This window comes from Arsukibacterium sp. (assembly GCF_041616895.1).
Classification (GTDB): domain Bacteria; phylum Pseudomonadota; class Gammaproteobacteria; order Enterobacterales; family Alteromonadaceae; genus Alishewanella.
This window is the reverse complement of the sequence record NZ_JBFJPY010000019.1, coordinates 1-41,682: the sequence shown is the minus strand read 5'-3', so window position 1 is coordinate 41,682 and position 41,682 is coordinate 1. Positions and strand designations below refer to the sequence as shown.

At 48.3% G+C, this 41,682-nt stretch carries 37 protein-coding genes; 16 read left to right on the top strand and 21 right to left on the bottom strand.

The genetic code is table 11. The features are described from left to right. Positions 1 to 82: 82 nt before the first annotated feature. A complete protein-coding gene (locus tag ABY802_RS05470) occupies positions 83 to 1,456 on the bottom strand; it encodes a SpoIIE family protein phosphatase (protein ID WP_372626006.1) in 1,374 nt (457 codons plus the stop codon). A 380-nt stretch (positions 1,457 to 1,836) separates the two neighbouring features. On the opposite strand from ABY802_RS05470, the gene ABY802_RS05465 reads away from it, so the two are divergent. Further along, positions 1,837 to 2,289, top strand: a complete 453-nt coding sequence (locus ABY802_RS05465) for a PA2169 family four-helix-bundle protein (protein ID WP_372626004.1) — start codon at positions 1,837 to 1,839, stop codon at positions 2,287 to 2,289. Positions 2,290 to 2,352: 63 nt separating this feature from the next. Here the strand turns inward: ABY802_RS05465 and secF are convergent, their stop codons facing one another. From secF to ABY802_RS05440, 5 genes are all read right to left on the bottom strand, one after another. Further along, positions 2,353 to 3,288: a protein translocase subunit SecF gene (secF, locus tag ABY802_RS05460; protein WP_372626003.1), complete on the bottom strand. Its 936-nt coding sequence runs from the start codon at positions 3,286 to 3,288 to the stop codon at positions 2,353 to 2,355. Positions 3,289 to 3,298: 10 nt separating this feature from the next. Then, positions 3,299 to 5,152 carry a protein translocase subunit SecD gene (secD, locus tag ABY802_RS05455; RefSeq protein WP_372626002.1) on the bottom strand — a complete coding sequence of 618 codons (1,854 nt, stop codon included), beginning with the start codon at positions 5,150 to 5,152 and terminating at the stop codon, positions 3,299 to 3,301. A gap of 107 nt (positions 5,153 to 5,259) precedes the next feature. Beyond that, positions 5,260 to 5,589: a hypothetical protein gene (locus tag ABY802_RS05450; protein ID WP_372626001.1), complete on the bottom strand. Its 330-nt coding sequence runs from the start codon at positions 5,587 to 5,589 to the stop codon at positions 5,260 to 5,262. Between the two features lie 111 nt (positions 5,590 to 5,700). Then, on the bottom strand, positions 5,701 to 7,239 hold the full coding sequence (locus ABY802_RS05445; RefSeq protein ID WP_372626000.1) for a GNAT family N-acetyltransferase: 1,539 nt from the start codon (positions 7,237 to 7,239) through the stop codon (positions 5,701 to 5,703). Between the two features lie 18 nt (positions 7,240 to 7,257). Continuing rightward, a complete protein-coding gene (locus ABY802_RS05440) occupies positions 7,258 to 7,929 on the bottom strand; it encodes an RluA family pseudouridine synthase (protein ID WP_372625999.1) in 672 nt (223 codons plus the stop codon). A gap of 131 nt (positions 7,930 to 8,060) precedes the next feature. On the opposite strand from ABY802_RS05440, the gene ABY802_RS05435 reads away from it, so the two are divergent. Both ABY802_RS05435 and mscL read left to right on the top strand, forming a co-directional pair. Further along, positions 8,061 to 8,762 (top strand): RluA family pseudouridine synthase, encoded by a 702-nt coding sequence (locus tag ABY802_RS05435; protein ID WP_372625998.1) that lies wholly within the window; start codon positions 8,061 to 8,063, stop codon positions 8,760 to 8,762. Positions 8,763 to 8,930: 168 nt separating this feature from the next. After that, a complete protein-coding gene (gene mscL / locus ABY802_RS05430; RefSeq protein ID WP_372625997.1) occupies positions 8,931 to 9,332 on the top strand; it encodes a large-conductance mechanosensitive channel protein MscL in 402 nt (133 codons plus the stop codon). A gap of 256 nt (positions 9,333 to 9,588) precedes the next feature. Here mscL and ABY802_RS05425 read toward each other — a convergent pair whose 3' ends face one another. Then, positions 9,589 to 12,060 carry a prolyl oligopeptidase family serine peptidase gene (locus tag ABY802_RS05425; protein WP_372625996.1) on the bottom strand — a complete coding sequence of 824 codons (2,472 nt, stop codon included), beginning with the start codon at positions 12,058 to 12,060 and terminating at the stop codon, positions 9,589 to 9,591. Between the two features lie 236 nt (positions 12,061 to 12,296). Next, positions 12,297 to 12,902 carry an FMN-dependent NADH-azoreductase gene (locus tag ABY802_RS05420; protein WP_372625995.1) on the bottom strand — a complete coding sequence of 202 codons (606 nt, stop codon included), beginning with the start codon at positions 12,900 to 12,902 and terminating at the stop codon, positions 12,297 to 12,299. 173 nt (positions 12,903 to 13,075) lie between these two features. On the opposite strand from ABY802_RS05420, the gene ABY802_RS05415 reads away from it, so the two are divergent. Beyond that, positions 13,076 to 13,735, top strand: a complete 660-nt coding sequence (locus ABY802_RS05415) for a sigma-70 family RNA polymerase sigma factor (RefSeq protein WP_372625994.1) — start codon at positions 13,076 to 13,078, stop codon at positions 13,733 to 13,735. Beyond that, on the top strand, positions 13,719 to 14,408 hold the full coding sequence (locus ABY802_RS05410; protein ID WP_372625993.1) for a ChrR family anti-sigma-E factor: 690 nt from the start codon (positions 13,719 to 13,721) through the stop codon (positions 14,406 to 14,408). Before ABY802_RS05415 ends, ABY802_RS05410 begins: the two co-directional genes overlap by 17 nt. A gap of 74 nt (positions 14,409 to 14,482) precedes the next feature. On the opposite strand, the gene ABY802_RS05405 is transcribed toward ABY802_RS05410, so the two are convergent. Next, entirely contained in the window at positions 14,483 to 16,807 is a 2,325-nt protein-coding gene (locus ABY802_RS05405; protein WP_372625992.1) for an aminotransferase class V-fold PLP-dependent enzyme, read from the bottom strand. Positions 16,808 to 16,964: 157 nt separating this feature from the next. After that, a complete protein-coding gene (gene fadR, locus ABY802_RS05400) occupies positions 16,965 to 17,681 on the bottom strand; it encodes a fatty acid metabolism transcriptional regulator FadR (protein WP_372625991.1) in 717 nt (238 codons plus the stop codon). Positions 17,682 to 17,853: 172 nt separating this feature from the next. Here fadR and dsbB point away from each other — a divergent pair, with 172 nt between their 5' ends. After that, positions 17,854 to 18,387, top strand: a complete 534-nt coding sequence (dsbB, locus tag ABY802_RS05395) for a disulfide bond formation protein DsbB (RefSeq protein ID WP_372625990.1) — start codon at positions 17,854 to 17,856, stop codon at positions 18,385 to 18,387. Positions 18,388 to 18,462: 75 nt separating this feature from the next. On the opposite strand, the gene ABY802_RS05390 is transcribed toward dsbB, so the two are convergent. From ABY802_RS05390 to ABY802_RS05380, 3 genes are all read right to left on the bottom strand, one after another. Beyond that, complete coding sequence (locus ABY802_RS05390) at positions 18,463 to 19,080, bottom strand: FKBP-type peptidyl-prolyl cis-trans isomerase (RefSeq protein WP_372625989.1); 618 nt, start codon at positions 19,078 to 19,080, stop codon at positions 18,463 to 18,465. Positions 19,081 to 19,185: 105 nt separating this feature from the next. Then, positions 19,186 to 19,470, bottom strand: a complete 285-nt coding sequence (locus ABY802_RS05385; RefSeq protein WP_372625988.1) for a YfcL family protein — start codon at positions 19,468 to 19,470, stop codon at positions 19,186 to 19,188. 1 nt (position 19,471) lies between these two features. Beyond that, positions 19,472 to 20,602 carry an ATP-NAD kinase family protein gene (locus ABY802_RS05380; RefSeq protein WP_372625987.1) on the bottom strand — a complete coding sequence of 377 codons (1,131 nt, stop codon included), beginning with the start codon at positions 20,600 to 20,602 and terminating at the stop codon, positions 19,472 to 19,474. Positions 20,603 to 20,821: 219 nt separating this feature from the next. Here ABY802_RS05380 and ABY802_RS05375 point away from each other — a divergent pair, with 219 nt between their 5' ends. Beyond that, positions 20,822 to 22,240: a coniferyl aldehyde dehydrogenase gene (locus tag ABY802_RS05375; protein WP_372625986.1), complete on the top strand. Its 1,419-nt coding sequence runs from the start codon at positions 20,822 to 20,824 to the stop codon at positions 22,238 to 22,240. A 149-nt stretch (positions 22,241 to 22,389) separates the two neighbouring features. Here the strand turns inward: ABY802_RS05375 and ABY802_RS05370 are convergent, their stop codons facing one another. Genes ABY802_RS05370 through prmB form a run of 3 tightly spaced genes read right to left on the bottom strand, consistent with a single transcriptional unit; the run spans position 22,390 to position 25,626 of the window. Further along, on the bottom strand, positions 22,390 to 23,550 hold the full coding sequence (locus ABY802_RS05370; RefSeq protein ID WP_372625985.1) for an MFS transporter: 1,161 nt from the start codon (positions 23,548 to 23,550) through the stop codon (positions 22,390 to 22,392). A 24-nt stretch (positions 23,551 to 23,574) separates the two neighbouring features. After that, the gene (aroC, locus tag ABY802_RS05365; RefSeq protein WP_372625984.1) at positions 23,575 to 24,675 is read right to left on the bottom strand and encodes a chorismate synthase; all 1,101 of its coding nucleotides are present in this window, start codon (positions 24,673 to 24,675) and stop codon (positions 23,575 to 23,577) included. Further along, a complete protein-coding gene (gene prmB, locus ABY802_RS05360; protein WP_372625983.1) occupies positions 24,676 to 25,626 on the bottom strand; it encodes a 50S ribosomal protein L3 N(5)-glutamine methyltransferase in 951 nt (316 codons plus the stop codon). It abuts the gene before it with no gap. Positions 25,627 to 25,676: 50 nt separating this feature from the next. Here prmB and smrB point away from each other — a divergent pair, with 50 nt between their 5' ends. After that, positions 25,677 to 26,240 carry an endonuclease SmrB gene (gene smrB / locus ABY802_RS05355; protein ID WP_372625982.1) on the top strand — a complete coding sequence of 188 codons (564 nt, stop codon included), beginning with the start codon at positions 25,677 to 25,679 and terminating at the stop codon, positions 26,238 to 26,240. 6 nt (positions 26,241 to 26,246) lie between these two features. On the opposite strand, the gene sixA is transcribed toward smrB, so the two are convergent. Next, the gene (sixA, locus tag ABY802_RS05350; RefSeq protein ID WP_372625981.1) at positions 26,247 to 26,735 is read right to left on the bottom strand and encodes a phosphohistidine phosphatase SixA; all 489 of its coding nucleotides are present in this window, start codon (positions 26,733 to 26,735) and stop codon (positions 26,247 to 26,249) included. 205 nt (positions 26,736 to 26,940) lie between these two features. Here sixA and ABY802_RS05345 point away from each other — a divergent pair, with 205 nt between their 5' ends. Then, entirely contained in the window at positions 26,941 to 29,703 is a 2,763-nt protein-coding gene (locus tag ABY802_RS05345; protein WP_372625980.1) for an insulinase family protein, read from the top strand. A gap of 157 nt (positions 29,704 to 29,860) precedes the next feature. Continuing rightward, complete coding sequence (locus tag ABY802_RS05340) at positions 29,861 to 32,011, top strand: putative bifunctional diguanylate cyclase/phosphodiesterase (RefSeq protein ID WP_372625979.1); 2,151 nt, start codon at positions 29,861 to 29,863, stop codon at positions 32,009 to 32,011. Positions 32,012 to 32,055: 44 nt separating this feature from the next. Here the strand turns inward: ABY802_RS05340 and maoP are convergent, their stop codons facing one another. Next, positions 32,056 to 32,403, bottom strand: coding sequence for a DUF413 domain-containing protein (gene maoP, locus ABY802_RS05335; RefSeq protein ID WP_290610809.1), 348 nt, complete (start codon positions 32,401 to 32,403; stop codon positions 32,056 to 32,058). Between the two features lie 129 nt (positions 32,404 to 32,532). Between maoP and hdfR the strand changes: the two genes are divergently transcribed. Further along, the gene (hdfR, locus tag ABY802_RS05330; RefSeq protein WP_372625978.1) at positions 32,533 to 33,393 is read left to right on the top strand and encodes an HTH-type transcriptional regulator HdfR; all 861 of its coding nucleotides are present in this window, start codon (positions 32,533 to 32,535) and stop codon (positions 33,391 to 33,393) included. Here hdfR and ABY802_RS05325 read toward each other — a convergent pair. From ABY802_RS05325 to fadI, 3 genes are all read right to left on the bottom strand, one after another. Next, the gene (locus ABY802_RS05325; protein WP_372625977.1) at positions 33,390 to 33,587 is read right to left on the bottom strand and encodes a hypothetical protein; all 198 of its coding nucleotides are present in this window, start codon (positions 33,585 to 33,587) and stop codon (positions 33,390 to 33,392) included. The genes hdfR and ABY802_RS05325 overlap by 4 nt on opposite strands. 96 nt (positions 33,588 to 33,683) lie before the next feature. Continuing rightward, positions 33,684 to 35,822 (bottom strand): fatty acid oxidation complex subunit alpha FadJ, encoded by a 2,139-nt coding sequence (fadJ, locus tag ABY802_RS05320; RefSeq protein ID WP_372625976.1) that lies wholly within the window; start codon positions 35,820 to 35,822, stop codon positions 33,684 to 33,686. Next, a complete protein-coding gene (gene fadI, locus ABY802_RS05315; protein WP_372625975.1) occupies positions 35,822 to 37,132 on the bottom strand; it encodes an acetyl-CoA C-acyltransferase FadI in 1,311 nt (436 codons plus the stop codon). The genes fadJ and fadI overlap by 1 nt, the downstream gene beginning before the upstream one ends. 227 nt (positions 37,133 to 37,359) lie before the next feature. On the opposite strand from fadI, the gene ABY802_RS05310 reads away from it, so the two are divergent. From ABY802_RS05310 to ABY802_RS05290, 5 genes are all read left to right on the top strand, one after another. After that, complete coding sequence (locus ABY802_RS05310; RefSeq protein ID WP_372625974.1) at positions 37,360 to 38,313, top strand: AAA family ATPase; 954 nt, start codon at positions 37,360 to 37,362, stop codon at positions 38,311 to 38,313. An 8-nt stretch (positions 38,314 to 38,321) separates the two neighbouring features. Further along, a complete protein-coding gene (locus ABY802_RS05305; RefSeq protein ID WP_372625973.1) occupies positions 38,322 to 39,269 on the top strand; it encodes a DUF58 domain-containing protein in 948 nt (315 codons plus the stop codon). After that, positions 39,259 to 39,753 carry a DUF4381 domain-containing protein gene (locus ABY802_RS05300; protein WP_372625972.1) on the top strand — a complete coding sequence of 165 codons (495 nt, stop codon included), beginning with the start codon at positions 39,259 to 39,261 and terminating at the stop codon, positions 39,751 to 39,753. The genes ABY802_RS05305 and ABY802_RS05300 overlap by 11 nt, the downstream gene beginning before the upstream one ends. Continuing rightward, entirely contained in the window at positions 39,746 to 40,735 is a 990-nt protein-coding gene (locus tag ABY802_RS05295) for a VWA domain-containing protein (RefSeq protein ID WP_372625971.1), read from the top strand. The genes ABY802_RS05300 and ABY802_RS05295 overlap by 8 nt, the downstream gene beginning before the upstream one ends. Next, positions 40,719 to 41,682 (top strand): VWA domain-containing protein (locus ABY802_RS05290; protein ID WP_372625970.1); only part of this gene is annotated, 964 nt, incomplete at its 3' end. The genes ABY802_RS05295 and ABY802_RS05290, both read left to right, overlap by 17 nt.

Genomic DNA, 41,682 nt, shown 5'->3' with positions numbered 1-41,682 from the left:
TATAACGCAGCTCACCACATAGTTTGAAATAACAACAGTTATCAACGTTGGCAAATAAAATTTGTTGAGACTCACTCATGTGTTACTCGCTTAGCGAATTAGCCGGCAGATCAGTAACGCCCCTGTTTAGCTTTAGTATAGTCAGATCATCGGGTAATGGTTGGGTCGGATCAATATTCAGTGCCTGCAATAATCCGGCAATGTCAGAATGCGCAATGCTGTTTTTCAACAGACACTGCAACTTTAATTCCGTTGACGGCTGGGGCAGTAAATCTAATAAACCATCCGAGCACAGCATAACACTGCTTTGTTCAGCTAACGTCAGCTGATGGTTTTGATACTGGCTAAAGTCAAACATGCCTGCCGGTGTACTTTTCAGCGGCAGATAACTGGCCTGTTGCTGCTGTTGTACCAAAGGCCAAGGATAGGCACCGGCATTGGCATAAGTAAGCTGGTGGCTCTGGGTGTCCAGTACCGCATAAAACAGCGCAATATACTTGGTAATGTTTTCCCGCAGCAGTTCACTGTTTAAGGTGCTAAGCATGGCCGCCGGATCGAGCAAGGTATCGGCATTGCCGCGCTGATAACGCTCATAATACGAGCTGACAAAACGCTTTAAATATACCGTAACAAAAGCAGAAGCCACGCCGTGCCCGGACACATCGGCCATATAAAACACCACCCGATGCTCGTCGGCATTAAAATAGTCGACAAAATCACCACTCATGTAAGCCGATGGAAAAAGCGCATGACTAAACTCATACTCACCACAGCAAAACCTTGCTGGCGGCAACATTTTAAACTGTACCTGTTTTCCTGCCCGCTCGCCGGCCTCCAGCTCAGCCAACGAATGCTGAAGTTGCTGATTACTGATTGCCAGCTCTGCGGTTCTGGCCTGAACCTTAGCTTCAAGAGTATCATTCAGCTTCGCCAGATCAGCAATGGCCGTATAAGCGCGCAGCGCCGACAATACTGTGGTGGTTAAACGTTGCACGGTAAGCTCGGTTTTTGCCCGGTAATCATTGATATCGTAGTCTTGCACGACTTTTTGCTCAGGCGCCTGGCCCGCCTGGCCGGTACGCAGCACAATTCGAACTAAATGGTTTTGTAAAGTATCGCGGATATAGTGCACCAGCGTCAGACCGGCGTCGTCGGTTTCCATTACCACATCCAGCAAAACCAGCGCAATATCAGGATTACTGTCGAGGATCGGCTTTGCTTCGCGGGCACTGTGAGCACTGATAAATTTAAGTTTGTGGTTTTGAAAATTAAAATCGCGCAGCGCCAGCTGCGTTACTTTATGAATTTCCGGATCGTCGTCAACAATAAGCACGCTCCAGTACTGATAGTCAGCTGCTGGCTCGTTGTTATCCTCTGCAAATACCATGAGATCATGATTGACAGTCGATCCTTCCCAAGCTTTAGTGCTGTCGTTTGGAGCAACATGGTGTGCCATCAAGAATTCCCTCACTTTAATGCAAGCGCCTACAGACGTTAGCATAGTTAGCCAGCAGCGAAAACACCCAACGCTCAGATCCTGAAAACATCTATTTATTCTAGTAAAAATTACCGGCCTTTTAACTAAACCATGAAATAAATGCGCTGGCCAGCAATCAATAGCCGGCGACATCATGATAAAGCACAACATAATAAAAATTAATTAATACCATTATAATCATGGACTTATTGATTTGCACGTGTTCTTTAATACGTGAAATGTCAGATTGGCTTGCATGCTGCAGCAGTATCATTGTCCTGGCAGCAAAGTGTTAGTAGCAACCTTTGGTTATTACTAACCACCGCTGTAATTTTTAATTAAAATGGAGAGCGCATTTTATGGCACAGTTAAATAATCCAGAAATTAAACATGTACATGACATTATCCAGGTACTGAACAGTGGTATCGATTTTTATGGTGATGCCAAAGAGAAAGTAGATGATCGCCAGCTTGCCAGTTTTTTTGACCGGATGTTAAACGCAAGGCGTCTGGTGAAAGAACGCTTGCAGCCTTTTGCTATCGCCGAAGATGGTAAGCGGGAAGATGGCTCGGCGTTTACCGTTGAAGCCAGAAAAGTGTACACCAAAGTGATAGGCGCTATGTCATCGGACAAAGAGCACACTTATATCAGCCAGCTGGAAGAAGTGGAAGATAAAACGCTGGAAGAGCTAAAAGCCGCGTTAACAGAAAACCAGCCACCGCAATTCGTAACCGCGTTGCGTCAGTCGTTAACCACGATGCAGGAATGTCATGATGAAATGCGGGCATTGAAAAAAGCAACCAGCCATTAAATGGCTGGCAGGTTAAACCAATAAAAAACGGCCTTAAGGCCGTTTTTTATTGGTTACTTACCGCTAAACTTGCTCAACCTCTCCCTCTGCCGGCGGTGCAGGCAACATGTCTTCGCGGCTGATGCCTAATACTTCTGCGATGGCGCTGGCGACATACACAGAGGAGTATGTACCTACGGCAATACCAAACAGTAAGGCCGTGGCAAAACCATTAATTAACGCGCCGCCCATGAAAAACAGCACCAACAACACCAGCACTGTGGTCAGAGAAGTAATTACGGTACGGTTTAAAGTTGACGTTATTGCATGGTCAATCGTTTCATCAACAGTCGCCTCGCGCAGCTTGCGAAAACTTTCACGCAGCCGGTCAAACACCACGATAGTATCGTTAATTGAGTAGCCAATCAGTGCTAGAATTGCCGCCAGTACCGTCAGGTCAAACTCCAGCTGCAAGATTGAAAACAAACCCAGTGTCAGAATCACATCATGCCCAAGAGAGACAACGGCACCTACTGACAACCGCCATTCAAAGCGCAAGGCAACGTAAAGCAGAATACCAATAAGGGCCACCAGCATGGCCATTCCACCATCTTGCTTCAGCTCTTCACCTACACTCGGCCCCACAAATTCAACCCGACGCAGCTCAACCGGTGTGCTCTGCTGCGCGTTTAACGCCTGCAGTACCGCCTCACCAACTTTTTCCTGCACCAGGTCCGGACGAAGCGGAATACGGATAAGCACGTCTTTACTGGAGCCGAACAACTGAATAACCGCATCCGGATAGCCTGCAGAACTTAAGGTGTCGCGCATTGCCGTTAAGTCAGCAGACTGATGTAAGCCAACTTCAATAACTGTACCTCCGGTAAAGTCCAGGCCCCAGTTAATGCCTTTCGTGGCAAAAGAGCCAATAGATCCGATAACTAACAATATTGATAACAGCAACGCCGGCCATTTAAACCGCATAAAATGAAGTGGCTGGCTAAAATTAAATAGTTGCATAGCGTACTCCTTACAGCGGCAGTGACTGCAAACGGCGGCCACCCCAAATTAAATTAACCAGTAACCGGCTGCCGACCACCGCAGTAAAAATGGAAGTGATAATGCCGATAGCCAGGGTTATCGCGAAACCTTTAACCGGCCCGGTACCAACACCGAACAAAATAAGCGCTACCAGCAAGGTGGTGATATTAGAGTCAGCGATGGTGGCAAACGCTCTGTCGTAGCCAAGATGAATAGCTTGCTGAACTGATCTGCCCTCGGCCAGCTCTTCCCGTATTCGCTCAAATATCAGTACATTGGCATCGACCGCCATACCCACCGTTAGCACAATGCCCGCCATGCCAGGCAGCGTTAATGTCGCGCCTGGGATCATCGACATAATACCAACCATAACAATAACATTTGCCGCTAGCGCGATATTGGCTACCAAGCCAAAGGCTTTGTAATACACCAGCATAAAAATAAGTACTGCCACCATGCCCCATTGAATGGCGGCAAGGCCCAGTTCAATATTTTCCTTACCTAAACTAGGGCCTATAGTACGCTCTTCAATCACCTGGATTGGCGCAATCAAGGCACCGGCCCGCAATAAACTGGCTAGATGCTGTGCTTGTGCCGGTGAGCTTAACCCGGTTATGTCAAAATCGCGGCCAAGCCGTGACTGGATCGTGGCGTCGTTAATCACTTCCTGCTGTTTTACTAATACCGGCGTGCCATCGGCTCTTTGCTCTGTGCCAGGCTTATATTCAATAAATACCGTGGCCATCCTACGACCCACTGCACTTTTTGACGCTTCAGACATTAAATTACCGCCGGCAGTATCCAGTTTAATAGTCACCTTTGGCTGACTGTACTCGTCGTAACCGGAAATGGCGTCGGTGATATGGTCACCTGTCAGCAATACCCGTTTTTCCAGCAGCAGCGGCCGGCCATCATTGCTTTGATAAAGCTCCGCATTACCAGGCAACCTACCTGCCATTGCAGCGGCCAAATCGCTATCCGTGTCAACCAGCCGAAACTCCAGCGTCGCGGTGGCGCTAAGTATTTCTTTGGCCTGTGCGGTATCCTGTACGCCGGGTAATTGCACCACGATCCGATCTGCGCCCTGGCGCTGGACCACGGGTTCAGCCACGCCAATCTCATTTACCCGGTTGCGCATAATGGTAATGTTCTGTTCCAGCGCATAGTTACGAATGTCGCGTTGACGCTCCTCACTTATTGAAATGAGCAAACTGAGGCTGTCATTGTCCTGGTTAATTAACAGCTGACTATCTTGTTTGCTTAACAGACTTGCTGCCTGTTTAACATCTGCAGCTTGCCGGAAAACGATGGCAATCTGCCCTTGATCCAGGTTAGCTTTAACGCTCTGATAACGAATATCTGCCTGGCGTAAATCGTTACGGAACTGGCTCACTAAATCATTAAGGTGTTTATCTAAAGCTGCTTGCATATCTACAGCCAGTAAAAAATGCACCCCACCGCGAAGGTCGAGACCCAACTTCATGGGTGTTGCACCAATTACTGACAGCCAGGCTGGTGTTGCCGGCATTAAGCTCAGCGCAGCCGTATAATTACGACCTAACAGGCTTTTCGCCTGATCAAATGCTTGCAGCTGTTGCTCGGCGCTGGAAAAACGCGCAATAATTTTTCCATCCTGTAACTGAACTGAGGCGGCGGCATTACCAGCGCTAACAAACTCTTGTTCCAGTTGTAATCGGGTTTGCTCTGAAATCACACCACCGCCTCTGGCGCTGATGTTTAGTGCCGGATCTTCCGGATATAAATTAGGTAATGCATACACCAGGGTTAATAGCAGCATGGTAATCACCACCACATAACGCCAGGCAGGGTTTTTGTTCAACATACAAAGTGTCCTTCACATACTCAGCACCACTACAGCATGGCTATAGCGGTCATAAAATGGGCAGCACCATTGGCAAAAAATTAAAACAAGGTGATGCGGTTTGAGTTTTACAGTGAGATAAAAACGGGGGGTGCGCGGGCAGAGTGAGCGACAGACTCTGTCGCAGCAACTGACCAATACCGGCCATAAATTAAGCCTGCAGCTGCTGCAGTTAGGTTAACATGATGGTTTGTGGTTAATGCGACGAAGGGCTCATCGCTATCAGTGTCTTCAGACACTAGGTATTGCTGCTGAAATGCGGATTGGATAGCAGGGGTAAGGCCCTGCAATTGTGTTTCAACCAGAGGAGCTATGCGGCTTTGTTGCACAGCCAGAGCTTGTGGCGAACACAGCAGACTTAAGTAAACCAGTATGATGACACTACTGAGCCAACGCATAAAACCTCATAACAGCCACAAGACACTAACGTGGTCCTGATGGCACTATCATGAGGCTTTGTCACAGCCGAAACAAGCTACCCCAACAAATATATTTTGTACTGTAACCTGTTACTTTTTACCCTCAGGCGGATTTACCAGCGACAACTGATATACGTCATGCCGGCGGTCTTTCATGGTGTTGACACTGCCGTGACTATGCAGCTCTTTTAGCGCGTCCAAGTCAACATCGACAATGAGCAGCATTTCTGAGTTAGGTGTAGCCTCTGCCTTAATCCCAGTGGTTGGGAAGGCAAAATCTGACGGGGTAAACAGCGCAGACTGAGCATACTGAATGTCCATGTTATTTACTCGAGCCAGGTTTCCTACTGCACCGGCTATGGCCACATAACATTCATTTTCAATCGCACGGGCCATGGCACAGTGCCGTACCCGGGTATAACCATTCTGCGTATCCGTTAAAAAAGGCACAAATAAAATATTCATGCCCTGCTCGGATAATAAACGAGCATATTCCGGAAATTCAACATCATAGCAAATCATAATGCCGATTTTGCCGCAGTCGGTATCGAACACCCTCACCCTGTTGCCACCGTGCATGGCCCAGTTACGTTTTTCTGCCGGGGTGACATGTACTTTATCGTATTGCTCCCAGCTGCCATCCCTGCGACATAAAAATCCGCTGTTATGCAGTTTACCATCATAAATACATGGCATACTGCCGGTAATAATATTGATGTTATAAGCAATGGCAAACTCGACGAATTTTTCGCGAATAGTGTCGGTGTACTTTGCCAGCTCGCGAATACTTTGCGTCACACTTAAATGGTTGTAATGCTCCATCAACGGGGCGGCAAACAGTTCAGGGAACAAAATAAAATCGCTTTTATAGTCGGATACGGCATCAACAAAAAACTCCATCTGTTCGAACAGCTGGTTTATGTCTTTCATATTGCGCATTTGCCACTGCACCAGACCAAGCCGCACTTCTGATTTGGGCGCATTGATTAATTTCACTGATTTGGTGTAATAAATATTGGCCCACTCCAGCAACGTGGCATATTCCTGTGACTGGGTATCTCCCGGAATATAGCCCTTTAGCAACTTGCGGACATGAAAGCCATTGGCCAGCTGAAAGCTTAATACCGGATCATACAGCTCTTTACTTTTTACTTTCTCAATAAACTGTTTTGCGCTGAGTGTTTTGGCATGCTGCTCATAGTTCGGCATTCTGCCACCGGCCATAATAGCCCGTAAATTCAGGTTCTCGCAGATCTCTTTGCGCACGTCATAAAGCCGTCTGGCCAGGCGCAGACCGCGATAATCAGGGTGAATAAACACCTCTATCCCATAAAGCACATCGCCGTTATGGTCATGATTATCAAAAGAAAAACCAGAAACAATTTGCTCGTAGGTATGGTCATCACTGAATTTGCGGTAATCAATAATGAGTGAAAACGCACAGCCAACAACTTTGCCATCAACACAAACACAAATCTGACCTTCAGGGAATTTGGTCAGTAATGTATCAACCCGCTCTTTAGTCCAGGTAAGCAGTGGGCCCGCCTCATATACCTGCTCTGATGCTGCGCGTAGCTCTGCCATATCTTCACTGGTTAAATGGCGTATTTCTACATGATTAGCTTCCATGATAATTCCTCTTTATCGTTAAAATTCTGCTGGGTTATCCAGGCTAAGCTGTGCACCTGTTGTGGGATGCTTAAAACTAATGTTAGCTGCATGCAATAGCAAACGGTCAGCTTGAGCAATAATTTGAGCCTCACCATACAGCGTGTCGCCCAGTATGGCATGACCGATAGCTTGCAAATGTAGTCGCAGTTGATGAGAGCGGCCGGTTACTGGCGTCAATAATAATCGGCTCTGGTTTGTCGCCTTATCCCGGCTTAGCACCTTAAAATAAGTTAACGACGGTTTGCCGCTAGCCTGACAAATTTTATACAGTGGCCGGTTAGCATCATCAGCAGCAATCGGTAAAGTAATCTCACCCTGATCCTGCTTAACCAAACCTGTCACAATGGCGTGATACTGCTTAGTAATGCTTCGGGCCTGAAATTGTTTACTCAGCTCAGATAATGCCCGTTTAGTTAACGGTAACAATACTATACCAGAGGTGTCATAATCCAGCCGGTGCACGACGGTAGCGCTTGGCCATTCACATTGCACCCGGTTAATTAAGCAATCTTTATTTGCCGGGTGCCGTCCTGGTACCGTTAGCAATTTAGCAGGTTTACTGACAACCAGCAGATGCTCATCCTGATATAACACCGTGAATGGTTTATCAGTCGCTTGTAAAACTGCTAAATGAGATAAATCAGTCATTATAAGGTTGGACTCACTGCCTGTGCTTTGCTATTAAATAATTCGATTAGTGACCATTATGCCTGATCTGCAGTTTGTCTGCAGCGCAAAATCCGCTATGCTGCAGGCCGTGTTTTTCGTATTAGTAAGTTATGACAGACAATTTCCGTTATCAACCGCCGCAAACTCCCTGGCTTGATATTTTATATCAGGATAAAGACCTTATTGTGTTAAATAAGCCCAGCGGCTTATTAACGAATCCAGGCCGCGGAGCTGAGTTAGCGGATTGCTTATTTAGCCGGGTAAAAGCGCAATTTGAATTAGCGCAGCTGGTGCATCGGCTTGATTTAAGCACCTCTGGCGTGGTGGTAATGGCGCTGCGACGCAAAGCTGAACGCGAGCTAAAACGCCAGTTTGCCGCACGTGAAGTTAAAAAGCGCTATCTGGCAGTCGTTGCTGGTCAGTTAAAAACCGAAAGCGGCAGTATCGATTTACCCTTAGCCGTTGATACAGATCAGGCACCGCGTCAAAAAGTGTGCGAGCAGCAAGGTAAGGCGGCATTAACCCACTACCGGCTATTGCAGCAATATGCCAGCTCAGCGCTGCTTGAACTTCGCCCGATAACCGGCCGCTCCCATCAGTTACGGGTGCACATGCTGGCGCTGGGGCATCCTATCCTCGGTGACGCTTTTTATGCACCTGCTGCGATAGTAGCTGCCGCGCCACGTTTGCTGCTTCATGCCGCCAGCTTACAACTGCAACACCCCTACTCTGGCCAAGCGCTTGAATTTACTGCCGACACAGACTTTGTTAACGCCAATGGCAGCCTGAACTGGCCCGCTGAAACTTTCTAAGCAAAGTAATTTCTGCGCTAAGTAAGATAAGCACACTGGTAAATTCAACCCGTCTGGCTATAGTGATTATACTTTGCATCGTACCTGCACATTTCCAGGCAAGGTCAGGTAATGCAATGTAAGTCACATCAATCATAAAACAGAAATAACAATAAAATAGGATCTACTATGAGTATGCTTAGTGAGTTTAAAAGCTTTGCTATGCGCGGCAATGTTGTTGACATGGCAGTGGGGATAATTATTGGTGCCGCTTTTGGCAAAATTGTGTCGTCATTTGTTAACGACGTTATTATGCCGCCTATTGGCGTATTGCTGGGTGGGGTTAACTTTCGCGATTTAGCGGTGGTGATCCAACAGGCAACAGAGACTCAGGCCGAAGTACTGATTAAATATGGCATGTTTATCCAAAGCATTATTGATTTTATCATTATAGCTTTGGCGGTATTTGTCGGTGTCAGAGCGATGAATTCGATGAAGGCAAAAGAAGAAGCCAAGCCAGTAGAAGTGGCCAAAATACCGGAAGACGTTAAATTGCTGGTTGAAATCCGGGATTTATTGAAAAAGCCCTAGCCGTGTTTTAACCAGCAATGTGACATAAAAAAACGTCTCTAATGAGACGTTTTTGCTAAACGATATAGTTCAAAAGGAGGTCGGAAACCCGATCTGGTCGACGCAGAGTGTCTGAGCCGTGCCGAAGGCAACAGGGCGACAAATTCGTCAGGAGCGAATTTGAACAGCTTTAGCTGGCCGCAGGTGCTGGGCAGGAAAGACCGGCATAGTTGCTGCGTCGAGCCAGAGCGGGTATTGCGACCGTATCCTTACACCGTTACAAGTTCTCTTCAAATAACTTATAAATGCGCCGATATTCGTCCAGCCAGCTGCTGGGCTGCCGGAAGCCGTGTGGCTCTACCGGATAAATCGCCGTTTCGAAATCCTGCTTTTCCTGCTCAATTAAACGCTGCACCAGGCGCACCACATCCTGAAAGAACACATTGTCATCGACCATTGGGGCATTGATCAGCAACGGTTTCTGCAAACCCTGACTAAAATAAATCGGCGAGCTGCGCTCATAGGCAATCGGATCTATGTCAGGAGTATTCAGAATATTCGAAGTATAGGGATGGTTATAATAAGCCCAGTCACTCACTGGACGCAGTGCCGCACCGGCCTGAAATAATTCCGGCTGCTTAAACAACGCCATAAAGGTCATAAAGCCGCCGTAAGAACCGCCATAAGTGCCAATACGCTTGCGATCGACGTTAGCATTTTCTACCAGCCAGTTTACGCCATCGGCTAAATCTTCTATTTCCGGGGTGCCCATTTGCCGGTAGATGGCGGTACGCCAGTCACGACCATAACCTTTGGACGCCCGGTAATCCATATCCATTACCACATAACCTTGCTGCGCCAGTAAGTTATGAAATAAAAACTCGCGGAAGTAGCCAGACCAGCCTAAATCACTGTTTTGCAGATAACCGGCACCATGATTAAAAATAACGGCACGGCGAGGCTCGCCTTGCTGATAATCGGCCGGATAATACACTTTACTGAAAACCGGTTGCTTGGTATGCGATGATGGCACGGCAACTATCTGCGGCGCGACCAGTGGTAATTGCTTAAATTCGGCAGAAACCGTATCCGTCAACCTGACAACTTCAGCGTTTGGCGAAGCCGCCATCAGATATAAGTCTTCTGGCATCAGATTGGTTGAATGAGTTAATAACAGTTTTTGCTCATCGGCAGACAAAGTAAAATCGGTCATACCACCCAGGCTCGTCAGCTGCTCAGTGTCTTTTGTGGTCAAATTTAACCGATAAACCTCATATACCCCAGGGTGCGATACGTTCGCTTTAAAGTACAGGTAGTTATCATCGACGGTTAATGTGGGATCACTGACTTCAAACGTACCACGGGTTAACTTTTCCGCTTTACGGCCAGATAGTGCTTTGCTGTAAAGATGCGAGTAGCCGCTTTCTTCAGACAGAAAATACAGGGTATTGCTGTTGTTAAACCAGCCAAAGTCATTAAAAGCGTAGTTAACCCAGGCAGTATCGTGCAAACGATGTTGCGGCACTAATGCTTTCTTTTCAAAATCAATTGTAGCAATCCAGCGATCTTTATTATCGAACGCTTTGAGCATGATCGCGACCTGTTCACCGCTACTGTGCCAACGCATGGCACTTTGGCTCCAGTACCAGTCGGTCATCAGGCCAATATCACGAATAATCTTGTCACTTTTATACTTTTCGCCCTTTGCTTTGGCGTTTTCCGCTTTAACTTCGGCCAGTACATCTTCATTGTAACCCGGTAAACTGGTATAGCTAAGCGGGTACTGACTACCATCGGTCAAGGACACCAGAATTAAACGTTGCGGTTCGGGTTTAAAGTCATTCACCCGCCATCTGACAGGTTCTGCAGCAATATCACCGGTTTCGGTAATATAGTTGGGCATAATATCTTTTTCATTGCGTGGCTTAGCTTTGCGTACCGCAACCAGTAAATAATCTGCTTTGGGCGATATGCTGGCATCAACAATTTGCTGATCCTTACCAAAATAGGCAGCAACCGGTGCTAAAGACGGATTTGCAGCGCGAAGGGCCGTTTCAGCCTGGTGCTGTTCCCTTTTGTCGCGTTGGGATTTTGCCACAAACCCAATCAATTTTTGCTGCTCCTGTGCCAGGTAACCACTGGGTGCAGCAGGCGCTTTAGGTTTTTCTTCTGTTTTAAGGCTGATAAGCTCGCTGCTTAAACCTGTAGCTAAATCGGTACTAAAATAAGTCCAGCCCTGTCGATAAACCAGGCGGTTATCTGATAAAAAATGGGGATCGCTGTGTGTAATATTGCTGCGGGTAATCTGGATTATCTCGCCCTGAGCGTTACGAACAAAAATATTTCCTTCAAATACCCAGGTCTGCCACTGCCGATCTGCACTGAACTGCACATTAGCACTACCCATCTGATGCAACTGGGACAGCGGCACTGCTACACCATTGTCATTAGCATTTAGCGGGCGCTTGAACCAGTCACGCACTTCACTGCCAGGCCTTTTCTGCTGATAAAAAACATGGCTGCCATCCGCTCCCCAAAATGGGTTTTCTGGGGTACGCCCAAGCCAGTCAGGATCAGCCATGATCTGCTCGATCGTAAGGTTAATAGTTGGATCAGTCTGGTAAACCGGCGTAACCGCAACTGTTGTGTTCTGCCAGGTTTGCGGTTCTGTTTTAGCTAATGCGATATTGCAGCTGAACAACAACGTTGCCGTGACGGTGGTAAGCAACATTTGATGAAATATTTTCATATTTAAGGTCTTGTACTTGATTAACGACGCCCTTTTATACAAAGCCTTGAGACGGAACGCAACCCGATGCGGCTGAATAGCAAAGATCTGAGCCCAACTCACATTCTCAGTATTCCATTCCCTCAGACATTAGAGGTTACCATTACATATAAACCAAAAAGCGCAACGATGTTGCGCTTTATTCTTGAGACACAGAGTGTAACGGCCGTTGCTCCTTAGCACTTCGCAGTTTCGGATTACGCCGCCACTTTCTCGCTAAGCTTGCTCAGCTGCTGCTTCGCTGCAGCGAGTGCTTTGTCAGCCGCCTCTTCGCCCATATTTAAGCCTTCAGCATAGACGAAATGAAGTTGGCTCAAACCGATAAAATTGAAGAAGCTGGTAAGAAATGGTGTTTGGCTGTCTGCTGGAGTTCCCTGATACAGGCCTCCGCGTGTTGCCAAAATAATAACGGGCTTGTCAGCCAACAAACCTACCGGGCCATTCTCGGTGTATTTAAAGGTAACCCCTGCCCGTGCTAAACGGTCTAACAATGATTTTAGCTGAGAAGGGATGCCGAAATTATACATTGGCACACCTAATACGATAACGTCAGCAGCTTGCACCTGTTCGATCAACTGGTCTGAATAGCTGGCAAGTTGCTGTTGCTCTGCAGTGCGCTCGGACACGGGGGTCATCCATGCCGCTAATTCTGTCATTATCAGATGAGGCAGTGGCGCGGCGTTTAAATCAATTTCGGTTAGGTTGATATCATTACCAAGCTTGGCGATAAAAGCCTTGCTTAACTTTGTCGAATTACCGTTGTCTCCGCTGATCGAGCTGTTTATTACCAGAACTTCTTTCATAATTGTCTCCTCTCGAGATATCTATCTACAATACACCATATTTATAGAATGTTAATCGCATTAAAGTGGGCATTCCTTTCTATTTAATGGCTAAATAAGTTTTAAACCAGCGGTAATTAAGGGGCGTATAACTTGCAAATTCGAAAAACAAATTAAAGCCGGGATACACAAATATGTTGGAAACTACCGAGCTAAAAGGGCATCATGATGCTTTATCGAAGCAGAAGCGAATAAGCCAGCGGATGACCATTAATAGTGAAAGCGAGACACGCACCGGGCAATGGGAAGACGCCCTTACATTGGTAGCGTTAAATCAGGACAAAGCAGCCTATGCTGAGTTGTTCAGATACTTCGCCCCGAGATTGCGAGCGTTCGGAATTAAGATGTTTGGTAATGAGCAACAAGCCATGGAGATGGTGCAAGATGCCATGCTAAACGTGTGGCGCAAGGCGCGGTTATTTGATGCAAGTCGAGGCTGTGCTTCAACCTGGATTTTTACTATCGCCCGTAATGTCCGGTTTGATATGTTGCGTAAGAAACAAAGCAGGAAAGATGATATAAGCGCTGACGATTTGTGGTTTGATGGTGATTACCCGGAGCAGGAAGGCAATAGCAGTGACAGCTGGGACACCATGCTAATGAGTGAAAAGCTGGCTCCCCATTTTGATGCGTTACCGCCTGCACAGCGCATGGTAATGCAAAAAGTATATTTAGAAGAGAAATCTCATCAGGAAGTATCTGATGAACTGGCAATACCGTTGGGTACAGTGAAATCGCGGATCAGGTTGGCACTGGATAGATTGAGAGGGGCATTAGATGACACACGCAGTTAAATTTCATCCGGGATTAATGTTGCTGGAACAATATGTTGAAGGGTCGTTGTCTGCTGACGTCGCCCTGGCAGTATCAGCGCATATCGATTTATGCCCACATTGCCAGCAATTAAGCCGGGATATCACCAATGATCAAGCTTGTGTGCTGACCGAACAGCAGGTAGCGAGTCGAGATGACGAGCAAGAGTGGAATCAGATGCTTGATTTCATTACTAGTCAGCCAATTTTGGCGGCGAACGTTCCGACTCAGGATAACACCGCTGCGAAAGTGGCAAACATAACGGTTAACGGCAGAACATTTCAGATCCCAAGGGCATTGGTCAGGTTGGCGGAAAACCAGAACAAGTGGTTGCATCTGGGTGGCATTGCCACTGCAAAATTACCTACTGCGGACAAGCAGCATGTGTCTTTGCTTTACATCGATAAAGGGACTGAAGTGCCTAATCATACGCACCTTGGCCTGGAGATGACTTTAGTGTTGGCAGGCAGAATAGTCGATGAGAATGGCGAATATGGCGTTGGTGATTTATTGATCAATTCACCTGATGATACCCATACACCGCGGACTCTTGCCGACGAGGATTGTTTATGTTTGTCAGTTCTCAGTGCACCGTTGAAGTTTAATAAAGGCCTGACACGTTTACTAAATCCGTTACAGCAGTTTTTTTACTAAACAGGAAGTCTTAGCTTGGTGGAGCAAGCTTGGCGCCGTGCAAACGGCGCTTTTTTTTGCCTATCCGATCAACACTATACCAATAGCGCCATACCGCCATTTAGATTATACACGGTGTCAAAACCAAAACGACGTAATACCTTGCAAGCCAGCAAACTGCGATTGCCACTACGACACACCAGTAATAATGGCCTTGAGGGTTCCAGCTGCCTGCTGATAAGCGCATCACATAACTTAGATAATGGCACCGCTAACACCTTATTTATTGCGGGTAAATGCTGCTGCAGCGGCCCGGCGCTTTGTTCGTGGGGCTCTCGCACGTCAACTACCTGCAGTTCGGGTTGCTGCCTCAATACTTCTGCCAGATCGGCTTTGTTTAACATCCGACTGGCATCGGTGACCGTAACTTCCACCAATCCACAATAATAATGACTGGCTTGCTGCAACTTAGCGGTTTGGGCATTTAATTGTTGCTGCCATTGCTCAGCAGGCTGGCCAGCCAGTAACTTGCTGAATAATGCACTTTCCTGTTTAGCAAGACGTAATGTTGTGGCAAATCGCTGGGCATAGTCATGACTGGATAACAGTAAAGTATCCGGGGCGACCTTTGCCGCTAATGACTGAATACTCTGTTGCAATTCGCTGGCATTACCTCCGGCTAAATCGGTACGACCTATCCCGCCGGGTAAAATTAAATCGCCAACAAATACCGCGACGACCCGTTGGCGATGCTGCAAAACAATACTGATAGCGCTGGCACAGTGACCAGGGGTCGCCAGCCGGGTTAGCGAATAGTCAGCAAGCTCGATAGACCCTGCCCCCTCAGGCCATCCTGAATCGTCGCAGTTGTCCTGATAAAAATGTAATGCCTGACGCAGCAATAAGGCGGCACTTTGTTGTGGTCGATCTATTTGTAGCTCTTGCTGCATATTGTTTTGGGAATTGTGTTGGGAATTGTTTTGGGAATCGTGTTGCGAGTGGTGATGTGTTTCTAAAATAGCCAATAACTGCAGGTGGCGGCCTTGTACAATATTGATCATCCTGTTTACCAGGGCTGGCACCGGATCAATGACCACCGCTTGCTTAGTCTGGTTATCAATCAGCAAGTAGCTGCAGCTGTCTTCATGCTTTAACTGAAGCAGGCCATTGGCGTGGATCTCCAGGGTTGGCGTGGCATCCGTGACCACCAGGCAATGCTTATTAACCACCTCTTTTAATGCTCTGATCGCTTTGCAAGCGTCAGCGCATTCAATGGCTGTCATCGCCGGTCCGAAAGACAACCGGATGGCGCCCTGACTGCGCCATGCCGCCAAGCCCATGGCATCCAATACAAAGCTGCTGGGGACTTTTGAACTGCATGCGGAGCCACTACTTATCCGAATGCCCGCCGCATCAAATAAATCCATAATATCCTTACTGTAAAAACCGGGCACAGAAAAGTTTATAGTCGTCGGAACAATATAGGGCCGCTCGCTATTTAGCGTCAGCGCTGGAAAAACAGTTAAAAGCGCATTAAGTAGATCATCCCGGTACTTCCACAGCGTTTGTTCACTCTGAAATACCTTACCATCGGTTTGCTGCAGCTCAGCAAGTACGGCGCCAAGTGCTGCAATCCCCGGTAAATTTTCAGTACCAGAGCGCAAGCCTCCTTCCTGACCACCACCAGCAATAAACGGCTGATAAGGCGCACTGGCTCTTACATATAAAAAGCCGACTCCTTTGGGGGCATAAAGTTTGTGACCACTAAACGGCGCATAGTCAATGGTGGTGCTCTCCAGATTAAGCGGCATTTTGCCCAGCGCCTGAACGCAGTCAACCAGCCAGAAAACGTCAGGATTTGCCGCGCGGATACAATGCTCAAGCTCTTTTAATTGTTGGCTTATACCCGTTTCATTGTTCGCTGCCATTGTACAAATAAGGCCAGCAGCAGCAGCGTGCTTAGCAATAAAATGGGCATCGAGCTGGCCGTTCTGATCGACCGGAATAGCGGTTACTGTAGCACCCAGTTGCAACACCTCATTCCAGTGCTTTAAACTTTCAGGTACCGCTTTGTGTTCTGTGGCACCATACAGCAGCAAGGTCTCAGTTCCGCTTGTGCCCTTAGCGCGCAACGCCAGTAATGCCGATACCACCGCACTTTGAATACCTTCAGTGGCGCCTGAAGTGAATACAATTCGACCGTTACCCGCCCCCGTAACCGTGCGGGCCAGATTTCTGGCCTGTTCTAGGGTCGCTTTTGCCTTAATGCCCGTAGTATGGCTGCTGCTGGGGTTGCCAAACTGTTGTTGCATGCACTGCATAGCCGCCAATGCTGCTGAGGGCAAAACAGGCGTAGTTGCATTATTATCCAAATAAATTTCGGCAGGTCGGGTTCGTGGGCTTATATGTTTCGTCGTCATCCTCAGGCCTATTCCGCGCGGCACTGCCGCTTATAGCTAAAAGAAATATCTTATAACTTAGCATGATAAATGGCTGGACCTGAAACAACAAGTAAAGCAGGCAGCTGCTTTCGTTAATTTCAGGTATAAAAAAGGGCTGCCTCTGGCAGCCCTAACCTTACTCAATAAGGTCTTTCGGAATATCTGGCCGCAATTCCTGCCAGATTTTACCGCTTTCAATCCCATACTTTCTGACCGCCATCACTACTTCATCGTGCTTGCCAGCTTCAGCGTACTGTTTTAATTGTGCATAAAACTTACGAGCCAACTCACGGGCCGCCGGATGAGAAAAGTAAAAGCGGGCTATTTTGTTATAGAGCCCACGGAAACCATTTAAGATAAGTACGTATATCCGGTTAGAAGAATGTAGCGCTAGTTCGTGATTTAAATTGTAATCAAATTCGGCAAAAGCAGCCGCCGTATCATCTAACAACTCAGCGCCGGTAAAGGCCGCAATCACTTCCTGTTGATGGGTTTTAATCGCCCCACGAATATAAATTGCACTAATATTGGTGCGGGCTGACAATAAATCATCTACCAGCTTTGGCATCTGATCTTCATCTAATCTGGCAAGGGTTTCAAGGATATTAAGCCCTGAAGTTTCCCAGTAATTATTCACTTTAGTCGGTTTACCGTGCTGAATGGTCAGCCAGCCGTCGCGTGCCAAACGCTGCAGCACTTCACGAAGAGTAGTCCGGGTAACGCCAATCAATTCAGACAGTTCACGCTCTGCCGGTAAAATTGATCCGGGCGCAAACTTACCATTCCAGATCGAATCCACGATATATTCTTCAGCAAAACCGGCAGGGCTTTGCGCTTTAATCAGATTGGTCATGCCAGAAAATCCGTCAGGGTCATTATATAAGTTGACTGATTGTACCAGAGCGCTGCCAGTTAACAAGTCGGCGCTTAAAAATAGCCACGGTGATCCAACACAACAATTGTGTAATGCAGACAAATCCCTTAAATTAGCCAATTAGTTGATTGTAAAACGATTAGGAAAAATTATGCTGGCTACAATAAAAAAAATATCGCGCCATCGCTTGTCCTGGTTTTTGTTGTTACTAAGCACTCTGGCGTTACTTGCCAGCGGCTTATATTTTCAATATGTCCTTAATTTGCAGCCTTGCATAAAATGTATTTATATCAGAGCGGCCTTTGCCGGTATTCTGGTTGCTGCCTTACTGGGAATGCTGGCACCGCGCCAAAGCGTCGTGCGCCTGCTCGCCATCCTGTTATGGATAACAAGTGCTGTTATAGGTGTTTATCACGCACTGGCATTAGTTAATATTGAGCAAACTATCGCAGCCGGTGGATTTAGCAGTTGTGCATTATTTGCTGAATTTCCCAGCTGGTTAGCGCTGGATAAATGGCTGCCGAGCGTATTTGAAGTAACCGGTAGTTGTGGCTCAGTTGACTGGCAGTTTTTAAGCCTGAGCATGGCGTACTGGAGTATGGTGATACTGGCGGCTTACTCACTGACCGCAGTGCTAGTGTTAATTGGCCAGTTTGGTCGCATTTCCAATAACCCATACCGCTAGCTGTTTAATATTTTATCTAAAAAAAGCCCCGCGACATGCGGGGCTTTTTCTTAGGATCTGTTATCGCAGCAGCGATTACATAATTTCCAGCAACTCGACATCGAACACAAGCGTGCTGTAAGGGGCAATGGCATTACCAGCGCCACGCTCACCGTAGGCCAGGTCTTGCGGCACATATAAGCGCAGCTTTGAGCCTACAGCCATTAATTGCAGCGCTTCAGTCCAGCCGGCAATTACACCAGAAACCGGAAACTCAGCCGGCTCGCCACGCTGATAAGAGCTGTCAAACACCGTGCCGTCAATCAGGGTACCGTGGTAATGTGTACGCACAGTTGAGGCAGTCGTTGGTTTTTCACCTTCAGCGGCGACCAGTACTTCATATTGCAGACCAGAAGCGGTAACGGTTACTTCAGCACGCTTGGCGTTTTCTGTCAGGAACATTTCACCGGCTTCGGCCAATGCCTTGGCTTTTTCCTGCTCTGCTGCCTGCATCCGCTCGCTGATCACACCAAATGCTGCACGGATTTGATCTTCGCTGACTTCAGGTTCCTGCTCGTTGTATGCTGCCGCTAAACCGGCAGCCACTGCAGTAATATCTAAACCATCAAACGGATTGTCAGCTAATTGCTGGCCCATTTGTAAACCAATACCATAGCTGGCGTGTTGTTCTAGCGTTGCATATTTATCAGACATAAATTCCACTTTTGCTGGGCTGCCGACAGAAATAAGTTGTCAGGCAGCAATTAAATTCGGCCAACATACTAACCTAGTATGCAACAAATGTCTCGCCACCGACGCTTATAAAGCCTGTACCTGCTGCCATAGTTGCTCAACATGTGCCTGATCGTCACTGGCCAGTTCCCCGCCGGCAATCGCTTTTGCCAGGCTTTGCTCTACCCATAAACATAATTTTGGCTTATCAAAGGGCTCTGCTTCCACTTCCAGGCTACCCACGGCTAAATCGAAATGGCCCCGTAAATAACCAGCAGCGAATAACTGGTCGTCGGTAGCCTGTGGAGTCAAGCCATCAAAAAAATTGGCAACGGTATCAATATACTGCTCTGGTTTCACTATTTGATTCATACTACTCCTCGTCCTGATACCCTAAACGGTAAATTACGTAGTCGTTATAACCGGTCAGCACATTAAGCAAACCGTGTAAGGCTTTATCTAATATCTGATCACCTGTGTCACTCAGTAGGGGCCGGCCATTCAATTGTTGCAGTTTTGTTTTAGTGGCCAGCAGAATAATATTCTCGCGGCCAATCGCTTTAATAACATCTGGTGAGAGCTGCTGATTGCCACGACCAAAAATGTGGCCTTGGCCACCTATCAGCGTAATCACTAACTTAGTCGGGTGCTCTGCCACCAGCTCCAGCAATTCTGTTGCTGTAACATCACTGGCGATAAGCTGGCCGTTCTCCACGACATCCACCCCCAGCAAGGTATTTGGCAAACCGAGCTCGGCCATAACTGCGGCCACGGTGCTGCCTGAACCCATTACATACCGGATATTGTCTTCCATTATGCTGGCGACGTAGGCTGCCAGATCGTCCAGCACCAGCTCTTCCGATTCTTTACCGGCAGACTTAACGCTCTGCACATAGCGCAGCTCTGCCGGGATACGCATTTCGCCATAGCGGCGGGCTTTTACCACGCCATCCCGAAATGCGCTTTCATCAATGTCCATTACTGGTGCTTCAGCAAGGGTAACCAGCTCACCGCTAATCAGTCGTTGCACCAGTTTGCCGGCAGCTTGCGGTGAAATAGCATACACGCCGGAGTGAATTTTACAGCCAGCAGGAACACCTAAAACGGTGGTACTATCCGCCAGCACGTTACACACATTGCGGGCGGTGCCATCACCGCCGGCAAACAGCAACAGGTCAACGCCTTGTGCCGCTATCGCCAGCGCTGCCTGTTCTGTATCTGCAGCCTCCGTCGGATACCGCTCAGGTGCATAACACACCTGGTATTCCAGACCCAATTGCTGACACAAGTCTGCTCCCATGTCACCGGCCGCCGTGATCACTTTGAACGGTTTTGTTGCTGTCAGCAGCTGTTGCAATGCTACCTCGGTACGCCGCCCTGCCAAAGGCACCGCACCTCGTGCCAGCGCCTCTGCGGCCATGCCATCACTGCCTTTTAAGGCAACGCTGCCACCAAGGCCGGCCAGCGGATTAATAATAAGTCCTAAGCGAAATGGATTGATCATCAGGTTCGTGGTATCCGAAGGCCAGTTAACAATTGGCGCGCATTGTAACGATTTCCCTTGTCCTTGCCCAGTATTGCCCATGTAAACTGCCGCAAGCAGATAAGGTTGCTGACTGGTTCAGACGGCAAAACTGGTTTAGAGTACCCTCAGGGTTCAGCAACCCGCCAATTACTGTACTTTTTGTATTAAGCTTTAGCATTAGCACTGTCAGGGGAAAACATGTCAGCACTTGAGCTGCAATTTCAGCAACAAAAACATGCGTTTAATCTGTGTCCCTATCCAGAGTATTCGCAGCGCCAGCAGCAGTTAAAGGCGCTGCGCCAGGCCATTGAGCAACACAGTGCTGCCCTTTGCGCTGCCACAAGCAGCGATTTTGGCTACCGCAGCAGCGATGAAACCCGCTTGCTGGAAATTATGCCGGCACTAAGCGGTATCGACTATCACCTGAAGCACTTGAAAAGCTGGTTAAAACCGGAAAAACGGCATGTTCATTACAGCTTTATGCCGGCAAGCAACCGGGTAATGCAACAGCCTTTGGGAGTGGTTGGCATTATTGTGCCCTGGAATTATCCGGTTTATTTAGCCTTAGGGCCGCTGATGGCTGCCATTGCTGCCGGTAACAAAGCCATGTTAAAGCTCTCGGAATATACTCCGGCAACCAATAAGGTACTTAGCCAGATTTGTCAGCAGGCACTTGGCACTGATGCCATGGTTATTGAAGGTGATGCCGATATTGCCGCGGCGTTTTCCCGCTTGCCGTTCGATCACTTGTTATTTACCGGCTCTACTGCGGTCGGTCGAAAAGTGATGCAGGCCGCCGCCGCTAACCTGACCCCCGTCACGCTGGAGCTTGGCGGTAAAAGCCCGGTGCTTATTGCGCCAGACGCCGAAATTAAGCACATTGCAAAACGTATCCTATTTGGTAAAACCGCCAATGCCGGCCAAACCTGCGTGGCACCCGACTATGTTTTAGTGCCCAAAGCAAAACTGGAGTTGCTGATTACCGAACTGTGTCAGGCATTCAAAGATTTTTATCCTGACTTTGCGACTACCCCTGATTACAGTTCAGTCATTAACACATCGCAGTATCAGCGGCTGACAGCCATGCTTGAGCTTGCTATTCAAAGTGATGCCACAGTAATTGATTGTAGTGGCCAGCGTGATAGCAACAGCAAAGATAGCGAAGCGACCAACAGCAAACGGCGATTGGCGCTACATTTAATTATCGGTGCTGATGACAAAAGTAACTTAATGGAGCAGGAAATATTCGGGCCTTTATTGCCCTTAATCCCCTACGATACCTTTGATAACGCTTTGCTGTATATTCAGCAGCGGCCAAGACCGCTGGCGCTGTATTTAATGAGCAATGACAAGGCTACGGTTCAACAGGTACTCAGGCAGACTCATGTGGGTGGAGTATGTATTAATGACACGCTGGTTCACGTCGCGCAGGATGATTTACCCTTTGGTGGAATTGGTCCGTCTGGCCTTGGCAATTATCATGGCAAAGAGGGTTTTATGCGGTTTTCACATCAGAAAGCCATCCATAAAAAAGGCCGGTTTAATAGTGGCCGGTTTATTTATCCACCGTTTAACCGCAAAGTTTTTAAAGCCATTCTAAGTTGGTTGACCCGTTAAATTGTTGCGAAGGTCCAGCAGCGCAGGATGGCTGGAAATACTGACTTCACCGGCTTGAAGGAGCACTTCCGTGTGCCCCTTCAGCCTGCGCAGCATCCATGCTGCTATTACAAAAATACACCAGCCACCCTACTACGGTTACGATTACGCTAAGCTATATTCGCTATTTTTTTAGGCAACATTAACACCAGCAGGCAGGCCAGCAGTGCAAAGCCCGCGGCAAAGACAAAGGTTTGCACTGCCCCACTGCCATTTTGCCAGCTTAACCCGGCCAGATAAGCGCCGATAGCACCGCCACCGCCGAAAATTAGCCCGGCATAGATGGCCTGGCCACGCCCACGCTGCGCTTTAGGAAATACTTGCTGAATAAATTGCATGGCGCAACTGTGGGCAATGGCAAAACTACCGGCATGCAGCAACATACTTAAGGCCAGCCACCAGGCTGAATGGGCCAGCAAACCCACCATCAGCCAGCGTATCGCGGTTAGCCCATAACAGATACCCAGCAGCAGACGATAGCTGCGGTCTCGCAGAATGCGACCGGCAAAATAAAAAGCCACAATTTCCGCGGCTACTGCCAGACTGATCAATAAACCCGTCTGGCTACCGGAATAGCCCAAATCACGGCTATATAAGGTAAAAAAGCCGTAAAAAGGTGCAAAACTGATCTGCATCAGCAGTGCTGCCCCCATAAAAATCCACAATACTTTGTTTTTAGCCAGTTGCCAGTACGACAATTGGCCAACGGCGGTATCCTGTGAAAGTGTCATAGCCGGCAGATTAAACAGACAAAAGACTAACAGCAATAAAAACGCCAGCGCGGTAGCAGGCATAAATTCACTGCCATACAGCTGATAAAACCAGCCCCCTAGCATGACTAAAACGATATAGCCAACACTGCCAGCGGAGCGGATCAGGCTATATTGCTCGGTATCATTATTTAAAAACAAAAAGGCGGTAACTTCCAGTTGCGGCAAAATAGCCGTCCAGAAGAAGCTGAATAAAGCCAACGCGGCAAGCAGCAGCCCAAAGCTACCATCAATAAAACTTCCGAACCAACCTATACACGCTAATATGGCGCCAAGTTGCATTACCCTGAGCGGTTTACTACTGCGTTCTGCGAGTGTAGCCCAGATAGCAGGGCCAACAATTCGGGTGGCGGTAACAATCGCCAGCATCAGACCTATCTGACGCGAATCAAAACCACGGCCGTCCAGAAACAAACCCAGATATGGCACAAAAATACCCAGCACACCGAAATAGGTAAAATAGGCCAGCGCTAAGGCTGGCCTTGAAGCCATTAAGCTCATAAAATCCTGACTAGCGAAATTACGTTATCTGTTAGCGCTGGCAATATCAGGGGTAGTAACGCTGACTCCGGCGTTTTGCGCCCGATGGCGTAACAAATGGTCCATTAATACAATCGCCAGCATTGCTTCAGCTATGGGTACTGCCCGGATCCCGACACAAGGGTCGTGCCTGCCTTTAGTGACAATATCGACTACTTCGCCGTCAATATTAATACTTTTCCCCGGAATACTGATGCTAGACGTTGGTTTTAACGCGATGCTTACTTTAATATCCTGCCCTGAAGAGATGCCCCCCAGAGTGCCACCAGCATGATTAGAGCTGAAGCCCTGAGGTGTCAGTTCATCGCGATCCGTAGAACCACGTTGTTCTACTACCGCAAATCCGTCACCAATCTCAACCGCCTTGACCGCATTGATGCTCATCATGGCATGGGCGATATCCGCATCCAGCCGGTCAAATACCGGTTCACCCAGACCAACTGGTACGCTGCTTGCCACCACATTTACTCTGGCGCCTACTGAATCACCGTCTTTTTTCAGCTGGCGCATATATTCATCAAGCGCGGCAATTTTATCCGGATCGGGACAAAAAAACGGATTATTACCAACTTCATCCCAGATCAGTTTTTCCGCTTTTACCGGCCCTAACTGCGCCAGGTAGCCGCGAATTTCAATGCCGCAATGCGCTTTTAAATACTTCTTAGCAATGGCACCCGCTGCGACTCTCACTGCCGTTTCCCGCGCCGAAGAGCGGCCACCCCCACGGTAATCGCGAATACCAAATTTATGCCAGTAGGTATAGTCGGCATGGCCTGGCCGGAACACCGCTTTAATGTTGGAGTAATCTTGCGAGCGTTGATCGGTATTTTCAATTAACAAACCAATAGTGGCGCCGGTGGTGGTATCTTCAAACACACCAGATAATATTTTTACCTGATCCTCTTCGCGCCTGGCCGTAGTGTAGCGCGAGGTACCCGGTTTACGACGATCTAAGTCTTGTTGTAAATCATCTGCCGTTAACGCCATTCCCGGCGGGCAACCATCAACAATACCACCGATGGCCGGGCCATGGCTTTCACCAAAGGTGGTAACTTTAAATAACTGACCAATGCTGTTGCCGGCCATTTAGCTCTCCTCAAACAAATGTTGATAAGCAATCAGTTGCGCTTTGCTTAACGCAAAAACACCAAGGCCACCGGCGGTAAATTCAAGCCAGTTGAATTGGACGTCTGGATATCTATCTTGCAATTCAACCATACTATTGCCGACTTCACAAACTAAATAACCCTGCTCGGTTAAATGGCCCGCAGCCTGAGCCAGAATTCGGCGGGTTAACTCCAGCCCGTCATGGCCCGAGGCAAGCCCCAGCTCTGGCTCATGCCGGTATTCCTCAGGAAGATCGGCCATATCCTCTGCATCAACATAAGGCGGGTTGGTGACAATAAGATCATACTGCTGGCCAGAAAGAGCCTCATAGCCATCAGACAAAATCGGGTATACCCGATCCAATAAACCGTGCTCGTTAATATTAATATCAGCCACGGCTAACGCTTCGGTGCTGATATCAACGGCATCTATCTGGGCGTGCTCAAAGGCATAAGCGCAGGCGATGGCAATACAGCCTGAGCCAGTGCACAAGTCGAGGATCCGCTCTGGTGCTGAGGCTAGGTGCAATCGACTGAATTTTTCATTAATCAGTTCCGCAATGGGCGAGCGTGGTACCAATACCCGTTGATCAACATAAAACGGTAAGTTACAAAAATACGCCTGATGGGTCAGGTAGGCTGCCGGCATGCGCAGCTCAATGCGCTGTGACAGTAAATCAATAAACGCCCGCCGCTCTGGTTTAGTTAATCTGACATTTAGCAATTTATCATCGGTCAGTGGTGGTAAAAACAAACAATGGGCCAACAGAGCAGCAGCCTCATCCCACGGGTTATCAGTGCCATGGCCAAGATATACGCCGGATTCATTAAAACGACTCACTGCAAACCGCAGCCAGTCATGCACGGTAATTAACGCCTCAAGCGCCTCATTAACATCAGATTCTGAAAACATTGGGTTTAATTCGACCATCTCAGTATTTGCTCTTTGTAAAAAATGGGCAGATTGTATAGACTTGCGCGATGCAACGAAAGAAGCTTTCTCCTCAAGCCCGTTTATCTGCCGAAGACAGCGATCTTTTCCGCCAGTCGGTTACGGGCGCGCGCCCGCTGTTGCAAGACAAGATAGCCCCAGTTAGCAGAGCCAGCAAGAAAAAAGCCCGACCTACCACGACATTCAGTCAAAATGAGCAGAACCTGTTCTTTTTCTCTGATGGTTACGAAGGGTTTGTTACTGACGGTGGCTCACTGTCGTATGTGCAGCAAGGTGACGACCCAAGACTGGCTGGCCGGCTCAAGCGTGCCGAGTTTCAACCGCAGGTTATACTGGATTTGCATGGGTTAACCCAGCTTCAGGCAAAAACCGAACTGGCAGGATTATTGGCATACTGTCAGCAGCAGCAGTTTAACTGTGCCTGCGTAGTGCATGGCAAAGGCCTGGGAATACTGGCGCGCAAAGTGCCAAACTGGCTGATCCAGCATCCTAACGTAAGGGCGTTCCATACGGCTCCCAAAAGCTGGGGCAAGCACGGTGCCTTGTTTCTGTTACTTAAAATTAATCAGCCCGACGATGAGCAGCGCCAGTAACAATCTTTAGCTGGATAATAACGCCAGATCATGCGGCGCCACTTTTTCCAGTAAGCGACCGCCCTTCGCTGGCTGGTAATCGATACAGCACAAAGACGCCGTATTAAACACCGGTGTTTGTCCCGGCTGAGTCAGCGCCTCTACCAGAAAACTTACCAGAGGCATGTGCGATACCAGCAAAATACGGGCATCTGGTTGCTCAGCCAGCGTGGCGTCAATAACAGTCAGCATCCGGCCGGCACTGCCATCTGGCACAAGCTGACTTTGAGTTGTCAACTGACAGTCAGCTCCCTGCTTACTCAACATAATTTCAGCAGTCTGTACTGTGCGTAAATAAGGACTAAGCCAGATATGAGTAAAGGGTTGATAGCAATTTTGCAGCCACTGCGCCATTTGCAATGACTCACGCCTGCCCATCGCAGTAAGTTGCCGCTGACTATCCAGTTCTGTCAACGGCTCTGCTTCACCGTGGCGCATAATAACAATGTTAACCATTTATATTGATACCGTACTACTTAGTCAGTGAGTTTTTGTTTGCCATTGTTAAAAAGCATACGCTGGGCAAAAATTGTGCGCTATGATAAAGAAAGTACGGCGTTAACGTAACTGCTATTAACGCATAACATAACGTCTGTTTATTACTAAAAGCTATCAAAAATCGGCAATTTTGTAGTACTACCATACCGACATAGGACTATTTTTGGAAAAAGTACATATAAAGCAAAGCCCCAACGATAACAGAGTCTATCAACACCTGACACTCGACAATGGTCTAACTGTTTTGTTAGTTCAGGATAAAAATGCTGAAAAAAGTGCTGCGGCATTGACGGTGAATGTTGGCCATTTTGATGATCCGGCAGATTATCAGGGCATGGCCCATTTTTTGGAACATATGCTTTTTCTTGGTTCAGAAAATTTTCCGGCAGCGGGTGAATATCAGCAATTTATCAGTCAGTACGGTGGCAGTCATAATGCATGGACTGGCACTGAGCACAGTCATTTTTACTTTGATATTGACACACCACAACTACAGCAAGCTGTTGCCCGTTTTTCGGATATGTTTTGCAGGCCGCTATTTTCTGCAGCCTATGTTGAGAAAGAGCGTCACGCCATTGAAGCAGAATATTCATTAAAGTTAAAAGATGACAGCCGCCGCATCTATCAGGTTCATAAAGAAACCATTAATCAGGATCATCCTTTCGCCAAATTCTCAGTGGGTAATCTTAATACGCTAAATGATAAAGCGGATCAAACACTACGTGATGCACTGATCCTGTTTTATCAGCAACAATACAGTGCCAGCAGAATGAGTTTGTGTCTGGTTTCTCCAACACCATTACTAACCATGGCACAATGGGTATCTGACAACTTTGCTGGTTTGCCCGCAGAACTGCCGGCAAAAGCACCATTGAGCGTGCCGCTGTATAACGCTGAGCATCAGAGCATTTTATTGAATATTCAACCACACAAAGATTCCGACAGGCTGGTAGCCAGTTTTGCGCTGCCGGACATCCAACCCTGGTATCCTCATAAAATCGTCAGCTTTCTGGCTTCTCTTCTGGGCGATGAAGGCGATGGTTCGTTGCTGAGTTACCTGAGAGATGCCGGTTTGGTTAACCAGTTAAGCGCGGGTGGCGGTATTGATGGCAGTAACTATAAAGATTTCACCGTGTCTTTTGAACTGACCCGCGCCGGCAGAGCGAATATTGAAGCAGTATTGAAAGCTCTTTATAGTGCGCTGGCCACCATTAAACTGCACCCTCTGCCCTACAGTTTATTTAATGAGCGGCAGAAGTTACTGCACTGGTCATTTATTTATCAGGAGCCTGCTGACGCCTTGCAAACGGCCAGTCAATTATCAGTTAATTTACAGCACTATCCTGTTGAAGATACGATTTTTGGTGACTACAGAATGGAGTTGCCTGCTGAAGCGCTTTATCAGCAACTGCTAAGCTGGTTCAGGCCGGACAATATGCGGGTAATGCTAATTGCTCCTGACGTGCCGGTGCTGTTAGAAGCAAAATGGTATAACACGCCCTATTCCGTCACCCGGTTAAGTGACAAACTCCTGCACACCTTGCAAACAACAGGACCGGTTGCTGAAATTACTCTCCCTTGCACCAACCCGTATTTGACGGAGCAACTTAGCTTACTGGAAAAAAATCAGCACATGGCCATACCGCAGCAGATCTGCAGTACGCCGGGGTTAAGCGTCTGGCACAAAGCGGATACTGAATTTAACACGCCTAAAGGCCATATATTTTTGCAACTCAGTTTGCCGCAGAGTATTGCCGATAATCATCAACTGGCAACCAGCAGGTTATGGCTGGAGTTGTTCCAGGATCATATTAATCAGCAGTTTTATAATGCCACGACGGCTGGCCTTAGCTATAACCTGCACGTCCAGAAGCAAGGTGTCAGCATCCATATCTCGGGACTGGCAGCCAATCAAATCCAGCTGCTACAAAATATTTTGCAGCAAATAAACCACACTGAATTCTCAGAACTTCGTTTTAATGAGATTAAACAACAACTGTGCCGACACTGGGGTAATAGTAGCAAAAGTAAGCCAGTAGCCCGCTTGTTCAGCCAATTATCCGCCTTGTTGCAGCCTCTTAATCCGGAAATTGAGATATTAATTACTGAACTGGAACAACTGACGTTTAGCCAGTTCTGCCAGTTTTCAACGCATTTGCTGGATAATGTTCATTTAGAAGCCCTACTTGTCGGTAACTGGACTCACAATAATGCCGAAGAGCTGCAGCAGATGCTGACAAAATGGCAAAGCCAGCAACATAGTGTTGGCAGTAAAATTGCGCCGGTAACCAATAGTATTGCCGGCTTAGGGCCAGTCTGGATGCAAACAGAAACCGAAAGTGGCGATAATGCGCTGGTGGTGTACCTGACAGGTAAACAGGCGTCTGCCGCACAAATGGCGTTGTTTATGCTGGCTAATCACCTGATGTCTCCCCATTATTTTCACCAGTTGCGAACTGAACAACAAATGGGTTACTTAGTTGGCACCGGCTATGTACCTATTAATACCCTGCCGGGTATGGCATTTTATATTCAGTCCCCTAATTTTGATTGCAGTGCGCTTTATCAGGCAACAGTGGCGTTCTTTCGGGAGTTTCTGGAACAAATTAAAGACATGCCAGAAGAAAACTTTGTTGATTTAAAACACGGCTTAACGGCCCAACTTGCTGAACGTGACAGCAGCCTGGGGTCCCGCGCTAAGCGGCTATGGCTGGCACTGGGTCAAGATGATACCCAGTTTGATCTAACCAGCAGAATTATTGCTGCATTGGCTGAAATGGACAAAAAACATTTCATCGATTTACTCAGCGAATTGTTGGCTGATAACTATGATGTGCTTATTCTGGCTTCCGGACCTAACGATCAACACGGCTATATCAGGTCAATGAGCCGGGCTGAGCTCAGACAAAAAATTGCGGGAACGTAAATTGATTTTGACACTGTTCCTAAACTTGGTTACCGTAAGCGCAATAACAATAAAAATGTTGTAATACGTGGGCAAACGTCACTTCTGTTGTGCTAAAACTTCTTTAGTACTGTTAGCTGTTTATCCTTGGGGGCTTCATGCCCTCAGCTGGGACAGCGTGCAGCCTTATCTGTTTTCAGCCGTATTATTTTTTGCCTGTGCTGCGTTATTGCTGGCTCATGCCAGCATCGTTAAAATGCGGCGTTATCACAAACGGCTGGCAAAAAGTGAAGAGCGCTTACGCTTGTCATTGTGGGGTAGCGGTGATGAACTCTGGGACTGGCGGATCCATACCGGAGAATTATATCGCTCAAGTTCCTGGTTAAAGCCGGTCGAATTAAAACCTGAAACACACGACTTTCCACCAAATAAACTGCAGATCCACCCTCAGGATTTAGACCGGGTCATCAACCTCCTTAACCACCACCTTAGTGGTGGCAGTGCCTTTTTTGAAGCAACATACCGCTTGCGTACCGCTGAGGGCCTGTACATTTGGGTACTGGACCGTGGCAAAGTTGTGGCGTACGCCAGTAACGGCAGTCCAGCGAGGATGACTGGCACCCTGAAGAACATTCATCAGTTAAAAGAAGCTGAAGGCAGAATGCAGTTGTTTGCCCGCTGTCTTGAAAATATTTCTGATGCGGTGTTAGTGTGTGATACCCAGTTCAATGTTATTGAAGTTAACCCAGCCTTTAGCAATATTACCGGCAAACATCGCGATGAAGTCATTCACAGCCGTTTTGAACTGTCGCTGTACCCCAGTCGTTTTATGCAGGACATTCAGCTACAACTGGCAAAGCATGGCCGTTGGAGTGGCGAAATACGCGAACAGAAAGACAATGGTGACATCTATCAGGCAGAACTGACGTTTGATGTTATTAAAGATCAGGAAGATAACCCACAGCAATATGTTGGCGTGTTATCGGATATTACTGAGCGGAAGTTGCGTGATGCAGAACTAAACCGGCTGGCAAACAACGATACCCTGACCGGTTTGCCAAACCGGGCAGTCTTTATGGCAAAACTTGCCAGTTTAGTCACCGTTGATGCCGTTCATGCGTTACTGGTATTCGATTTAGATAATTTCAAAAAAATTAATGACTCGCTCGGCCATGAGCTGGGTGATGCCCTGCTATGTAAGTTGGCTCAACGACTGCACAGCGACCCAAGGTACCTGAATAAACTGTACCGGTTGGGCGGCGACGAATTTGCCGTGTTGCTCAACGACACCAATGACATTCATTCTATCACCTCTATGGCCAAAGGCTTGCTGGAGCAAATTAACCGGCCATTCTTTATCAGTCAGCATGAACTTGCTGTTACCAGCAGTATTGGTATTGTGCTGTATCCGGATGACGGTAACGACCCTCAGGCACTACTTCGTAACGCCGATACGGCCATGTATCATGCCAAAAATGACGGCGCCAACCGTTATCTGTTTTTTAATGACAGTATGAACAAGCAAGCAGTAAAGCGGTTGCAGGTTGAAAATTTAATTCGTTACGGTTTAAAAGAAGATTATTTTAGTGTGTATTATCAGCCAAAAATGGACATTATTACCGGCAACATCGTCGGTATGGAAGCGCTGGTACGTTTTATCACGCCCAAGGGCGGCCTGGTTAGCCCTGCCAGTTTTATTCCGGTAGCCGAAGAAACCGGACAAATTGTTGAAATCGGCGCTGTCGTGCTTCGTAAAGCCTGTGCTGATGTTAAAAAGTGGCTGGCACTTGGCTTGTTTCAGGGCCGGGTTGCTGTCAATTTATCTGCCAAGCAATTTATGCTGCCTAATCTGTGCCAACAAATCGACGATATACTGGAACAATGTGAACTGCCTTCCTATCATCTGGAGCTTGAAATCACCGAAGGCACCGTTATGCAGTCGCCCAAACTGGCAATCGACATGATGAAAAAACTACGGGCCCGGGGTATCCATCTGGCGATGGATGACTTTGGGACGGGCTACTCTTCCCTGGCCTATTTGAAACAATTTCCATTAAATACCTTGAAAATTGACAAAGCGTTTATCGATGATATGGATAATGCCAGAGGCAGGAATATGGTTGATACCATTGTTACCATTGCCCACAATTTAAGTTTAAATGTGGTAGCCGAAGGTGTTGAAACGAAAGACCAGCTGGATATGCTGCGAAAGTTACGTTGTGAGACGATTCAGGGGTTTTATTATAGTAAACCATTGTCGGCCGGAGATTTTGCCGCATTTTTATCTGCACAAAAACAACGCCCCCGGTTGTCAGCTATTCCAGGTTAATTGTCGTTGCTGGCTACCCGCTATAAAAAAAGCCCCGCAGGGCTTTAATCAGAGTCGGTTTCTACGTACGAAAAATCGTCCGCGCCGTCTGCAATACGTTTTTTACCAAAAACGGTATGAAACTTTCGCTTTTCGTTCAGGCGTTGCTTGTATTTAATCCAGGTTTTTTCATAGGCGGAGCTCGCTTCTGCTTCGCCCCGGCAAACCAGAATGAAGCGCTGCTCTTCCTCGTTTACCGGCTCACGTGCACCCTGCTCCAGCTGTTGCATCGCGAAACCATGTTTTTCTAGCAAATTACCTTCTGCCAGAGTAAAGCGCCCGGACCGCGTAAACCCGCGAGGGAAATTGCGGTCATCGAAAAAGCGACGAGTAGCGACAAAACTTTGCTGCATCACTTTTTTCCTCTAATGTCGTTGAATATAAAGCCAGCCTGTTTAAACTGTGCGGAGTATGGTTAACAATATTCCTGTCGTAAAACAAAAATTTTTTATTGACACGATAAATAACTTTAAGGCTAATTCTTGGATACTGAACTGCTAAAGACCTTTCTGGAAGTGCAACGTACCCGCCATTTTGGCAAGGCGGCTGAAAACCTTTATTTAACCCAGTCTGCCGTGAGTTTTCGGATCAGACAGTTAGAACAACAGCTTGGCGTTAATTTGTTTAGCCGTTACCGGAATAATATTCAGCTTACCGCTGCCGGAGATCGATTGCTCCCTCATGCACAGGCGATGCTAACCGCATTACAACGCGCTAAACAAGAGGTTGCATTAAGCAATAAACAAGCACAACAACTGTCAATTGCCGCTACCGCCAACGTATGGGACAGCTTTTTGCTTCCGGGGTTTATTGAGGTGCAGCAACATTATCCTCAGCTTGCCTGGCGTGCAGAGTCTCTGGGTACGGAGCAGATAGGCCGCTTACTGCTGGAGCGTAATCTAGACCTCGCCGTGGTATTTGACCCACCTAAAGTAGATGAAATTCAGGTTGAAAAGCTTGATGACATTAAACTTGTTGCCGTAACCAGTGGCGAGCACAACGCCTGCGCCAGTGCTATGGCGCAGCACTATATTTTGATGGACTGGGGTACGTCATTCGATATTCAGCACGCTAAACACTTCGCTGATATGCCACCACCCATGTTACGCACCGGCAGCGCGAAAATTGCGCTGGCAATGCTGCTAAACAGCGCTGCAACAGCTTATCTGCCACAGGTTATGGTGCAGCCATTGTTAAAGAATAATAGCCTTAAAACAGTAGACGATGCGCCACAGATGAGTAGAGAATTATTTGCGGCAACGCTGCATCAGGCAACTAACGAGCCGTTGTTAAGAGACATTATTCAGCAATTACGCCGGCACATCAGCGGTATAGCCGCTTAAGGCCGGAACAAACTGCTATTCTTGCCACGCATTTTACAAAGTAACAACCGCTTATGGCTGTTAAACAAAGGTAATAAAAAAGGACCGGTAAACAGGGCTGCCAGAGCCCATTGCAAAGCCTGCATGCCACTGCGCAGCGCTGCAATATAAACCCCGAGGGCTACCATCAACCATACTACAGGTACTAATAACACTACCACATCTCCACTACTAGGTTATCGCCGCAGCCCGCTATTATACCGGCTGCGACTGTTGTTGACTGTTAAGCGTTAGTTGATTTTTTGCAATCGCTACGGATAAAAACGGCTGCCCTGTTCTGCCATGGTTAGTAAGCGACTGCAGGGGGCAAAACGCTCTCCATGCTCAGCTTCAAACTGGCGCAGGCTGGCCACCAGGTTTGTCACCCCCAAGGTATCGATATATCGGAATGGCCCACCTAAAAACGGCGGAAAACCGATACCAAAAATAGCACCAATGTCACCGTCACGTGCTGAGGCAATTACCCCCTCATCCAGACAACGCACAGCCTCATTCAGCATTTGCACGGTACAACGTCTGGCAATTACATCAGCACTCAAAGTGCCGGCCGGGGTCACGCCCAGCACGTTATACACGCTGCTATCGACCGTTTTCGACCCTTTTTTCTCGTTTTTACCATACTGATAAAAACCTTTGGCAGACTTCTTACCTTTGCGGCCATCTGCCAATAACTTGTCAAAAGCGGCGGGAGCAGCAAAGCGTTCACCTAATTGCTCGGTCAGAATAGGAGAGATTTTCGCGCCAACATCTATACCCACTTCATCTAGCAGCGTCATCGGCCCCACAGGAAAACCGAATTTGACCAGGGCTTTGTCTATTTTTTCTATCGGCTCTCCCGCCAACAACAGATTAGCCGCCTCATTCATATACAACGCCAGGATCCGATTAACATAAAATCCGGCGCCGTCTTTTACCACAATCGGTGTTTTGCCTTGCTTACGGGCAAACGCCACCGTCGTGGCAATCGTCTGATCAGATGTTTTGGCGTGGGCAATAACCTCAACCAATGGCATTTTGTCTACCGGAGAAAAATAATGCAGACCAATGACGTTCTCTGGCCGTGCCGCCTTTGCCGCAATCTGAGCAATAGGCAGCGAGCTGGTATTACTGGCAAAAATGGTATGTTCTGCGCAGTGTTCTTCTATATCTGCAACCATTTTTTGTTTTAAATCCAAGTCTTCAAATACCGCTTCAATCACTAAGTCAACATCATGAAAACCACTGTAATCCGTGCTGCCCGTCAGCAATAGTAGTTGCTTCTGCATTTCTGCTTTGCTGATAAAACGACGTTTAAATTTCTTTTGCAGTAAATCATAACTGTATTTAAGGGCATTACTGATGCCCTGCTCATTAATGTCTTTAATTCGCACCGGCACACCCGCTTTGGTACTGCTGACGTTAGCAATACCACCGCCCATCAGACCACCACCGAGCACGGCAGCTTTATTAACCTTTTGCGGCTGGGTTTTGCCAGCCCCGGTTTCTTTTTTCATCTGGGTGGTTGCAAAAAACAAACTGCGAAGCGCCGCCGACTCTTTGGTCATACATAACTGGCCAAAGGCTTTGGCTTCAGCGTTAAGCCCGGCCGCATAACCGCCGTCCTGCCCTTTGCGCACTACTTCAATAATTCGTACCGGTGCCGGATAGTTACCCTGAGTTTTCTTCAGCGTTTGCTTCAGTGCCTGCGAAAACAATATATTGCGCCCTGGCCCTGTGTTTTCCAGCAATTTTGCCAGCATCCCTTTGCTTTTTGCTGCGGTTTTAGTTTTGCCCTGCAATGCCCGCTTCACAGCCGCTTCCAGCAAAATACTAACCGGAACCACTTCGTCAACTAAGCCAGCTTTTTTAGCCTGCACCGCCCGCAATTGCTTGCCGGTTAGCATCATATCCAGTGCTTTTTGCACCCCAACCAACCGCGGCAAGCGTTGTGTGCCGCCACTACCAGGCAGCAAACCCAGCTGTACTTCGGGCAAACCCAGTACGGTTTTTCCTGAATCCGTTGCTATCCGCGAGTGACACGCCATTGCCAGTTCCAAACCACCGCCCAGACAAGGGCCATTAATCGCCGCCACAACCGGAATTTTCATCTGTTCCAGCCGGTCAAACATTTGCTGGCCCATACGGGCGATATCTTCGGCCTGCTCTGCACTCTCACAGCTATCCAGCATAGAAATATCGGCCCCGGCAATAAACGAATCTTTTTTACCGCTGATGATAACCACGCCTTTGGCACTATTGTCGTTTTGCAGTGTGTTCAGAATGGCATCAATCTCATCGGCAAAAGACGCTTTAAGCACATTCATGCTCTCGCCAGGAATATCCATTGTGATCACGGCAACATGGTCATCCCGCAGCGCCAGGCTAAAGCTGTTTTGTTGTTGCTTGGTCATTATTCAGTCTCCACTATCATGGCAGCACCTAAACCACCCGCTGCACACGCTGTGGTTAAGCCTACTCCGCCGCCGCGACGCTGCAGCTCATTTAAGGTTTGTACTATTAAGCGGGTTCCGGTGGCTGCAAACGGATGGCCGTAAGCCAGTGAGCCGCCATTGACATTAAATTTGTCCATATCAATCTCGCCAATGGCTTCACTGCGGCCAAGCTTTTCTTCAGCAAATTTGCGGCTGGCAAACATCTTAACGTTCGCCAGAGCCTGGGCGGCGAAGGCTTCATGCATTTCAATTAACGTCAGATCATTCAAGGTCATACCTGCTCTATCCAGTGCAATAGGCGTTGCGTAAGACGGTCCCATCAGCATATCTTCATGTACGCCGATAGCAGAAAACGCGTAGCTACGAATATAACCCAATGGTTTGTAACCTAAAGCTTTAGCACGACTTTCTGTCATCATTAATACTGCTGAGGCGCCGTCGGTCAGCGGCGTGCTGGTTGCGGCGGTAACGGTACCGTGATTGCGGTCGAATACCGGACGCAGCTTGGCGTAAGACTCCAGTTTGGAGTCCATCCGAATGTTATTGTCGATATCCAGAAATTTGCGATAAGGCTCAACATGCGCCGTCATCACTTCACTGGCCATTAAACCATTTTGCCAGGCTTTTGCTGCCAGGCTATGGGAGCGATGGGCTAATTCGTCTTGCGCGGCGCGGCTAATGCCATGGGTTTTAGCCATTTGCTCTGCGGTATCACCCATCGACAAGCCCGTACTGTACTCAGCTACCGCCGGAGGTACCGGCATCAGATCCTTTAATCCCAGGCGACGTAAAATACTGAGTTTTTGGCCAAAGGTTTTCGCTTTGTTCATATCAACCAATGCACGCGCCAGCTTTTTACTAACGCCGATAGGCAGCACAGAACTGGAATCGGCACCGCCGGCAATAGCGATCTCGAGTGTGCCGGCCATCATCGATTCAACGACACTGGCAACCGACTGAAAACTGGTAGCACAAGCACGGGTAACACTATAGGCATCAGTGTGCACACCCATTCCGGTACCAAGCACAATTTCCCGTGCAATATTAGGTGCTTCCGGCATTTGTACTACCTGACCATACACCACCTGCTGCACCAGAGCAGCATCCAGCTCACTGCGGATAAGCAGTTCATTTACCACCAGTTTAGCCAAATCCAGCGCCGAAACACCGTGTAGCTCGGTCGCTTGTTTCGCAAAAGGGGTACGCAACCCGGAGACAATCGCTATCCGATCACCACTGCGGGTATGAAGTTTAATAGGCGCTGACATAGCTTTCCTCTTGTTTGGCCCGGGATAGGTTTAGTCCGGGATTGTCGAAAAAAAAACAGGTCTGACCTGTAAGTATATTTTGATTGTAACGGCAGTTGCGGCGAATTAAAACACTTGTTTTAATGCAAACTGAACCTTATTTAGGTTATAACGTCTTAGCCTAGCTGCTTTTATAGCTAACTGCGCGAAAAACAACTGAAACTTTTAACCAAAAGACTTATAACACTATGGTAAACGCATTTTCCGCCTTGAAATCCTATCTGGACAGTCAGGTATTAGGCCAACCTGAGCTTACTGAAGGTATTTTATTAGCCTTACTAGCTAATGGTCATTTATTGGTAGAGGGCCCACCAGGCCTGGCAAAAACCCGGGCAGTAAATGCGCTGGCTCACGGGGTAGAGGCAGAGTTTCACCGGGTACAATTCACCCCGGATTTACTGCCGGCCGATTTAACCGGCACCGATATTTACCGGCCCGAAACCGGCCAGTTTGAATTCCAGTCAGGGCCGCTGTTTCATCATATTATTCTGGCTGATGAAATTAACCGGGCCCCCGCTAAGGTGCAATCAGCATTGCTGGAAGCAATGGCAGAAAAACAAATTACTGTTGGCCGTACCACTTACAAATTACCTGAGTTATTTCTGGTCATGGCCACCCAAAACCCGCTGGAGCAGGAAGGCACTTATCCGTTGCCGGAAGCTCAGCTCGATCGTTTTCTGTTGCATCTGAAGGTTGACTATCCTGATGCTGACACCGAACGTCAAATCCTCAGGTTAACCCGTAACGAAGCCCTTAACACAGCCCAAAGTCAGCCTGCCGCGATTAGTCAGGCTGACATATTCAGTGCCCGTCAGGCTATTTTAAAGTTGCATCTGGCAGACAGCCTTGAAGAGTACATCGTGCAACTGATTATGGCCACCCGCAACGGCGCAGCATACAGCCCTAAGCTGGTATCCTGGGTAAGTTATGGCGCAAGCCCGCGAGCGACCATTGCGCTGGAGCGTTGTGCACGGGCGAAAGCCTGGCTGGCAGACCGTGATTTCGTTACCCCGGACGATATTCAGGCAGTGTTTCACAATGCGCTGCGCCATCGGCTGATCTTAACCTACACGGCTGAAGCCGAGGGGGTAACCACCGACGATGTGTTGACTGAAATCCTTAACTGTGTACCGGTACCCTGAACAGCCCTATGAACACCGTGTTTTCTGCCAACGAATGGCTTAAGCAATTAAGTGCAGACGGCAGCTCTGTCGGGTTGCCCGAATTATTGTGGTACCAACGCCATACTAAGGTGCTGAACCTCAAACCCACCATAAGTATCCATAGTAAGCTGGCGGGTACCTATCTGGCGCGCAGCAAAGGCCGGGGTATGGAGTTTGATGAAGTACGGCATTATCAGCCGGGGGACGATGTTCGCACTATCGATTGGCGGGTAACAGCCCGTAGTGGCAAAGTGCATACTAAGTTATTCAGGGAGGAAAAAGAGCGGCCGGTATTTATTCTCACTGACTTAACTGACAGCATGCGATTTGGCAGCAGTTTGTTATTTAAATCAGTGCAGGCGGCCCATCTGGCGGCCGTTATCGCCTGGCATGTGAAAGATCACGGCGATAAACTCGGCGGGCTGGTGTTCAGCAATCAGCACCATCGCGAGTTAAAACCGCAGGGCCGCAGCCATGGGGTGCTTCGTTACCTGCAAGCGCTGCAACACTGTCATCATGGCGCAACCCACACCAATGGCCTAACCCTGACGCAGGCCCTGGGTCAGCAACGGCGACTGAGCCGCCCTGGCAGCCTGGTATATATCCTGTCGGACTTTAATCGGCTTGATGAGCAGGCATTGCGACATATCCGGGCTATTAGCCAGCACAACGAGGTAACCTGTTGTAAAATCAGCGACCCGCTTGAACTGGCGATACCGCACGCTGCCAATGGCATTGCGGCGGTGCGCAATAAACAACTGGTGGTAAATGCTGAACTGGCAGATGCAAGTTTACGACTACGTTACCAGCAACAGCAACAGCAACAACAACAACAACTGGCAACCTCGCTGGCGCAACTAGGCTGTAAATGGTTAGACATCAGCGCAGCCGAACCTGTTATCCGTCAGTTGGAGCAAATTCATTATGGCCGCTAAGCAACAATTACGCGAGCAGCTGGTAGATATTGCTGAGCCCAGCTATCAGCTTGCCTGGCAAATACCACCCGGCGTCTATATTTTGCTGACGCTAGTTATAATTGCGTTCATCTATGTCGGCTGGCTGCTGTACAAGCGCTGGCGCTTTTTAGGTGCCAAGCGCCAGGCAATAACCCTGTTTAACCAGTTGGAGCCTGAGGCCACCAGTCAAATTAACCAGCTGCTAAAGCGGCTCGTTAAGCATTATGCCCCGGCTCACCCTATGCTGACAGCCAGCACTGATCAATGGCAAAGTTTTTTACAACAACACCTGCCTGCAACGCCCCTGCCCGATCTGAACGCGCTGCTTTATCACGCCGAGGTCAACCCAGAGCATCGCCGGCAATTCTATCAGTTCGCCGAGAGCTGGCTGCGTAGCTTTGCCCCCAAAAGCCTGATGAGCAGCCCACAGCATATTGGATCAGAGGAGCAAGCTGATGTTTGAGCTAACGTATCCCTGGCTGATAATACTGCTAATTGTGCCTTTGTTCTTTAAGAACCGCCGCCAGGACAGTGGCGATGCCCTGACATTACCCGCTCTGGCCAGAGTAGCGGCGAAACAGCAACCCCGGCCGGGCTTAAAACGCCATTTTGCCAGTTTACCGCAGGCGTTGATCTGGCTGATGCTGGTGCTGGCGGCGTGTCAGCCTCGTTGGCTGGGCGAACCGGTTACCCTGCCTCAGCAAGGCCGTGATCTGATGCTGGCCATAGATTTATCCGGCTCGATGGACATGAGTGACATGGTGCTGGATGGTCAGGCTATGAATCGCTTAGCGGCAGTAAAACGGGTCGTTGGGGATTTTATTGTGCAACGTAAGGGAGATCGCCTGGGTTTAATATTATTTGCCGACGCAGCGTATCAGCAAACGCCACTAACTTATGATCTTGCCACAGTCCAGACTTTTTTAGATGACAGTCAGTTAAAGCTGGTTGGCCAGCGCACCGCTATTGGTGAAGCAATTGGCCTGGCCGTGAAACGCTTAAATGAATATGAAACCAGCAATAAAGTGTTGGTCCTGCTAAGTGATGGTGCCAACAACGCCGGTAATATTCAGCCGCTGGAAGCCCTGGCATTGGCGAAAGCGGCCGGTATTAAAATTTATACCGTTGGCGTGGGTGCTGAACAAATGGTACAGCAGACCATTTTTGGCCGGCGCACCGTAAACCCATCGCAGGATCTGGATGAGCAATTACTAAACCAGATTGCCAGTGAAACAGGCGGCCGATATTTTCGGGCACGCAGTCTCGGTGAACTGGCGCAGATTTATCAGTTACTAGATCAACTGGAACCCATCAGCCGCGATAACCTGACTTACCGGCCACAGCGCAGCCTGCTGCACTGGCCACTTGCGGTGGCATTACTGCTCTCTTTTATGCTGGCAGTCCGGCGTATTAACTGGCGGAGGCTGTATGAACCTGCTCGCTGATTTCCATCTGTTGCGACCCTGGTGGCTGCTGGCACTGCTGCCTGCAGTTGTGCTGTGGCTGCTGTTGCTCAGCTACCGACAACAACGCAGTGCCTGGCAACGCGTTATTGCCCCGCATTTACAACAAATGATGCTAAGTGGCTCGCAGGTAAGCAAACGTAACCCCCTGGCGCTGCCAATCTTGTTTATGTGCTGGCTACTGAGCACCCTGGCCCTGGCCGGGCCCAGCTGGCACAAGCAACCACAACCGGCGTTTAGCCTTAACAAAGCCACTGTAATGATTGTCGATATGTCTATGTCGATGCGCGCTACGGATATGTCGCCTGACAGGGTCAGTCAGCAACGATTTAAAGCGCTGGATTTTATCGATGATCTGGCTGAGGGTGAGCTGGCCCTGATTAGTTTTGCAGGGGATGCCTTCGTTATTTCGCCGCTAACGCCCGATTTCAACAATGTCCGGCTGCTGCTCAATGAGCTCAAACCCGAATTAATGCCGGTGCAGGGATCTAATATTGAAGCGGCGCTACAGATGGCCGATAGTCTGCTGCGTCAGGCCGGCCATATTCGCGGCGATGTCGTGCTGTTTACCGATGGCTTTAGTGCTGCAGACTACCAGCCTATTATGACGCGGTTAGATAACTGGCCGCACCGCCTATCAGTCCTGGCATTTGGTACCGAACAAGGTGCCCCGGTGCAACTTGAAGACGGCCAGCTGCTAAAGGACGCCCGCGGCGCGGTAGTGATCCCTAAAGTCCCGTTGTCGCAACTGGCAGCACTTGCACGCAAGGGCCGCGGCAATTTTGCCGTTGCTGGCAGTACCAACAGCGATATCGCCACTCTGCTCGCCACAATTAACAGCCCGACTGAGCGACCAGCTGAAGATACCGGGCAATTTGCCGGTGATCTGTGGCAGGACAACGCCGTCTATCTGGTATGGCTGTTGTTAC

What these genes read in the sequence shown, in the direction of transcription:
- ABY802_RS05445 (WP_372626000.1), bottom strand. Translation starts at nt 7,239, where the DNA reads ATGGAAGCTAATCATGTAGAAATACGCCATTTAACCAGTGAAGATATG.
- ABY802_RS05305 (WP_372625973.1), top strand. Translation starts at nt 38,322, where the DNA reads ATGAACACCGTGTTTTCTGCCAACGAATGGCTTAAGCAATTAAGTGCA.
- mscL (WP_372625997.1), top strand. Translation starts at nt 8,931, where the DNA reads ATGAGTATGCTTAGTGAGTTTAAAAGCTTTGCTATGCGCGGCAATGTT.
- sixA (WP_372625981.1), bottom strand. Translation starts at nt 26,735, where the DNA reads ATGGTTAACATTGTTATTATGCGCCACGGTGAAGCAGAGCCGTTGACA.
- ABY802_RS05410 (WP_372625993.1), top strand. Translation starts at nt 13,719, where the DNA reads ATGACACACGCAGTTAAATTTCATCCGGGATTAATGTTGCTGGAACAA.
- ABY802_RS05450 (WP_372626001.1), bottom strand. Translation starts at nt 5,589, where the DNA reads ATGCGTTGGCTCAGTAGTGTCATCATACTGGTTTACTTAAGTCTGCTG.
- ABY802_RS05375 (WP_372625986.1), top strand. Translation starts at nt 20,822, where the DNA reads ATGTCAGCACTTGAGCTGCAATTTCAGCAACAAAAACATGCGTTTAAT.
- ABY802_RS05300 (WP_372625972.1), top strand. Translation starts at nt 39,259, where the DNA reads ATGGCCGCTAAGCAACAATTACGCGAGCAGCTGGTAGATATTGCTGAG.
- ABY802_RS05380 (WP_372625987.1), bottom strand. Translation starts at nt 20,602, where the DNA reads ATGATCAATCCATTTCGCTTAGGACTTATTATTAATCCGCTGGCCGGC.
- ABY802_RS05405 (WP_372625992.1), bottom strand. Translation starts at nt 16,807, where the DNA reads ATGACGACGAAACATATAAGCCCACGAACCCGACCTGCCGAAATTTAT.
- secD (WP_372626002.1), bottom strand. Translation starts at nt 5,152, where the DNA reads ATGTTGAACAAAAACCCTGCCTGGCGTTATGTGGTGGTGATTACCATG.
- ABY802_RS05385 (WP_372625988.1), bottom strand. Translation starts at nt 19,470, where the DNA reads ATGAATCAAATAGTGAAACCAGAGCAGTATATTGATACCGTTGCCAAT.
- smrB (WP_372625982.1), top strand. Translation starts at nt 25,677, where the DNA reads ATGCAACGAAAGAAGCTTTCTCCTCAAGCCCGTTTATCTGCCGAAGAC.
- ABY802_RS05465 (WP_372626004.1), top strand. Translation starts at nt 1,837, where the DNA reads ATGGCACAGTTAAATAATCCAGAAATTAAACATGTACATGACATTATC.
- ABY802_RS05435 (WP_372625998.1), top strand. Translation starts at nt 8,061, where the DNA reads ATGACAGACAATTTCCGTTATCAACCGCCGCAAACTCCCTGGCTTGAT.
- ABY802_RS05390 (WP_372625989.1), bottom strand. Translation starts at nt 19,080, where the DNA reads ATGTCTGATAAATATGCAACGCTAGAACAACACGCCAGCTATGGTATT.
- maoP (WP_290610809.1), bottom strand. Translation starts at nt 32,403, where the DNA reads ATGCAGCAAAGTTTTGTCGCTACTCGTCGCTTTTTCGATGACCGCAAT.
- secF (WP_372626003.1), bottom strand. Translation starts at nt 3,288, where the DNA reads ATGCAACTATTTAATTTTAGCCAGCCACTTCATTTTATGCGGTTTAAA.
- fadI (WP_372625975.1), bottom strand. Translation starts at nt 37,132, where the DNA reads ATGTCAGCGCCTATTAAACTTCATACCCGCAGTGGTGATCGGATAGCG.
- ABY802_RS05470 (WP_372626006.1), bottom strand. Translation starts at nt 1,456, where the DNA reads ATGGCACACCATGTTGCTCCAAACGACAGCACTAAAGCTTGGGAAGGA.
- ABY802_RS05310 (WP_372625974.1), top strand. Translation starts at nt 37,360, where the DNA reads ATGGTAAACGCATTTTCCGCCTTGAAATCCTATCTGGACAGTCAGGTA.
- ABY802_RS05440 (WP_372625999.1), bottom strand. Translation starts at nt 7,929, where the DNA reads ATGACTGATTTATCTCATTTAGCAGTTTTACAAGCGACTGATAAACCA.
- ABY802_RS05425 (WP_372625996.1), bottom strand. Translation starts at nt 12,060, where the DNA reads ATGAAAATATTTCATCAAATGTTGCTTACCACCGTCACGGCAACGTTG.
- aroC (WP_372625984.1), bottom strand. Translation starts at nt 24,675, where the DNA reads ATGGCCGGCAACAGCATTGGTCAGTTATTTAAAGTTACCACCTTTGGT.
- dsbB (WP_372625990.1), top strand. Translation starts at nt 17,854, where the DNA reads ATGCTGGCTACAATAAAAAAAATATCGCGCCATCGCTTGTCCTGGTTT.
- fadJ (WP_372625976.1), bottom strand. Translation starts at nt 35,822, where the DNA reads ATGACCAAGCAACAACAAAACAGCTTTAGCCTGGCGCTGCGGGATGAC.
- ABY802_RS05420 (WP_372625995.1), bottom strand. Translation starts at nt 12,902, where the DNA reads ATGAAAGAAGTTCTGGTAATAAACAGCTCGATCAGCGGAGACAACGGT.
- fadR (WP_372625991.1), bottom strand. Translation starts at nt 17,681, where the DNA reads ATGACCAATCTGATTAAAGCGCAAAGCCCTGCCGGTTTTGCTGAAGAA.
- prmB (WP_372625983.1), bottom strand. Translation starts at nt 25,626, where the DNA reads ATGGTCGAATTAAACCCAATGTTTTCAGAATCTGATGTTAATGAGGCG.
- ABY802_RS05370 (WP_372625985.1), bottom strand. Translation starts at nt 23,550, where the DNA reads ATGAGCTTAATGGCTTCAAGGCCAGCCTTAGCGCTGGCCTATTTTACC.
- ABY802_RS05295 (WP_372625971.1), top strand. Translation starts at nt 39,746, where the DNA reads ATGTTTGAGCTAACGTATCCCTGGCTGATAATACTGCTAATTGTGCCT.
- ABY802_RS05415 (WP_372625994.1), top strand. Translation starts at nt 13,076, where the DNA reads ATGTTGGAAACTACCGAGCTAAAAGGGCATCATGATGCTTTATCGAAG.